This is a genomic window from Promicromonospora sp. NPDC023805 (assembly GCF_040639635.1).
Taxonomy (GTDB): Bacteria; Actinomycetota; Actinomycetes; order Actinomycetales; family Cellulomonadaceae; genus Promicromonospora.
In genome coordinates this window covers 110,783-168,453 of sequence record NZ_JBFAAH010000001.1, presented here as the reverse complement: position 1 = coordinate 168,453, position 57,671 = coordinate 110,783, and the positions used below count along the sequence as shown (strand labels likewise).

50 protein-coding genes (2 of these 50 running past the window's edge) are annotated in these 57,671 nt (G+C 71.8%); 39 read left to right on the top strand and 11 right to left on the bottom strand.

Translation table 11 applies throughout. The features are described from left to right. From rapZ to AB0F70_RS00735, 20 genes are all read left to right on the top strand, one after another. A protein-coding gene (gene rapZ / locus AB0F70_RS00830) for an RNase adapter RapZ (protein WP_357442492.1) crosses the window boundary here: on the top strand, positions 1–774 show its 3' portion. The gene continues 165 nt to the left of window position 1, outside the view; only the last 774 of its 939 coding nucleotides appear in the window; the start codon falls outside the window, past its left edge; it ends in the stop codon at positions 772–774. A 17-nt stretch (positions 775–791) separates the two neighbouring features. Next, complete coding sequence (gene yvcK / locus AB0F70_RS00825) at positions 792–1,781, top strand: uridine diphosphate-N-acetylglucosamine-binding protein YvcK (protein ID WP_357442490.1); 990 nt, start codon at positions 792–794, stop codon at positions 1,779–1,781. A 445-nt stretch (positions 1,782–2,226) separates the two neighbouring features. Then, complete coding sequence (locus tag AB0F70_RS00820; protein ID WP_357442488.1) at positions 2,227–3,873, top strand: ABC transporter substrate-binding protein; 1,647 nt, start codon at positions 2,227–2,229, stop codon at positions 3,871–3,873. After that, positions 3,870–4,835 (top strand): ABC transporter permease, encoded by a 966-nt coding sequence (locus AB0F70_RS00815; protein WP_357442486.1) that lies wholly within the window; start codon positions 3,870–3,872, stop codon positions 4,833–4,835. The genes AB0F70_RS00820 and AB0F70_RS00815 overlap by 4 nt, the downstream gene beginning before the upstream one ends. Continuing rightward, entirely contained in the window at positions 4,832–5,644 is an 813-nt protein-coding gene (locus AB0F70_RS00810; protein ID WP_357442484.1) for an ABC transporter permease, read from the top strand. Before AB0F70_RS00815 ends, AB0F70_RS00810 begins: the two co-directional genes overlap by 4 nt. Further along, positions 5,641–7,449: an ABC transporter ATP-binding protein gene (locus tag AB0F70_RS00805; RefSeq protein WP_357442482.1), complete on the top strand. Its 1,809-nt coding sequence runs from the start codon at positions 5,641–5,643 to the stop codon at positions 7,447–7,449. Before AB0F70_RS00810 ends, AB0F70_RS00805 begins: the two co-directional genes overlap by 4 nt. 67 nt (positions 7,450–7,516) lie before the next feature. Continuing rightward, the gene (locus tag AB0F70_RS00800; RefSeq protein WP_357442480.1) at positions 7,517–8,122 is read left to right on the top strand and encodes a GNAT family N-acetyltransferase; all 606 of its coding nucleotides are present in this window, start codon (positions 7,517–7,519) and stop codon (positions 8,120–8,122) included. Further along, positions 8,119–9,201, top strand: a complete 1,083-nt coding sequence (locus tag AB0F70_RS00795) for an amino acid ABC transporter permease (RefSeq protein WP_357442478.1) — start codon at positions 8,119–8,121, stop codon at positions 9,199–9,201. Before AB0F70_RS00800 ends, AB0F70_RS00795 begins: the two co-directional genes overlap by 4 nt. Then, positions 9,198–9,962, top strand: a complete 765-nt coding sequence (locus AB0F70_RS00790) for an amino acid ABC transporter ATP-binding protein (protein ID WP_357442476.1) — start codon at positions 9,198–9,200, stop codon at positions 9,960–9,962. The genes AB0F70_RS00795 and AB0F70_RS00790 overlap by 4 nt, the downstream gene beginning before the upstream one ends. Further along, entirely contained in the window at positions 9,959–11,014 is a 1,056-nt protein-coding gene (locus AB0F70_RS00785; RefSeq protein ID WP_357442474.1) for an ABC transporter substrate-binding protein, read from the top strand. The genes AB0F70_RS00790 and AB0F70_RS00785 overlap by 4 nt, the downstream gene beginning before the upstream one ends. Before the next feature lie 8 nt (positions 11,015–11,022). Beyond that, positions 11,023–12,249, top strand: a complete 1,227-nt coding sequence (locus AB0F70_RS00780; RefSeq protein WP_357442472.1) for an LLM class flavin-dependent oxidoreductase — start codon at positions 11,023–11,025, stop codon at positions 12,247–12,249. A 92-nt stretch (positions 12,250–12,341) separates the two neighbouring features. Beyond that, positions 12,342–13,502, top strand: a complete 1,161-nt coding sequence (locus tag AB0F70_RS00775) for an LLM class flavin-dependent oxidoreductase (RefSeq protein ID WP_357442470.1) — start codon at positions 12,342–12,344, stop codon at positions 13,500–13,502. Further along, on the top strand, positions 13,502–14,659 hold the full coding sequence (locus tag AB0F70_RS00770; RefSeq protein WP_357442469.1) for an LLM class flavin-dependent oxidoreductase: 1,158 nt from the start codon (positions 13,502–13,504) through the stop codon (positions 14,657–14,659). Before AB0F70_RS00775 ends, AB0F70_RS00770 begins: the two co-directional genes overlap by 1 nt. Next, positions 14,656–15,189, top strand: a complete 534-nt coding sequence (locus tag AB0F70_RS00765; RefSeq protein WP_357442467.1) for an NAD(P)H-dependent oxidoreductase — start codon at positions 14,656–14,658, stop codon at positions 15,187–15,189. The genes AB0F70_RS00770 and AB0F70_RS00765 overlap by 4 nt, the downstream gene beginning before the upstream one ends. 146 nt (positions 15,190–15,335) lie before the next feature. After that, positions 15,336–16,316, top strand: coding sequence for a DNA-binding protein WhiA (whiA, locus tag AB0F70_RS00760; protein ID WP_357442465.1), 981 nt, complete (start codon positions 15,336–15,338; stop codon positions 16,314–16,316). 323 nt (positions 16,317–16,639) lie between these two features. Continuing rightward, a complete protein-coding gene (gene gap, locus AB0F70_RS00755; RefSeq protein WP_357442463.1) occupies positions 16,640–17,644 on the top strand; it encodes a type I glyceraldehyde-3-phosphate dehydrogenase in 1,005 nt (334 codons plus the stop codon). A gap of 132 nt (positions 17,645–17,776) precedes the next feature. Next, positions 17,777–18,976 carry a phosphoglycerate kinase gene (locus AB0F70_RS00750; protein WP_357442461.1) on the top strand — a complete coding sequence of 400 codons (1,200 nt, stop codon included), beginning with the start codon at positions 17,777–17,779 and terminating at the stop codon, positions 18,974–18,976. Between the two features lie 100 nt (positions 18,977–19,076). Beyond that, on the top strand, positions 19,077–19,847 hold the full coding sequence (tpiA, locus tag AB0F70_RS00745; RefSeq protein ID WP_357443553.1) for a triose-phosphate isomerase: 771 nt from the start codon (positions 19,077–19,079) through the stop codon (positions 19,845–19,847). Between the two features lie 325 nt (positions 19,848–20,172). Continuing rightward, positions 20,173–20,415 carry a preprotein translocase subunit SecG gene (gene secG, locus AB0F70_RS00740; protein WP_020014806.1) on the top strand — a complete coding sequence of 81 codons (243 nt, stop codon included), beginning with the start codon at positions 20,173–20,175 and terminating at the stop codon, positions 20,413–20,415. Between the two features lie 54 nt (positions 20,416–20,469). Next, on the top strand, positions 20,470–20,832 hold the full coding sequence (locus tag AB0F70_RS00735; protein WP_116675600.1) for an RNA polymerase-binding protein RbpA: 363 nt from the start codon (positions 20,470–20,472) through the stop codon (positions 20,830–20,832). Between the two features lie 86 nt (positions 20,833–20,918). Here the strand turns inward: AB0F70_RS00735 and pgl are convergent, their stop codons facing one another. From pgl to tkt, 5 genes are read right to left on the bottom strand one after another with little or no spacing between them, the layout of a single operon-like run. Then, positions 20,919–21,704 (bottom strand): 6-phosphogluconolactonase, encoded by a 786-nt coding sequence (pgl, locus tag AB0F70_RS00730; protein WP_357442458.1) that lies wholly within the window; start codon positions 21,702–21,704, stop codon positions 20,919–20,921. Positions 21,705–21,721: 17 nt separating this feature from the next. Further along, positions 21,722–22,651, bottom strand: a complete 930-nt coding sequence (gene opcA, locus AB0F70_RS00725; protein WP_357442456.1) for a glucose-6-phosphate dehydrogenase assembly protein OpcA — start codon at positions 22,649–22,651, stop codon at positions 21,722–21,724. After that, positions 22,652–24,214: a glucose-6-phosphate dehydrogenase gene (zwf, locus tag AB0F70_RS00720; RefSeq protein WP_357442455.1), complete on the bottom strand. Its 1,563-nt coding sequence runs from the start codon at positions 24,212–24,214 to the stop codon at positions 22,652–22,654. Beyond that, a complete protein-coding gene (gene tal, locus AB0F70_RS00715; protein ID WP_357442453.1) occupies positions 24,211–25,377 on the bottom strand; it encodes a transaldolase in 1,167 nt (388 codons plus the stop codon). Before tal ends, zwf begins: the two co-directional genes overlap by 4 nt. 53 nt (positions 25,378–25,430) lie before the next feature. After that, positions 25,431–27,536: a transketolase gene (gene tkt, locus AB0F70_RS00710; RefSeq protein ID WP_357442451.1), complete on the bottom strand. Its 2,106-nt coding sequence runs from the start codon at positions 27,534–27,536 to the stop codon at positions 25,431–25,433. Positions 27,537–28,011: 475 nt separating this feature from the next. Here tkt and AB0F70_RS00705 point away from each other — a divergent pair, with 475 nt between their 5' ends. The 11 genes from AB0F70_RS00705 (at position 28,012) to AB0F70_RS00655 (ending at position 39,765) form a co-directional block, all read left to right on the top strand. Continuing rightward, the gene (locus tag AB0F70_RS00705) at positions 28,012–28,938 is read left to right on the top strand and encodes a heme o synthase (protein ID WP_357443551.1); all 927 of its coding nucleotides are present in this window, start codon (positions 28,012–28,014) and stop codon (positions 28,936–28,938) included. A gap of 241 nt (positions 28,939–29,179) precedes the next feature. Further along, positions 29,180–30,037: a CoA ester lyase gene (locus AB0F70_RS00700; protein ID WP_357443549.1), complete on the top strand. Its 858-nt coding sequence runs from the start codon at positions 29,180–29,182 to the stop codon at positions 30,035–30,037. A gap of 97 nt (positions 30,038–30,134) precedes the next feature. Continuing rightward, entirely contained in the window at positions 30,135–31,091 is a 957-nt protein-coding gene (gene xerD / locus AB0F70_RS00695) for a site-specific tyrosine recombinase XerD (RefSeq protein ID WP_357443547.1), read from the top strand. A gap of 186 nt (positions 31,092–31,277) precedes the next feature. Next, a complete protein-coding gene (locus AB0F70_RS00690; protein ID WP_357443545.1) occupies positions 31,278–32,093 on the top strand; it encodes an AAA family ATPase in 816 nt (271 codons plus the stop codon). After that, on the top strand, positions 32,077–33,129 hold the full coding sequence (locus AB0F70_RS00685) for a ScpA family protein (RefSeq protein ID WP_357442449.1): 1,053 nt from the start codon (positions 32,077–32,079) through the stop codon (positions 33,127–33,129). Before AB0F70_RS00690 ends, AB0F70_RS00685 begins: the two co-directional genes overlap by 17 nt. Then, on the top strand, positions 33,126–33,785 hold the full coding sequence (locus tag AB0F70_RS00680) for an SMC-Scp complex subunit ScpB (protein ID WP_357442447.1): 660 nt from the start codon (positions 33,126–33,128) through the stop codon (positions 33,783–33,785). Before AB0F70_RS00685 ends, AB0F70_RS00680 begins: the two co-directional genes overlap by 4 nt. A 79-nt stretch (positions 33,786–33,864) precedes the next feature. Then, the gene (locus AB0F70_RS00675; protein WP_357442445.1) at positions 33,865–34,788 is read left to right on the top strand and encodes a pseudouridine synthase; all 924 of its coding nucleotides are present in this window, start codon (positions 33,865–33,867) and stop codon (positions 34,786–34,788) included. Between the two features lie 86 nt (positions 34,789–34,874). Then, positions 34,875–35,591, top strand: coding sequence for a (d)CMP kinase (cmk, locus tag AB0F70_RS00670; RefSeq protein WP_357442443.1), 717 nt, complete (start codon positions 34,875–34,877; stop codon positions 35,589–35,591). Between the two features lie 121 nt (positions 35,592–35,712). After that, a complete protein-coding gene (gene der / locus AB0F70_RS00665; protein WP_357442441.1) occupies positions 35,713–37,272 on the top strand; it encodes a ribosome biogenesis GTPase Der in 1,560 nt (519 codons plus the stop codon). 101 nt (positions 37,273–37,373) lie between these two features. Further along, positions 37,374–38,414, top strand: a complete 1,041-nt coding sequence (gene lgt / locus AB0F70_RS00660; protein WP_357442439.1) for a prolipoprotein diacylglyceryl transferase — start codon at positions 37,374–37,376, stop codon at positions 38,412–38,414. 106 nt (positions 38,415–38,520) lie between these two features. Beyond that, positions 38,521–39,765, top strand: a complete 1,245-nt coding sequence (locus tag AB0F70_RS00655) for an MFS transporter (RefSeq protein ID WP_357442437.1) — start codon at positions 38,521–38,523, stop codon at positions 39,763–39,765. 215 nt (positions 39,766–39,980) lie between these two features. On the opposite strand, the gene AB0F70_RS00650 is transcribed toward AB0F70_RS00655, so the two are convergent. The 4 genes from AB0F70_RS00650 to AB0F70_RS00635 form a co-directional block, all read right to left on the bottom strand. After that, a complete protein-coding gene (locus AB0F70_RS00650; protein WP_357442435.1) occupies positions 39,981–41,711 on the bottom strand; it encodes a DUF222 domain-containing protein in 1,731 nt (576 codons plus the stop codon). Positions 41,712–41,828: 117 nt separating this feature from the next. Beyond that, entirely contained in the window at positions 41,829–42,041 is a 213-nt protein-coding gene (locus AB0F70_RS00645) for a hypothetical protein (RefSeq protein WP_357442433.1), read from the bottom strand. Positions 42,042–42,086: 45 nt separating this feature from the next. Then, positions 42,087–42,758, bottom strand: a complete 672-nt coding sequence (locus AB0F70_RS00640; RefSeq protein WP_357442431.1) for a hypothetical protein — start codon at positions 42,756–42,758, stop codon at positions 42,087–42,089. Beyond that, positions 42,755–42,889: a hypothetical protein gene (locus AB0F70_RS00635; protein ID WP_357442429.1), complete on the bottom strand. Its 135-nt coding sequence runs from the start codon at positions 42,887–42,889 to the stop codon at positions 42,755–42,757. The genes AB0F70_RS00640 and AB0F70_RS00635 overlap by 4 nt, the downstream gene beginning before the upstream one ends. 76 nt (positions 42,890–42,965) lie before the next feature. Here AB0F70_RS00635 and AB0F70_RS00630 point away from each other — a divergent pair, with 76 nt between their 5' ends. Then, entirely contained in the window at positions 42,966–43,838 is an 873-nt protein-coding gene (locus AB0F70_RS00630; RefSeq protein WP_357442427.1) for a hypothetical protein, read from the top strand. A 34-nt stretch (positions 43,839–43,872) separates the two neighbouring features. On the opposite strand, the gene AB0F70_RS00625 is transcribed toward AB0F70_RS00630, so the two are convergent. Further along, positions 43,873–45,534: an alpha-amylase family glycosyl hydrolase gene (locus AB0F70_RS00625; RefSeq protein WP_357442425.1), complete on the bottom strand. Its 1,662-nt coding sequence runs from the start codon at positions 45,532–45,534 to the stop codon at positions 43,873–43,875. Between the two features lie 104 nt (positions 45,535–45,638). After that, positions 45,639–46,826 carry an ROK family protein gene (locus tag AB0F70_RS00620; protein WP_357442423.1) on the bottom strand — a complete coding sequence of 396 codons (1,188 nt, stop codon included), beginning with the start codon at positions 46,824–46,826 and terminating at the stop codon, positions 45,639–45,641. Positions 46,827–46,963: 137 nt separating this feature from the next. Here AB0F70_RS00620 and AB0F70_RS00615 point away from each other — a divergent pair, with 137 nt between their 5' ends. From AB0F70_RS00615 to AB0F70_RS00585, 7 genes are all read left to right on the top strand, one after another. Further along, a complete protein-coding gene (locus AB0F70_RS00615; RefSeq protein WP_357442421.1) occupies positions 46,964–48,535 on the top strand; it encodes a sugar ABC transporter ATP-binding protein in 1,572 nt (523 codons plus the stop codon). Continuing rightward, positions 48,532–49,569: an ABC transporter permease gene (locus AB0F70_RS00610; protein WP_357442419.1), complete on the top strand. Its 1,038-nt coding sequence runs from the start codon at positions 48,532–48,534 to the stop codon at positions 49,567–49,569. Before AB0F70_RS00615 ends, AB0F70_RS00610 begins: the two co-directional genes overlap by 4 nt. Further along, on the top strand, positions 49,566–50,567 hold the full coding sequence (locus AB0F70_RS00605; protein ID WP_357442417.1) for an ABC transporter permease: 1,002 nt from the start codon (positions 49,566–49,568) through the stop codon (positions 50,565–50,567). Before AB0F70_RS00610 ends, AB0F70_RS00605 begins: the two co-directional genes overlap by 4 nt. Before the next feature lie 87 nt (positions 50,568–50,654). Then, positions 50,655–51,893 (top strand): substrate-binding domain-containing protein, encoded by a 1,239-nt coding sequence (locus AB0F70_RS00600; protein ID WP_357442415.1) that lies wholly within the window; start codon positions 50,655–50,657, stop codon positions 51,891–51,893. After that, positions 51,894–52,787, top strand: coding sequence for a sugar phosphate isomerase/epimerase family protein (locus AB0F70_RS00595; RefSeq protein WP_357442413.1), 894 nt, complete (start codon positions 51,894–51,896; stop codon positions 52,785–52,787). A gap of 142 nt (positions 52,788–52,929) precedes the next feature. Further along, positions 52,930–57,276 carry a ThuA domain-containing protein gene (locus tag AB0F70_RS00590; protein WP_357442411.1) on the top strand — a complete coding sequence of 1,449 codons (4,347 nt, stop codon included), beginning with the start codon at positions 52,930–52,932 and terminating at the stop codon, positions 57,274–57,276. 256 nt (positions 57,277–57,532) lie between these two features. After that, positions 57,533–57,671, top strand: partial view of a hypothetical protein gene (locus tag AB0F70_RS00585; RefSeq protein ID WP_357442409.1) — the 5' portion only. Its footprint extends 476 nt past the window's final position; only the first 139 of its 615 coding nucleotides appear in the window; its start codon is at positions 57,533–57,535; its stop codon lies off the right edge, out of view.

Here is a 57,671-nt window from a genome sequence, read left to right as displayed (position 1 = left end):
TACGTCGTCGACAACCTGCCCCCGATGATGCTCGTGCCGCTGGTCGATCTCATGGCCAAGGGGTCGAGCATCGAACGCGTGGCGGTGGTCGTGGACGTCCGCGGCAGGCAGTTCTTCTCCGAGCTGGACAAGGTGCTCGCGCACATGACGGAGGCAGGGGTCGCCTACCGGATCCTGTTCCTGGACGCGAGCGACGAGGTGCTCGTGCGCCGGTTCGAGCAGGTCCGCAGGCCGCACCCGCTGCAGGGCGAGGGCCGCATCCTCGACGGCATAGCGGAGGAGCGGTCCGTCGTCGCGACCCTCGCCGCACGCGCGGACCTGCGGATCGACACCTCGGACCTGTCGGTGCACGACCTCGCGAGGGAGATCCGCGGGTGGCTGGCGCACGACATCAACGAGGTGCTGCGCGTCAACGTCATCTCGTTCGGGTTCAAGTACGGCATACCCCTGGACGCCGACCACGTGGTGGACGTACGGTTCCTGGCCAACCCCTACTGGATCACCGAGCTCCGGCACCTGACGGGGCGTGACCAGCCGGTACGCGACTACGTGCTCGCCCGGCCGGGCGCCGTCGAGTTCATCGACCGCTACGTCGACGCCCTGGCTCCGGTGCTCTCCGGCTACCTCAACGAGGAGAAGCGCTACGTGACCATCGCCGTGGGATGCACGGGAGGCAAGCACCGCTCCGTCGCCATCTCCGAAGCCATCGCCGAACGACTCCGTGCCCGGGGCCAGCTCGTCTCCGTGTCGGCACGTGATCTGGGCCGCGAGTGATCCCGCACGCGCCAGGGGTGCCGGACGTCCCCGCGCCGGAGTGGAGCAAGAACCCGTCGGTGGTCGCCCTGGGCGGCGGCCACGGCCTGTCCGCGAGCCTCTCGGCCCTGCGCCTCATGTCCGACCGCCTCACGGCGGTGGTGACGGTCGCCGACGACGGCGGCTCCTCAGGGCGCCTGCGTGACGAGCTCGACGTGCTGCCGCCCGGCGACCTGCGGATGGCGCTCGCCGCCCTGTGCGACGACTCCGAGTGGGGCCGCACCTGGAGCGCGATGCTGCAGCACCGCTTCGCGTCGTCGGGCGAGCTGGACAACCACGCGATGGGCAACCTGCTGATCGTGGCGCTGTGGGAGCTGCTCGGCGACGAGGTAGAAGGCCTGGACTGGGTCGGCCGGCTGCTCGGTGCCCGGGGCCGCGTCCTGCCGATGGCGTCGGTGCCGCTGGTGGTCGAGGCGGACGTCCGGCACGCCGCCGCGCCGGGCGAGCCCGAGCCCCCGCTGGAGACCGTGGTCGGGCAGAGCCGCGTGGCCGTCACCGAGGGCCGGATCGAGCAGCTACGCCTGCTCCCGGCGGACCCGCCCGCGCCCCCGGAGGCGGTCCAGGCGGTGCTCGACGCCGACTGGGTGGTCCTTGGCCCAGGGTCCTGGTACTCCTCGGTGCTGGTGCACCTGCTTGTGCCGGCGATCGCCGAGGCCCTGCACGTCACGAAGGCGCGACGCTGCGTGACGCTCAACCTGTCCGCGGAGAACGGCGAGACGGAAGGCCTCACCGCCGTCGACCACCTGGAGGCCCTGCACAAGCACGCGCCCGGCCTCAGGATCGACGCGGTCCTCGCCGACCCGTCGGCGGTCGAGGACGTCACTGCCCTGGAGGCGGCCGCCGCGTCCATGGGCGCGCGCGTGATCATGCGCCAGGTCCGGCGCGGCGACGACACGACCAAGCACGACGGGCTGCGCCTGGCCGCCGCCTACCGCGACGTGTTCGAGGGCGTCTACGGCGACGTCTGACGCGGCAGGCAGGTCCTGCGCCCGGTGGGCGTTCCGTCCGAGATGCGAGACCCTTCCCGACCACCGTTGACATGCTCTGTGGCCCGACGTACTTTCCCGCCGTACCGAATCCCTATCAATCAGATAGGGAATTCGAATCGGAGGGAGACCGGCATGGCACGAGCGACGAACGGCACGGTGCGGATCGCGCACCCGCGCTCCATCCGCCCCGTCATGCGCGAGCGTCCCGTGCGGCGTTACGTCAAGTGTCCCGTGCTGCGTCACGTGATGTGTCCCGTCGACGAGTGTTGTCCCGCCTGTCGCTGACCGTCCCCAGGTAGGACCGAGCAGCGCCCCCGTCGCCCCACCGCACGCCACTCCCCAGCAGCCCTCACCCCACGTCCGGTGACCGACCTGCGCGCACCCTCGCGCGGGTCTGCTTCGCCGTGCCCCGAGAGGACACCCCATGGTCCCGACCCACCCCCGCCGCACCAACACACCCGCGCCGACAGCACCCGCCGCGATCGCGACCGCCCTGGTCGCCGCGCTCACGCTCGCCGGCTGCGCCGGGCCCGACGCCGCCTCCGGCGCAGCGCCCACCGACCCCACCCCGGGCGGCACGCTCCGGTTCGCGCTCGGGGCGGCGCCCTCAGGGGTCGACCCGCAGCAGGTCGGCACGAACGTCAGCATCTACGTGGCCCGCCAGCTCGCGGACTCGCTCACCGACCAGAACCCGGAGACCGGCGATATCGAGCCCTGGCTCGCCGAGAGCTGGGACGTCAGCGACGACCTGACCCGCTTCACGTTCCACCTGCGCGACGGCGTGACGTTCTCCGACGGCAGCCCGCTCACCGCCGACGACGTGCGGGCCAGCTTCGACGCCGTCGCGGGCGACCTCGGGGCGACGGCGCCGCTCGCGGCCAGCTATCTCGCGGGCTACACGAAGACCGAGGTGCCTGACGAGCGCACCGCGACGGTGGTCTTCGACGAGGCCAACGCGCAGTTCCTGCAGGCCACGTCCACGGTCTCGCTGGCGATCCTGTCCGAGGAGACCGCTGAGGTGGACCCCGCCGAGCGGCTGCAGGGCGACGTCGTCGGCTCCGGGCCGTTCGTCCTGGAGAGCTACACCCAGGACCAGGGCGCCGTGATCACCCGGCGTGAGGGTTACGACTGGGCGCCCGAGTCGTCGGAGCACGCGGGCGAGGCCTACCTCGACTCCATCGAGTTCACAGTGGTCCCGGAGTCCGGGGTGCGCGCCGGCGGGCTCGCGTCCGACCAGTTCGACGCCGTCGGCGACGTGCTGCCGCAGGACGTGCCGCAGGTCGAGGGCTCGGGCGGCGAGGTGCTGACCCGCGCCAACCCCGGCGTGCCGTTCGTGCTCCAGCCCAACGTCACCCGGCCGCCGCTGGACGACCCGGACGTGCGGCGTGCGCTCCTCGTCGCGGTCGACCGCCAGGAGCTGGTCGACACCGTCCTCTCCGAGGCGTTCAAGCCCGCGACCAGCGTGCTCGCGTCCACCACGCCCGGGTACGCCGACCAGTCCGACCTGCTCACCTCCGACCCGGACGAGGCAGGCCGCATCCTCGACGCCGCCGGCTGGACGAAGGGCTCGGACGGTCTACGCGCCAAGGACGGCGAGCCGCTCGAGATCGAGGTGACCTACACCCCGGTGTTCACGGGCAGCGGCGCGGTGCTGGAGCTGGCCGCCCAGCAGCTGCGCGCGGTGGGGATCGACCTGAGGCTGCGGCAGCTCACCGCCGCCGAGCAGACCACCGCCCAGGAGTCCGGCGACTACGACCTGTACTACTACAACGTCACACGGGCCGACGCCGACATCCTGCGCACCCAGTTCTCCACCGCCCAGCGCAACCTCAGCCTGCGCGAGCCCGACGACGCCGTCGACCCGCTGCTCGACGAGCAGCTCGGCGAGGCCGACCCGGCCGCACGCGAGGCCCTGGTCACGGAGGCCCAGCGCGAGATCCTCGACCAGGGGCTCGCGATCCCGCTGTTCGAGCTCGCCCAGTCCATCGGGGTACGCGGCGACGTGCACGGCGTGACCTTCGACGCCTCCTCGCGCCTGCTGTTCCACGACGCCTGGATCGAGCAGGAATGATGCTCGCCCACGTCCTGCGCCGCGTCGGCGGCGCCGTCACGGTCCTCTGGGCGGCGTTCACCGTGTCGTTCGTGATCCTGTACCTGCTGCCCAGCGACCCCGTGGCGATCATGCTCGACCAGGGCGCCGGTGGCGAGCGCGTGGACCCCGCGCGCGTCGCCGAGCTGCGCGAGCGCTACGGGTTCGACCAGGGCCCGGTCCAGCAGTACCTCACGGTGCTCGGCCGCACCCTCACGGGCGATCTCGGCACCTCCATCAGCAGCGGCGCCCCCGTGACCCGCCTCATCGCCGACGCCTTCCCGGAGACGGCGAAGCTCGCCGGCCTGGCGCTCGTGCTCGGTGCGGCGGCCGGCGTCGGCATCGCGACCCTCGCCTCCTGGACCAGGACCGCCTGGCTGCGCGACCTCCTGCTGGCGCTGCCCCCGCTCGGCGTCGCGGTGCCCGGGTTCTGGGTGGGCCTCGTGCTGCTGCACCTGTTCTCGTTCACCTGGTTCGTCTTCCCCGCAGTCGGCAACGAGGGATTCGCCTCGCTGGTCCTGCCCGCGGTGACGCTCGCGGTCGGGCTCGCTGCCGTCGTCGCGCAGGTGCTGTCCCAGGGGCTGCGCGAGGCCTGGCGGGCGCCCTACGTCGAGACGGCGTTCGCCAAGGGCGCCGGCCGCGCCCGCGTGCTCGGCGCACACGTCGCCCGCAACGGCTCCCTGCCGACCGTCACGGTGCTCGGCGTGCTCGTGGGCAACCTGCTCGGCGGCACCGTCGTGGTCGAGACGGTGTTCTCCCGGCAGGGCTTCGGCAGGCTCGTCGAGAACGCCGTGACCACCCAGGACATCCCGGTCGTCCAGGGGCTGGTCGTGGTCGCCGCGGCGGTGTTCGTCGTCACCAGCCTCCTCGTCGACCTCGCCCACCCGCTGCTCGACCCGCGCGTCCTGTCCGGAGCCCACCGCGGCCGGGGAGGCGCCCGATGATCCGCACCCTCACCCGGCCCGCCCCGCTGGTGGCGCTCGCGGCGGTCGCCCTCGTGCTGGTCTGGGCGCTCGTCCCCGGCCTGTTCAGCGGCCACGACCCGATCACCGGCGTCCCCGCGGACAAGCTCCTCCCGCCGGACGGCGCCCACTGGTTCGGCACCGACCACCTCGGCCGCGACCTGTTCGCGCGCACCGTGCACGGCACGAGCCTGTCGGTGCGGGCCGCGCTGCTCGCGATCGGCGTCGCGCTGGTGGCCGGATCCGGCATCGGCCTGGTCGCGGGCTTCGTCGGCGGGCCGGTGGACGACGCGCTCATGCGCGCCACCGACGTCCTGCTCGCCATCCCCGGCCTGCTCCTCTCGCTCGCGGTGGTCACCGCCCTCGGCTTCGGGACGGTGAAGGTAGCGATAGCCGTCGGCATCGCCTCGGTCGCGACGTTCGCCCGCGTCATGCGCAGCCAGGTGCTGCGCGTGCGGCACGCCACCTACGTCGAGGCGGCACGGCTGGCCGGCACCGGCCGCACCGCCGTCCTGCTGCGGCACGTTCTCCCGAACGCGGCCGGCCCGGTGCTGGCGCTCGCGGCCGTCGAGCTCGGCGCCGTGATCCTCGCGGTCTCGGCCCTGAGCTTCCTCGGCTACGGCGCCACGCCGCCCACCCCCGAGTGGGGCTCGCTGGTGGCGGAGGGCCGCGACTACCTGGCGGTCGCCTGGTGGTACTCGACGCTGCCCGGCCTGGTCATCGCCCTGTTCGTGCTCGCGGTGGGCGTGCTCGGGCGGGCGCTCACCCGCGACGGAAGGACCGACCGATGACAGTCACGACGAGGACGCCGTCGGCGCCCGTACCTCGGGCGTCCGTACCTCGGGCGTCCGCACCCCAAGAGTCGACGCAGCCGACGGCGGTACCGCCCGCGCCGTCGGGCAGCCTGCTGCGCGTGCGCGGCCTGCGCGTCGCCTATCGCGACCACGAGGTGGTGCACGGCGTGGACCTCGACGTGCGCCCGGGCGAGGTGGTAGCGCTCGTGGGCGAGTCGGGGAGCGGCAAGTCCACGACGGCGCACGCCCTGATCGGCCTGCTGCCGGACGGCGGCCACGTGACCTCCGGCGAGGTGACGCTCGGCGCCGGGCCGCGCCCGACGCCGCTCAGCGGCCTCCTGCCCGACGCCTGGCGGCGCGTGCGCGGCGTCCGCGTGGGGTTCGTACCGCAGGACCCGGGCACGGCGCTGGACCCGGTGGTGCGCGTGGGGGAGCAGGTCGCCGAGGCGCTCGTGGTGCACGGGACGCCGCGCCGGGCCGCACGCGAGCGGGCCGTCGGGATCCTCCGCGATGTGGGGCTCGACCGGCCTGCGGAGCGGGCGCGACAGTACCCGCACCAGCTCTCGGGCGGCATGCGGCAGCGCGTGCTCGTGGGCATCGCCATGGCGTGCGAGCCGGAGCTGGTGATCGCCGACGAGCCGACGTCGGCCCTGGACGTCACGGTGCAGCGCCGTGTGCTCGACCTGCTCGGTGACCTCACGTCGCGCGCGGGGACCGCGGTGCTGCTCATCACCCATGACCTCGCGGTGGCCGCCGACCGTGCCGACCGTGTGGTGGTCCTCAAGGACGGGCTGGTGGTCGAGGAGGGGTCTGCGGCCCGCGTGCTGGGCAGCCCCGAGCACCCGTACACCCGCGAGCTGGTCGCGGCGACGCCCGGCAGGACGACGCTGGACAGAAATACTGTGCCAAGCGCATCCGCCGAAGCACCCGTCACCACCGCGGTGACGTCCGGACCGGCCACGACGACGGACCGGGCTTCGGCCCCGGGCGCGGCGGGCAGCGACACCACGCCGCAGCCCGTCCTGCTGAGCGCGCGCGGCCTGGTCAAGGAGTTCCGGCTGGGCCGCCGCGACCGGCTGCGCGCCGTCGACGACGTCTCGTTCGCCGTGCCGCGCGGGTCCGCGTTCGCGCTGGTGGGGGAGTCGGGATCGGGCAAGTCGACCACCGCCCGCCTGGTGCTCGGGCTGGAGCGGCCGGACGCCGGCGTCGTCGAGCTGGACGGCGTCCCCGTGGGCGACGACCGCGCCACCCGGCGCCGTACGCAGCTGGTGCACCAGGACCCGTACTCCTCCCTGGACCCCCGGTTCACCGTCGCCGCCGTCGTCGAGGAGCCCCTGCGCGCGCACCGCGTGGGAGACCGCGCGGAACGGCGCGACCGGGTGGCGCACCTCCTCGAGCAGGTGCACCTCGCGCCGGATCTCGCCCGACGGCGCCCCGCCGAGCTGTCGGGCGGCCAGCGCCAGCGGGTCGCGATCGCACGGGCGCTCGCGCTCGACCCGGAGCTGCTCGTGCTCGACGAGCCCACCTCGGCGCTCGACGTGTCGGTGCAGGCCCGCGTGCTGGACCTGCTGGCCCGCCTGCGCGCGGAGCGGAGCCTCACCTACCTGTTCATCTCGCACGACCTGGCGGTGGTGCGGCAGATCGCCGACCACGTCGGCGTGATGAGCGACGGCCGGCTCGTGGAGACCGGCCCTGTCGGGCAGGTCTTCGACCACCCCACCCACCCGTACACCGCCGAGCTGATCGCGGCGATCCCCGGTGCCCGCCCGACCGCGCACCTCGACCCGAAGGACCTGACATGACCGAGGCACCGCAGCGCCCCGCGCCCGGCCCGAGCCAGGCCGGCCGCGAGCCCGAGAGGGCGCCACGATGACCGCCCTTTCCGCCGGGACGTCCCCGGCGCTCGAGGTACGGGAGGCGCGCCTGTCGGACCCGCTGGTCGAGCCGCTGCTGGCCGGCCTCTCCGTCGAGTACCGGTCCCGGTACCACGACGTGCTGACGGAGGAGCAGCACCGGGCCGAGATGGCACACTACGGCGCCGAGGAGTTCGCCCCGCCCGTAGGCTCCCTGATCCTGCTGCTGCAGGACGGCGTGCCGGTGGCGGGCGGCGCGTTCCGCCGTCGGCTCGAACCGGAGCTCGGGGAGTCCGCACGCCTGGCGCGGGCCGACGCCCGGGACGCGGACGGCGCGCCCGCCGTGCCGACGGCGGAGCTCAAGCGCATCTGGACCGACACGGCACACCGGCGTCGTGGCCTCGCGCGGCGGGTCCTGACCGAGCTGGAGGCACGGGCGCGGCAGCTCGGCTACCCGCGCCTCTACCTGACCACGGGCCCCCGCCAGCCGGAGGCGGCTGCGCTGTACCGGACCGCCGGCTACACGCCGCTCTCGGCGGCCGCGGCCGGCCAGGGCACTGAGCCGTCGGGCACTGCGCCGTTCGAACCGTTCCCCTTCGAAAAGTGGCTGGTGGTGACATGAGCGCCGACCTCGCCGAGGGCGAGTCCCGCCTTCTCTACCCGCCGCCCGGCCTGCCGCCGGGCGGGAGCGGCGCGCCGCCCGCTGGACCGGCCGACGAGGACCTGCGTGTCGTCGCGGCCCGGCACCCGGGCCGCTGGCTCGCGACCGGCGTCGTGGCCGTGCTGCTTGCCATGGTGGTCTCCTCCCTGGTCACGAACGACCGCTGGGAGTGGGACGTCGTTGCGCGCTACCTCACGTGGCCGTCGATCCTGGAGGGTGCCTGGGCAACGGTCCGGCTCACGGTGACGGCGTCGATAGTGGGCTTCGCGCTCGGCACCGTACTGGCGCTCATGCGGCTGTCGCGCTCGCCACTGCTGCAGGGGGTCTCGTGGGCCTATACCTGGGTGTTCCGCTCGGTGCCCCTGCTGCTGCAGCTCCTGCTCTGGTACAACCTCGCCTACCTGTACCCGGTGCTGAGCCTCGGCATCCCGTTCGGGCCGGAGTTCCTGTTCTTCGACACGCTCGACCTGATCGACAAGTTCTGGGCGGCGATCCTCGGCCTGGGCCTGTCGCAGGCGGCGTACAGCGCGGAGATCGTCCGGGCCGGGATCCTCGGCGTCGACCAGGGCCAGCACGAGGCCGCGGCCTCGCTGGGCCTGCCGCGTCACCGCCAGGTGCGGCGCATCATCCTGCCGCAGGCGATGCGCTCGATCGTGCCCACTGCCGTGAACGAGGTGATCGGGCTGCTCAAGGGCACCTCGATCGTCTACGTGCTCGCGTACGGCGAGCTGTTCTACATAGTGAGCGTCATCTACGGCCGCAACGGCCGGGTGGTGCCGCTGCTCATCGTCGCCGCGATCTGGTACCTCGCGCTCACGACGCTCATCACGGTGGTCCAGTACTACGTCGAGCGGCACTACGCGAAGGGCGCGCTGCGCACCCTTCCGCCCACGCCGCTGCAGCGGGCGCGGTGGGAGGCGCAGGTCGGCTGGGCCCGCCTCACCGGCGCTCCGGTGCCCGACGGCGTCCCGCCCGCCTTCGCCGCACGCGTCCGGGTAGGGCGCTGGGTCGCCCCGCGCACGGATCGGGGTACTGCATGAGCGGGGGCCTGCTCGAGATCAGGGGCCTGCACAAGTCGTTCGGCCTGCTCGAGGCGCTGCGCGGGGTGGACCTCACCGTCCGCCCCGGCGAGGTGGCCGCGATCATCGGCCCGTCCGGGTCGGGCAAGTCGACGCTGCTGCGCGCGATCAACCACCTGGAGAAGGTGGACCGGGGGTTCGTCTCCCTGGACGGCGAGCTCATCGGCTACGCCCGGCGCGGCAGCACGCTGCGGGAGCTGACCGAGCGCGAGATCCTGCGCCGCCGTACCCGGATCGGGTTCGTGTTCCAGAACTTCAACCTGTTCCCGCACCTCACCGTGCTGGAGAACGTCGTGGAGGCCCCGATCTACGCACAGGGCCGCCCGCGCGCGGAGGCCGAGGCGGAGGCGCGCGAGCTGCTGGCCCGCGTCGGGCTCGCCGACCGCGCGGACGCCCGGCCCCGGCAGCTCTCTGGCGGCCAGCAGCAGCGCGTGGCCATCGCCCGGGCGCTCGCCCTGCGGCCCGCCGTGGTGCTCTTCGACGAGCCGACCTCCGCGCTCGACCCCGAGCTCGTCGACGAGGTGCTCCAGGTCATCAAGGAGCTCGCGGGCACCGGCACCACGCTCGTCGTCGTCACCCACGAGGTCGCGTTCGCCCGCGAGGTCGCGGACACCGTCGTCTTCATGGACGAGGGCGTCGTGATCGAGCAGGGGCCACCCGAGCAGGTGCTCGACAGACCCGCCAACCCGCGGACCAAGGCCTTCCTGGAGAAGGTCCTGTGACCCCGAACCCTGCCCCGAACCCGAAGGGAACCACCGTGACCGTCACCCGACGAGCCGCCCGGAACCGACTGCTCGCCCTGGCCGCCGTGCCGCTGCTCGCGCTCACCGCGGCCTGCTCGGCCGCCAGCACCGAGCGGCCCGAGGCGGCGGACGGCGCGGCGGGCCTCGCCGAGAACGCGCCCGAGTCGGCCGGCCTGCAGGTCAGCACCGCCGCGGACCAGGAGCGCGTGCGCACCACGGAGTCCGCGGAGGCGGTCGACCTGCTCCCCGCCGAGTGGGCGGACAAGGACGAGATCACCGTCGCCGTGAGCGCGAGCGCCTCCCCGCCGCTCGCCTTCCTCGCCGACGACGACAAGACCCCCATCGGCCACGAGACCGACATCGCACAGCTCGTCGCCGACGCCCTCGGCAAGGACCTGCGGCTGGAGGTGAAGGCCTGGGCCGACTGGCCGCTCGCGCTCCAGTCGGGCGACGTCGACGCCGTCATCTCCAACATCACGGTGACCGAGGAGCGCAAGGAGACCATCGACTTCTCCAGCTACCGCATCGACGAGCTGGGCTGGCTCACGGCCGCCGACTCGGACCTGACCATCGACTCCCGCGAGGACATCGCCGGGCTGACGGTGGGCGTCGGCTCCGGGACCAACCAGGAGAAGATCCTGCTCGAGTGGGACCGCCTGAACCAGGCCGACGGGCTGGAGCCCGTCAAGGGCCCCGACTACTACGAGCAGCTCTCCGACGTGCTGCTGGCCCTCCAGTCCGGACGGCTCGACGCCTACGTGGGCCCCAACGCCTCGCTCGCGTACCAGGCGGCCGTCTCCCCGGACGACTTCAAGGTGGTCGGCACGCTGAACGGCGGCTGGCCGGACACGGCGCAGATCGCCGTTGCCACCAAGAAGGGCGCCGACGCCGCCGAAGCGGTCACCGCAGCTCTCAACCATGCGGTCGAGGACGGCTCCTACCAGCAGGTGCTGGACCGCTGGGGACTGGAGTCCGAGGCAGTGGAGCGCTCAGAGACCAACCCGCCAGGCCTGCCCAAGACCGAGGAATGAGGAGCACCATGAGCAACCAGAGAGTTCCGCTGTCCGTCCTCGACCTGGCCCTCGTCGCCGAGGGCTCCACCGGCGTCCAGGCGATCCAGCGCGCCGTATCGCTCGCGATCGACCTCGACGCGCTCGGCTACCAGCGCGTCTGGTACGCCGAGCACCACCTCGCGCCCGGCGTCGCCTCGGCGGCACCGGCAGTCCTCGCGGCGGCGGTCGCCGCCCGCACCTCGCGTATCAGGGTCGGTTCCGGCGCGGTCCTGCTGTCGACGACGTCGCCGCTGGTCGCCGCCGAGCAGTTCGGCACCATCGCCGCGCTGCACCCTGGTCGGGTCGACCTGGGGCTGGGCAGGGCGTTCACCGTCCCGCCGTCGGGCACGTCGTCGGGCACGGGCGCGCCGGCCGCCCCGGCCCAGCCGCCGCGTCCGCCCGCCCCCGCCGTCCCGCGCCTGGTCGACGGGCTCTACGTGCCGCCCGCACCGCCGAACGGGCTCAACGACCCCGCGCTGCGCGAGCGGCTCCTGGCCCAGCAGGAGGTCATCGGCGCCCACCGGAAGCCCGCCGGGTTCCGGGACGAGGTAGAGCTGGTGCTCGCGCTGCAGCAGGGCACCTACCGCGACCGGACCGGTATCGGCTACGGGAGCCCGCCCGTCGAGGGCGCCGCGTTCGACCTGTGGCTGCTCGCGTCCAGCGGCGGCGAGAGCGCCGTCGTGGCGGGCGAGCTCGGGCTGCCGCTCGCGGCCAACTTCCACGTCAGCCCCGCGACCGTCCTGGACACCGTGGCGGCCTACCGGGCCGCGTTCCGGCCGGGTGTCCTGGCCGAGCCGTACGTCGTGGTCTCGGCCGACGTCCTGGTCGCCCAGACCCTCGAACGGGCGCGTGTGCTCGCCGAGCCGTTCGCCGACTGGGTCCTGTCCATCCGCCGCGGCGAGCGCGGCGCGATGGCCTACCCGTCGCCGTCCGCCGCCACCGCGTGGACCGACCGGCCGGACGCCGAGCGCGCCCTGGTCGCCGACCGCGTCGACACCCGGATCGTGGGCGACCCGGCCACCGTCGTCGAACGCCTCGACACGCTCGCGCGCGTCACGGGCGCCGACGAGCTGCTCGTCACCACCGCCACCCACGACCCCGCCGAGACCCGCCGCTCCTTCGAGCTGCTGGCCGAGGCCTGGGGCATCACCGGCCGGGCCGACGCCGAGCCTGCCGACGCCGAGCGCGCCGACGCGTCCGTCGGCGCGGCCTGACCGGGCGACCCCACAGCACCCCCACCCGAGTTCCCACCCGAGTTCCCGCACTGGATCCCCGCACTGGATCCCCGCAACGAAGGAGCATCACCATGCCCGTCGAGTTCCTCGGCATCGCCACCACCAGCGACGCCTCCGAGACGAACGAGCGCACCACCGCACCCGTCGACCACGACTACCTGGTCCGCATCGCCCGCGCCCACCGGGACAACGGCTGGACCCGGGTCCTGTTCGCCTACGGTTCGTCCGGCCCGGAGCCGGCGGTGCTCGCCGCGCACGTCGCGGCGCACGTGCCGGATCTCGAGCTGCTGCTCGCGCACCGGCCCAACGTCTCCTACCCGACGTACGCGGCCAAGACGTTCGCGACGCTGGACCAGCTCTCGGGCGGGCGGCTGTCCGTGCACTTCATCTCAGGCGGCAACGACCACGAGCAGGGCCGCGAGGGCGACACCCTGACCAAGGACCAGCGGTACGCCCGCACCCGCGAGTACATCCAGATCGTGAAGCGCGCGTGGACCAGCGCCGAGCCGTTCGACCACCACGGCGAGTTCTACGACTTCGACGACTTCGTGCTGGACGCCAAGCCGCACCCCGGCCACGTGCCCACCATCTCGTTCGGCGGTTCGTCCGACGCCGCGTACCCGGTCGGCGCCGCCGAGGCCGACATCTACGCCGTCTGGGGCGAACCCCTGGACCGCACCGCCGAGCAGATCGCCCGCGTGCACGCCGAGGCCGAGGCAGCGGGCCGGGCGGCACCGCCGCGGGTCCATGCGGCGTTCCGGCCGATCATCGCGCCGACCGAGGAGCTCGCCTGGGAGAAGGCACACGACATCCTGGGCCGGATCGAGGCGCGCAAGGCCGCGCAGGGCGGCATCCTGAGCCGGCGGCACCCGATCGACAAGCCCGAGAACGCCGGCTCGCAGCGCCTGCTGGAGATCGCGGCGCAGGGCGAGCGGTTCGACACGGCGCTCTGGACCGCCACCGCGAAGGCGACCGGCGGCGCCGGAAACTCGAACGCGCTGGTCGGCACCCCCGAACAGGTCGCCGAGGCGCTGCTCGCGTACTACGACCTGGGTGTGCGCGTCATCTCGGCGCGCGGTTACGACCTGCTCGACGACGCGATCGACTTCGGCCGGTACGTCATCCCGCTGGTCAAGGGGGGCGTGGCGCAGCGCGACCGTGCTGCCGGGATTGCTGCGGGGGACACTGCCGAGGGCACGGCCGAGAACGCTGCTGAGAGCGCGGCCGCCTGATGCGTTTCCAGGTCCTGGACATCGCGTTCAACCCTCCGCACCCGGTCACCGGCGAGCAGGTCCCGCCCGCCGACCGGCTGAACCGGATAGTCGACACGGCCGTGCTCGCGGAGGAGCTCGGGTTCGACTCGTTCGCGGTGGGGGAGCGGCACGCGGGCCCGGTGCTGTCGTCGGCGCCCACCGTCATCCTCGGGGCGATCGCGGCCCGCACGTCCCGCATCCTGCTGTCGACGGGCGTCACCGTGCTCTCCCTGCACGACCCGATCCGGCTCGCCGAGGACCTGTCGACCGTCGACCAGCTCAGCCGCGGCCGCCTGGAGATCGTCATCGGCAAGGGCAACGAGGACCTGCAGTACCCGCTGCTCGGCCTCGACATCACCAAGCAGTACGAGTACCTGCGCGAGAACTACGAGCTGCTGCGGCTCCTGCTCTCCTCGGAGGACGTCACGTGGGAGGGCAGGCACCGGCACCGGCTGGAGCACGCGACCACCCTGCCGCGGCCCTTTGCCGGCCCGTTCCGCATCTGGCACGGCTCGGCGACGTCGCAGCACGCCGTCGACCTGGCCGCAGAGCACGGCGACCCGATAGTCAGCGCCAACGCGCTCCAGCCCCGCGAGAACTACGGCGTGCTCATCGACCGGTACCGCGAGCAGTACGCGGCTGCCGGACACGACCCGGCCTACGGGTTCGTGGGCGCGGGGTCGGGCGGCCTGTTCCTGGCCGACACCACCGAGGAGGCGGTCGAGCAGTACCGGCCCATCTATGAGGGCCAGGTGCGCCAGCAGGACGCGCGCAAGCACGCACCCGGTGCGGTCGGCAAGGTGACCAGCTTCCGCACGCTGGAGGAGGCGGTGGAACGTGGCCCGGCGCTGGTCGGCTCGCCCGAAGACGTGGTCAACAAGATCCTCGACTACCACTCCTCGTTCGGGCACGTGCTGCAGGCGATCTCCGTGAACCACCTGCTCGCCCCCGCGCACCAGGAGGACGTGCTGCGCCGGTTCGCGGCCGAGGTGATCCCGCAGGTGCGGGCAGAGGTCCGGACGAACCTGTGGGGTCCGCTCGACGAGCGGCGGGCCGCGGGCTTCACCGCCGCGGACACCCGAGAAGGCACCAGAGAAACAGACACGACCACGACGAAGACGGAGGTGACGGTATGACCGCGCACACGGACGGCCTGGTGGTCGTGAGCGGGAACCCGCGGCCCGGCTCCCGGACGCTCGGGCTGGCCGAGGAGGTCGGCCGCCGGATCGCGGACCAGCTGGGCCTGACCGCGACCGACCCGGTAGACCTGGCGCTGCTCGCCCCGGAGGTCCTCACCGGGTCGGCGGCGGTGTCCGCCGCCCGGCACCGGGTGGCGACGGCGCGCGTCGTCGTCGTCGCGACGCCGGTCTACAAGGCGTCCTACACGGGCCTGCTCAAGGCGTTCCTCGACGGTTACGGCCCGGACGCGCTCGCCGACGTCGTCGTCGTGCCCGTCGTGGTCTCCGCGAGCCCCGCGCACGCGCTGGCGGGCGAGGTGCACCTGCGGCCGGTGCTCGTCGAGCTCGGCGCAGTGGTGCCCGCACGGACGTTCGCGGTGACCGAGGGCCAGCTCGCCGACGTCGGGCCGCTGCTCGAGGCCTGGCTCGAGCGCTGGGTCGCGACCCTCGGCAGGGCAGTCCCCGCACCACTGCCGCACAGCGGATAACCGTCGAGCGGATGACTCCCGAGGCGAGACCGAGGCGCCAACGAGGCGAGACTGAGGCGAGACTGAGGCGACACGCCGGGACAATTCGCCCGAGTGTCCGCGATTCCACCGGGTGCCCTCGCGTCAGGCCATGGCAGGATGACGCCATGGCGCTCACGGCACAGGTCAAGGAGGAGCTCGCGCGGGTGAGGGTGGCGAAGACATCCTGCCGCAAGGCAGAGGTCACCGCGACGCTGCGCTTCTCCGGCGGCCTCCACATCATCTCAGGTCGGGTAGTGATCGAGGCGGAGCTCGACACCGAGCATGCCGCGACCCGGCTGCGGCATGCCATCCACGACCTGTACGGGCACACGAGCGAGCTCATCGTCGTCCAGGCGGGCGGCCTGCGGAAGAGCTCGCGGTTCGTGGTGCGCGTGGTGCGCGAGGGGGAGTCGCTCGCCCGGCAGACGGGGCTGCTCGACGCCCGCGGCCGGCCCGTGCGCGGCCTGGCGCCCGAGGTCGTCTCGGCGGGCGTGCAGGAGGCAGAGGCCGTGTGGCGCGGCGCCTTCCTGGCGCACGGCTCGCTGACGGAGCCCGGCCGGTCCATGGCGCTCGAGGTGACCAGCCCCGGACCCGAGGCGGCGCTCGCGCTCGTCGGCGCGGCCCGCCGGCTGGGCGTGGCGGCCAAGTCTCGCGAGGTACGCGGCATCGACCGTGTGGTGATCCGCGACGGCGACTCGATCGGCCGCATGCTGGAGCGCATCGGCGCACCAGAGACCCTCAAGGTCTGGGAAGAGCGTCGCGAGCGCCGCGAGGTACGCGGCACCGCCAACCGCCTGGCCAACTTCGACGACGCGAACCTGCGCCGCTCCGCGCGGGCCGCCGTCGCGGCGGGTGCGCGGGTCCAGCGGGCGTTCGAGATCCTGGGCGACGAGCTGCCGGAGCACCTGCGCCAGGCCGGTGAGCTGCGGCTCGCGCACAAGCAGGCGTCGCTCGAGGAGCTGGGCCGGCTGGCCGAGCCGCAGCTGTCCAAGGACGCTGTGGCGGGCCGGATCCGGCGTCTGCTGTCGACCGCGGACAAGCGTGCGCTCGAGCTGGGTATCCCCGACACCGAGGCCGGGCTGCCCGCTGACCTGCTCGACCTCTGAGACAGGGCGGCTGGGCCCGACCGCTGGGCCGGACCCTGCGCTGTACCTCTGGTACTTGACCGCCCGATCCGTCTTGTGAGATCGAACAGAACCCTGAGTTCCACACTGTCTGGGCTCGGGTCACGGTTCGGCCGGGTTCGGGTATAGGCTCGAAATCGTCAGGTGACGACGCCGTGACCATCGCGTTTCCCGTTCGGGTCGTCGCGGGGTCGCGGCGCCCGGATCACCCTGCAACGCACGCTCCGTCGGGCATCGACGGCAGTGGCGACAGATACAAGGAAACGTGTGCGCCGGGACGGCCGGCGCCCCCTGAGGAGGGCATTGTGACCATCCGCGTCGGCATCAACGGCTTCGGCCGTATCGGCAGGAACTTCTACCGGGCTCTCGTCGAGTCGGGTGCAGACATCGAGGTTGTCGGGGTCAACGACCTGACCGACAACAAGACGCTCGCGCACCTGCTCAAGTACGACACGACCCTGGGCCGCTTCGGCAAGTCTGTCGACTTCGACGACGAGAACATCATCGTGGACGGCAAGAAGATCCGCGCCCTCGCCGAGCGCAACCCCGCGGACCTCCCCTGGGGCGAGCTCGGTGCGGACATCGTCATCGAGTCCACGGGCTTCTTCACGGACGCGACCAAGGCGAAGGCGCACATCGACGCCGGCGCCAAGAAGGTCATCATCTCGGCCCCGGCCAAGAACGAGGACGCCACCTTCGTCATGGGCGTCAACAACGAGCTGTACGACCCGGCCGCGCACCACATCATCTCGAACGCGTCGTGCACCACGAACTGCCTCGCCCCGCTGGCGAAGGCGCTGAACGACTCGATCGGCATCGAGCGTGGCCTCATGACCACGATCCACGCCTACACGGGTGACCAGAACCTGCAGGACGGCCCGCACAGCGACCTGCGTCGCGCCCGTGCGGCCGCGCAGAACATCGTCCCCACGACGACGGGTGCGGCCAAGGCCGTCGCCCTGGTGCTGCCGGAGCTCAAGGGCAAGCTGGACGGCTACGCCCTGCGCGTGCCGGTCATCACCGGCTCGGCCACGGACCTGACCTTCGAGGCCTCGCGCGAGGTCACGATCGACGAGGTCAACGCCGCCGTCAAGGCTGCCGCAGAGGGCCCGCTCAAGGGTGTCCTGGAGTACGTCGAGGACGAGATCGTCTCCTCGGACATCGTGACCAACCCGCACCAGAGCATCTACGACTCGAAGCTCACCAAGGTGATCGGCAACCAGGTCAAGGTCGTCGCCTGGTACGACAACGAGTGGGGCTACTCGAACAGCCTCGTCAACCTCACCGTGTTCGTCGGCGAGAAGCTCTGACGGCTTCTCTCCCAGCGTGAACCCCGACGTCCGCGTGCGCATCGGCCAGCCGGCGCGCACGCGGACGTCGTCATGTGCCGGAACCCGACTGGCGACGCCCTGCATGCCGGTCCCTCGATCTGGAGTGCTCCTATGAAGACCATCGACTCCCTCGGCGACCTGCGCGGCAAGCGCGTCCTGGTTCGCTCAGACTTCAACGTCCCGCTCGACGGGACGACCATCACGGACGACGGCCGTATCCGCGCCGCCCTGCCGACGCTGAAGCGGCTGACCGACGCCGGCGCACGCGTCGTCGTGCTGGCCCACCTCGGCCGCCCCAAGGGCACGCCGGACCCCCAGTACTCCCTCGCGCCCGTCGCCGCCCGACTGGGCGAGCTGCTGGGCCAGGACGTCCCGCTCGCCGAGGACCTCGTGGGTCCGTCGGCGAAGGCCACGGTCGACGCCCTGGCCGACGGCCAGGTGGCCCTGCTGGAGAACGTCCGCTTCGACGCCCGCGAGACCTCCAAGGTCGACGCCGAGCGTGCCGAGCTCGCCGGCGAGCTGGCGCAGCTCGCGGACGCGTTCGTCTCCGACGGCTTCGGTGTCGTGCACCGCAAGCAGGCGTCGGTGTACGACGTCGCGCAGGTGCTGCCCGCCGCGGCCGGTGACCTCGTGCTGAACGAGGTCCAGTCGCTGTCGAAGGCGACCGGCGACCCCGAGCGCCCCTACGCCGTCGTCCTCGGCGGGTCCAAGGTGTCGGACAAGCTTGGCGTCATCGCGAACCTGCTGACCAAGGCGGACCGCCTGCTCATCGGCGGCGGCATGGTCTTCACCTTCCTGGCGGCCAAGGGCCTGTCGGTGGGCAACAGCCTGCTGGAGGACGACCAGATCGACGCCGTCAAGGGGTACATCGAGACCGCGGAGAAGAACGGCGTCGAGATCGTGCTGCCCGTCGACATCGTCGCGGCGGACTCGTTCGCCGCCGACGCGCCGCACCAGGTCGTCTCCGCCGACGCCATCCCTGACGGCACCATGGGCCTCGACATCGGCCCGGAGTCGGGCAAGCTGTTCGCCGCGAAGCTCGCCGACGCGAAGACCATCGCGTGGAACGGCCCCATGGGCGTCTTCGAGTTCGAGGCGTTCGCCGCGGGCACCACCGCGGTGGCGCAGGGCATCATCGACGCGACGTCCGACGGCGCGTTCTCCATCGTCGGCGGCGGCGACTCGGCAGCTGCCGTGCGCGCGCTCGGCTTCGACGAGGCCGGCTTCAGCCACATCTCGACCGGCGGCGGCGCGAGCCTCGAGCTGCTGGAGGGCAAGGAGCTCCCGGGCCTCACGGTCCTCGCCGACTGACGCGCCGACCGACGCGCCGACCGACGCGTCGTCCGACCTGCCGTACCCAAGAACTCAGAACGAAGGAAGAAAACACGTGGCTACCACCCGCACGCCGCTGATGGCGGGCAACTGGAAGATGAACCTGGACCACCAGCAGGCGATCAGCACGGTCCAGAAGCTCTCCTGGTCCCTGAAGGACGCCAAGCACGACTACAACGCGGTGGAGGTGGCGGTGCTGCCGCCGTTCACCGACCTGCGGTCGGTGCAGACGCTCGTGGACGGCGACAAGCTCGAGCTCGTCTACGGCGCCCAGGACATCTCCAAGCACGAGTCGGGCGCGTTCACCGGTGAGATCTCCGGCGCGATGCTCGCGAAGCTTGGCTGCACCTACGTGGCGATCGGGCACTCCGAGCGCCGCGAGCACCACGATGAGTCCGACGACCTGATCAACGCGAAGGTGCGCGTGGCGTTCGCGCACGGCCTGACGCCGATCCTGTGCGTCGGCGAGGGCCTGGACATCCGCAAGGCGGGCGACCAGGTCTCGTACACGCTCGCGCAGGTCGAGGCCGCCCTCATCGACGTGCCGGCCGAGCAGATCGCGAAGATCGTCATCGCCTACGAGCCCGTGTGGGCCATCGGCACGGGCGAGGTCGCCACGCCGGAGGACGCGCAGGAGGTCTGCGGCGCGATCCGCCGCGTGCTCGGCGAGCTGTGCGACGCCGACATCGCCGCCGGCGTCCGCGTGCTCTATGGCGGCTCGGTGAAGTCGGGCAACGTCGCGCAGATCATGGCGCAGCCCGACGTCGACGGAGCCCTCGTGGGCGGGGCGAGCCTCGACCCGGAGGAGTTCGCACGGATCGCCCGCTACCAGTCCCACGTCACCGCCTGAGACGACTCTGCTGGTCGAGCCTGACCCCTGCTGGTCGAGCCCGACCGCCGCTGGTCGAGCCTGTCGAGACCTCGTCTCGACAGGCTCGACCCGCAACCGCGCCGCACACCAGCGCCAGAGCGAATGACACGTGCCGTTCCGAGACACTCCCGCAACTTCGCTGATGTACTCTCGCTCGGGCGTGATGTTGCTGGTGTGACTCCTGCTCAGGGCCCTACGCGGTCCTGAACAGGGGGTTCGCACTGTGAGGTGCGTCTCGCTTACTCTTGACCGATCCGCCGCCGGGAAACGCCCCGGCACCACCTACAACCGAGGACGTGAACCCGTGGACGCGCTCCGCATCATCCTGGAAGTCCTGCTGGTCCTGACCAGCGGCTTTCTCACCATGCTCATCCTGCTCCACAAGGGCAAGGGTGGCGGACTGTCCGACATGTTCGGTGGCGGTATCTCGATGGGCGCCGGTTCCTCCGGTGTCGCCGAGCGGAACCTCAATCGCATCACCATCGCCTTCGCCCTCGTGTGGGCAGTGGTGATCGTCCTGCTCGGGCTCATCCAGAAGGTCAGCTGAACCGGTCGCCCAGCGCCTAGCAGCTGACGGCCACACACAGAGGAGACGACAGACGTGGCATCAGGTGGTCATGCGATTCGGGGGAGCCGGGTAGGCGCCGGTCCTCTCGGGGAGACGGAGCGGGGCGATACTGCGCCACGTATCCGAGTTTCTTACTGGTGTGCCAACGGGCACGAGACGGCACCGAGCTTCTCGGTGGGCGAGGACGTAGAGGCCCCCGCCCAGTGGGACTGCCCGCGTTGTGGATTTCCCGCGGGGATGGACCCGGTCAACCCGCCGTCGCCCGTGCGGAACGAGCCGTACAAGACGCACCTCGCCTACGTGAAGGAGCGCCGGTCCGAAGAGGACGGCGCCGCCCTCCTGGAGGAGGCGCTGGAGGCACTGCGGACCCGCCGTGGCGGCCGCGTAGCGCGCTAAGAGTTTTCAAGTCGGCGAACGAGAGCCGCGAAGCAACTGGGCGGGACACCTGATCAGGTGTCCCGCCCAGTTCTGCTTCGCCAGCTCTACTTCGCCGCGCCGGACGCTTCCGCGTCCAGGAGCCACAGCGTGCGGGCCTGACCGACGGCGCCCGCCGCCGGCACCTCGGTCACCGGGCCGTCGGCCAGCGCGGCGGCCACCTGCTCCGCCTTCTCGGCCCCCGCCGCGACGATCCACACCTCGCGGGCGGACCGGATCGCGTCGAACGTGAGCGAGACCCGCTCCGGCGGCGGCTTGGGCGAGGCGTGCACGCCCGTCGTCGTCCCCTGCGCGGCCAGAACCTCGTGGCCGGGGAACAGGGAGGCGACGTGCCCGTCGGGACCCATACCGAGCAGCAGGACGTCGAACGCGGGGACCGCGGCGGCCCCTTCGCTCTGCTCGCCCGCGTGTTCCCGCAAGAGCTCGGCGTACGCCGCCGCGCCCTCCTCGGGCGTCGCCACCGACGTCGGCCCCGGCATGGGGTGGACGTTGGTGGCGGGGAGCCCGTGCCCGGCGACCAGGCCGTCGAGCAGGGCCTCCCGCGCCTGTGTCTCGTTACGGTCCGGGTCGCCGTCCGGCAGGAACCGCTCGTCGCCCCACCAGAGGTGGACACCCGACCAGTCGACGGCAGGCACGAGCGGGCTCGCGGCGACCGCCGCGAGCGTCGCGATGCCTACCGAACCGCCAGTGAGCACGACGTGCACGGGGGAGCGGACCGACTGCACGTCGAGCACCCGCGTGAGCAGCCGAGCCGCCGCGGCCTGTGCGAGCACCGCCTTGTCCGGGTGGACGACGACGAGCCGCACCCCCGGCGCCTGCCTGGACGTCGCCATGGACGTCGATGCTGACATCAGGCCGCCGTCCGCGTGGTGACCTGCTTGAGGCCACGGATGAGGGTCTCCTCGAAGATCTCGTCCGGGTCGAGCCGGCGCAGCTCCTCGATGAGGGCCTCGTTGAGCGCCCGGATCGGCAGCGCGATCCGCCGCGCGGGCTTGCCCGGCTGCGTGATCGTGACGGTGCGGCCGTCCGGCCTGTCCAGCACGATCGGCCCGCTCCTGCGCTCCAGGGTCACGCGCGTGATCGCGTCGTCGCTGCTGGTGCGCACCACCTCGGCCGGGCAGTTCAGCCGGGTCCCGAGCCAGGCGGCGAGCAGGTCGAGCGACGTGTGCCGCTTCTGCCCCTCGACCGTCACGGAGAGCACGGGCTCGAACGGCGGCTGCTCCACGGCGGCCGCGATGAGCGCCCGCCACAGCGTGACCCGCGCCCAGGCGAGGTCGGTGTCGCCGGGTGCGTACGTCCCGGCGAGCGACTCGAGCAGCCCCGAGGGATCCTCCGCGGTGGTGCTGTCGATGATCCGGCGGGCCGCCATGGCGCCCACCGGGTCCTGCGACGGCACCGCGGGCGCCTCACGGGGCCACCAGGCCACGATCGGCGCGTCGGGCAGCAGCAGCGGCATCACGAGGGTGTCGGTCCGCTCCAGGAGCGGGCCGAAGGCGTGCAGGACCACCACCTCGGAGGCGCCCGCGTCACCGCCCACCCGGATCTGGGCGTCGAGCCGGGCGTCGGAACCGGGCTTCGCCGGCGCGACGACGATGACCCGGCACGGGTGCTCCCGGCTCGCGTCGTTCGCGGCCTCCACCGACTCCTCGACGTCCTGCTCGTCGGCCAGCACCACGAGGGTGAGCACGCGGCCGAGGGCCACCGCGCCGCCCTCGTCGCGCAGGCGGACCAGCCGCTTGTTGATCAGGTTGGTCGTGGTATCCGGCATGTCGATGATCATCTAGGGCCTCCTCCAGGTCCTGCCGTCGCGCTCCATCATGGCGTCGGCCGACGGCGGGCCCCAGGTGCCCGACGCGTACGGCTCGGGCTTGCCCTTGCGCGCCCAGTACGACGTGATCGGGTCGAGGATCTTCCAGGAGAGCTCGACCTCCTCGCGCGTCGGGAAGAGCGGCGGGTCGCCGAGCAGCACGTCGAGGATGAGCCGCTCGTAGGCCTCGGGCGAGGACTCGGTGAACGAGTGCCCGTACCCGAAGTCCATGGTCACGTCGCGCACCTGCATGGCCGTGCCCGGCACCTTGGCGCCGAACCGCATGGTGACGCCCTCGTCGGGCTGCACGCGGATGACCAGGGCGTTGTTGCCGAGCTCGGACGTCAGGGACGACTCGAACGGCAGGTGCGGCGCCTTCTTGAACACCACTGCCACCTCGGTGACGCGGCGGCCCAGGCGCTTGCCGTGCCGCAGGTAGAACGGGACGCCCGCCCAGCGGCGGTTGTCGACGTCGACCCGGACGGCCGCGAAGGTCTCCGTGGCGGAGTCCTTCGCGATGCCGTCCTCCTCGAGGAAGCCCGGCACCTGGTCGCCACCCTGCCAGCCGGCCGCGTACTGGCCGCGGGCGGTGTGCTTGCCGAGGTCACGCGGCAGGCGCACGGAGGAGAGCACCTTGATCTTCTCGGCACGCAGCTCGGCGGCGTCGAAGTTGACGGGCTCCTCCATGGCCACCAGGGCCAGGAGCTGGATCAGGTGGTTCTGGATGACGTCGCGCGCGGCGCCGATCCCGTCGTAGTACCCCGCGCGGCCACCGATGCCGATGTCCTCGGCCATGGTGATCTGTACGTGGTCCACGTAGTTCGAGTTCCAGATGGGCTCGAACATCGTGTTCGCGAAGCGCAGCGCCAGCAGGTTCTGGACGGTCTCCTTGCCCAGGTAGTGGTCGATGCGGAACACCGACTCCGGGTCGAAGACCTTCGAGACGACGGCGTCAAGCTCCTTGGCGCTGGCCAGGTCGTGCCCGAACGGCTTCTCGATGACCACCCGGCGCCACGCGTCCACGCCGTCGCCGTCTGCGTCGTTGTCGGGGTGCGACAGCCCATGCTTCGAGAGCTGCTCGCAGACCACGGGGAACGCCGAGGGCGGGACCGACAGGTAGAACGCGTGGTTGCCGCCCGTGCCGCGCTCCCTGTCGAGCGTCTCGACGGTCTCGCGAAGACGCTCGAACGCGGCGTCGTCGTCGAAGGAGCCCTGCACGAACCGGATGCCCTCGGCCAGCTGGCGCCACGTCGCCTCCCGGAACGGGGTGCGGGCGTGCTCCTTCACGGCGTCGTGCACCACCTGCGCGAAGTCCTGGTCCTCCCAGTCACGCCGGGCGAAGCCCGTCAGGGCGAAGCCCGGCGGCAGGAGGCCACGGTTGGCGAGGTCGTAGACGGCGGGCATGAGCTTCTTGCGCGCCAGGTCACCCGTCACGCCGAAGATCACGAGGCCGCTCGGCCCCGCGATGCGCGGCAGCCGCAGGTCGAGGGGGTCGCGCAGGGGGTTGATCCCCTGCGCGATCTTCGCCGGCCTCACCGGTCGCCGGCCCCTGCACCGGCGAGCCCGGTCTTGGTGGTCGTCAGGAGCTCGTCCCAGCTGACCTCGAACTTCGTCACGCCCTCGTCCTCCAGCTGTGCGGTTACCTCGTCGATGGAGATGCCCTGCGCCTCGATCGCCGCGATGACCGCGGCGGCCTGCTCGGCCGAACCGGTGACGGTGTCGGCGAGCACGATGCCGTGGTCGGCGAACGCGTCGAGCGTCTTCTCGGGCATGGTGTTGACCACGCCCGCCACGACGAGCTCGTCCACGTACATCGTGTCGCGGTAGCTCGGGTCCTTCACGCCGGTCGACGCCCACAGCGGACGCTGCGGCTGGGCGCCGGCGGCCTTGAGCGCCGCCCAGCGCCCTGTGCTGTCAGCGGAGAAGACGTCTTCATATGCCGCGAAGGCCAGCCGGGCGTTCGCGATGGCGGCCTGGCCGCGCAGCGCGAGCGCCTCGTCCGTGCCGATCGCGTTCAGGCGCTTGTCGATCTCGGCGTCCACGCGGGACACGAAGAACGACGCGACCGAGCCGATGACGGACAGGTCGTGGCCTGCCTCCTTGGCCTGCTCGAGACCGGCCAGGAACGCGTCCATCACTGCCCGGTACCGCTCGATCGAGAAGATCAGCGTCACGTTGACGCTGATCCCCTTGGCCAGGGTGGACGTGATCGCGGGCAGACCCTCGACCGTGGCCGGGATCTTGATCATCACGTTCGGCCGGTCGACGGTCTCCCACAGCCGGACGGCGGTGGCCTCCGTCGCCTTCGTGTCGCGGGCCAGCCGCGGGTCCACCTCGATGGACACGCGGCCGTCCACGGCACCGGTGGCGTCGTAGACCGGACGCAGCAGGTCTGCCGCGTCGCGGACGTCGTCGGTGGTGATGCGCTCCACCGCCGCCTCGACGTCACCGTTGTTCGGCGGCCCGGCCAGCTCGGCCAGGATGCCGTCGTACGCGTCGCCCTGCGCGAGGGCGGCGGCGAAGATCGTCGGGTTGGTCGTGACCCCGACGACGTTCTTGGTGCCGATGAGCTCGGCGAGGTTGCCGGTCCGCAGGCGCTCACGGGACAGGTCGTCCAGCCAGATGGCGACACCTGCCTCGGACAGCCGCTGGGTGGGACTGACGTTATCGCCTGTGCTGTCTGTGGTGCTGTCGGTCATCATGCCCTTCCTCTCGTGCCCCTGTGATTCGTGTCGTGTGATCGGGTCGTGGCTCAGGAAGCCGCGGCGATCGACTCCTTGGCGGCCAGGGCGACAGCCTCCGCCGTGATGCCGTACTCGGCGTAGAGCTTCTTGTAGTCCGCCGAGGCGCCGTAGTGCTCGAGCGAGACGATGCGGCCGGCGTCGCCGACCACCTCGCGCCAGCCCTGCGCCACGCCTGCCTCGACGGAGACACGTGCCTTCACACCGGACGGGATGACCGACTCGCGGTAGGAGTCGTCCTGCTTGTCGAACCACTCGCGCGAGGGCATGGAGACGACGCGGGCCTGCACGCCGTCGGCGGCGAGGATCGCGCGCGCCTCGACGGCGAGCTGCACCTCGGAGCCGGTGCCCACGAGGACGACGTCGGGCGTGCCGTCGGTGTCCAGGAGGGTGTAGCCGCCCTTGAGGGTGCCCTCGGCCGAGCCGAAGCCCTCGGTGCCGCGCGGGTACGTGGGCACGTTCTGGCGGGTCAGCACGATGCCTGCCGGGTTGTCCCGGTTCTCCAGGATGCCGCGCCAGGCCCAGGCGGTCTCGTTCGCGTCAGCGGGGCGGACGACGTCGAGGTTCGGGATGGCCCGCAGCGCCGCGAGGTGCTCGACCGGCTGGTGGGTCGGGCCGTCCTCGCCGAGGCCGATCGAGTCGTGCGTCCAGACGAACGTGGTGGGGATGCCCATCAGCGCCGCCAGGCGGACCGAGGCACGCATGTAGTCGGCGAACTGCAGGAACGTCCCGCCGTACGGGCGGGTCAGGCCGTGCAGCACTATGCCGTTGAGGATCGAGCCCATGCCGTGCTCGCGGATGCCGAAGTGCAGCGTGCGGCCGTACGGGTCGCCGGGGAACTTCTTGGTCGCGTGCTCGGCGGGCACGAAGGACGACGCACCGTCCATCGTCGTGTTGTTGGAGCCGGCCAGGTCGGCGGAGCCGCCCCACAGCTCGGGCAGCACGTCCGCCAGGGCGGAGAGCACCTTGCCCGACGCCGCACGGGTCGCGACGCCCTTCTCGCTCGCCTCGAACTCGGGCAGCGAGGCCGTCCAGCCCTCGGGCAGCTCGTGGGCGCGCAGACGCGCCAGCAGGGCCGCCTGCTCCGGGTTGGCTTCCTTCCAGGCGGCGAAGGAGGACTCCCACGCCTCGCGCTGGGTGGCCTGGCGCTGCGCGACGGAGCGCGTGTAGGACAGGACCTCGGCGTCGATGGCGAACGTCGCCTCGGGTTCGAGCCCGAGCACGGACTTGAGGCCCTTGACCTCGTCGGCGCCCATGGCGGAGCCGTGGATGCCACCCGTGTTCTGCTTGGTGGGCGCGGGCCAGCCGATGATCGTGCGCAGCGCGATGATCGAGGGCTTGCCGGTCTCCGCCTTGGCGGCGTCGAGCGCGGCGGCCAGCGTGTCGGTGTCCTCCGCGTAACCCTCGCCACCCGAGGTCCAGTCGACGCGCTGGGTGTGCCAGCCGTAGGCCTCGTAGCGCTTGAGGACGTCCTCGGTGAACGCGATGTCGGTGTCGTCCTCGATCGAGATCTTGTTGTCGTCCCAGATCAGGATCAGGTTGCCGAGCTGCTGGTGGCCCGCGAGCGACGAGGCCTCCGAGGTCACGCCCTCCTGCAGGTCGCCGTCGGACGCGATGACGTACACGTGGTGGTCGAACGGCGACTCACCAGGTGCGGCGGCGGGGTCGAGCAGGCCGCGCTCGCGGCGGGAGGCCATCGCCATGCCGACGGCGGACGCGAGGCCCTGGCCCAGCGGGCCGGTCGTGATCTCGACACCGGCGGTGTGGCGGTACTCCGGGTGGCCGGGGGTCTTGGAGCCCCAGGTGCGCAGCGCGGCGATGTCGTCCATCTCGAGGCCGTAGCCGGCGAGGAAGAGCTGGAGGTAGATCGTCAGCGACGAGTGGCCGGCGCTCAGCACGAACCGGTCGCGGCCCAGCCAGTCGGGGTCGGACGGGTCGTGGCGCATGGCCTTCTGGAAGAGGAGGTAGGCGGCCGGTGCGAGCGAGATCGCGGTTCCGGGATGTCCGTTGCCCACCTTCTCGACGGCGTCCGCAGCCAGTGCCTTGATGGCCTTGACCGCTCGCTCGTCGAGCTCCGACCACTCCAAGGGCTTCAGCACGGGGTCGAAAGCGTTCACGAGTCCTCTTTCTCTCCGCCGCCGACCCTGACCCTGCCCGGAGAGCGGACGGGCCGGAGAGCCGCGCAGCGTGCGTGCGGCGGCGGCGGAATGCCGGCCGCCCTTCGTTCGATTGCGAAATCAACCCTATACGCGCACCCCAGCACCCGCGCAGGCCTGTCCACAGTGGGGATGGTCACCGCGCTCGGACAAATCTCACACGGCGTCACGGGAATGCGGTGCGCGGCCACGTCAGGCCGCGACGTACGATGGGCGGGCACCCGTGAGGCGACGCTGCCGGCAGCACTGCCATCAGCACAGTCACAGCACCGCCACCAGGTGCGTTATCGATCTCCAGACTCCGAACGGAACTGCGACGCGCGTGAGAACGAGCCACACGACGACCGGCCAGACCGCGCGTCCCCAGACATCCGGCACCGAGCAGCCCGCCACGGAGCAGTCCGGCACCGAGCAGCCCGGAATCGAGCAGCCCGGAATCGAGCAGCCCGCCTCCGACGTCGGGCAGCGTCCCGGAGGATGGTTCCTGAGCCGGGCCGGCGCGTACGTGGCGCTGACCAAGCCGCGCGTCATCGAGCTGCTGCTCGTGACGACCGTGCCGACCATGATCCTGGCGAACGACGGCATGCCGAGCTTCTGGCTGATCCTCACCACCCTCATCGGGGGCGCCGGCGCCGCCGGGAGCGCCAACGCGTTCAACATGTGGTGGGACCGGGACATCGACCAGGTGATGAACCGGACGAAGAAGCGTCCGATGGCCACCGGGGAGATCACGCCGCGCGCGGGTCTGGTGTTCGCCTCGATCCTCGGCCTGCTGTCGCTGACGTGGTTCGCGCTGGTCATCAACTGGGCGGCGATGTGGCTCACGCTGGCCGCGATCGCCATCTACGTCGTCGGCTACACGATGATCCTCAAGCGCCGCACCCCGCAGAACATCGTGTGGGGCGGCATCGCGGGCTGCATGCCCGTCTTCATCGGCTGGGCGTCGGTGACCGGCGAGCTGAGCTGGGCGGCGCTGGCGCTGTTCGGCATCATCTTCTTCTGGACGCCGCCGCACTACTGGCCGCTGTCGATCAAGTTCAAGAAGGACTACGCGAACGCGAACGTCCCGATGCTGCCGGTCGTCAGCGACGACAAGCGCGTGGCCGCCGAGATGGTGGGCTACACGCTCGCGATGATCGCCTGCTCGCTGCTGCTGACGCCGCTCGCGGGCATGTCGTGGGTGTACACCGCGGTGGCCGCGGCGCTCGGCGCGTGGTTCCTCTGGGCGACCATCGCGATGCTGCGCCGCGCGCAGGGCAAGGCGAGCGGCAAGCTGGGCGCCATGAAGGTGTTCCACGCGTCGATCACGTACCTGTCGCTGCTCTTCGTGGCCGTCGCGGTGGACGTCTTCCTGCCGTTCTGACGCTGCTTCGTCGAGACGTTCGTCAAGGCGTTTGTCAAGACGGTCTTCTGTTCATATTGTTCGCGCCCATGTAGTGGTTCGTGATTCGGCCCGTGTCGGTGTCCGCGCCTAGGCTGAGGGTGTGACCGAGACCCCAGCCGACCGAACCACCGCCCTCGCCGATCAGTCTGCCCAGCAGTCTCCCCGCCAGTCTGAGAGCTACTCCGCGGGCCTGCCGACGTCGTCCTCCGCCGTTCCCGAGGTGGACCTGGCTCCCCGCCGGGCAGCCCGCGAGAAGTCCCGCGTGGCCCCCGACTACGCGCGTGCCTGGCTCCTGCTGTCCGCGATGCGGACCGAGCTCTTCGACAAGGCGCAGCTCTCCCGGGCGGACCAGGTGATCCTCGACTGCGAGGACGCCATCGACGACTCGTTGAAGGACGAGGCGCGCGAGAACGTCATCCGGTGGATCAAGAACGGTGGCAGCGCCTGGGTCCGGATCAACGACCGCCAGGCGTCGTCGTGGGCCGACGACGTCGCGCACCTGCGGGGCCTCAAGGGCCTCAACGGCGTCATGCTCGCCAAGACGGAGAGCGCCGACGACGTCATCGACACCGCGCAGCGCCTCGGCGGCGACGTGCCGGTCATCCCGCTCGTCGAGTCGGCCCTCGGCATCGAGGAGGCCGTCAACATCGCCAGGGCCCGCGGCGCCTTCCGCCTCGCGTTCGGCTCCGGCGACTACCGCCGCGACACCGGCACCGCCAACGAGCCCATGGCCATGGCGTACCCGCGTACGCGCCTCGTGGTCGCCAGCCGCATCGGCGGCCTGCCCGGCCCCGTCGACGGCCCAACGGTCGGCTCGTCGCACGCGCTGCTCCGCGAGCAGTCCGCCGACGCCGTCATCCTCGGCATGACCGGCAAGCTCTGCCTGGACTTCGAGCAGCCGGCAGTCATCAACGAGTCCTTCGCGCCGACGTCGTCGGACGTGGCCTGGGCCGTCGACTTCTTCGCCGAGTTCGAGGCAGCGGGCTCCGTCATCCGCGACGGCAGCGACAAGCCGCGCCTCGCCCGCGCACAGGTGATCCGCTCGCGCGCCGAGCTGTTCGGGATCAACCCCTCCTGACGCGGGAGCAACCTCGCACACCGGTCACCCGGCGTGGCCTGCCCGAACGGCAGGCCACGCTCGGCATGATGGGGCGGTGTCAACCGCCCAGGCCCACCTGCAGACCCTCCGTGAGCCCGCACCGGGCCCGGACGTCAGCGCCCGGCTCGACCGCGCCCTGCAGGACTACCTCGCGCACCTGAGCGTGGAGCGCGGCCTCTCGACCAACACCGTCGCCGCCTACCGCCGCGACCTCGTGCGCTACCGGGCGTTCCTTGCGACGTCCGCCCGGTCCGGCCTCGGCGACGTCACGGAGTCCGACGTCACCAGCTTCGTCGAGGCGGTGCGCCAGGGGGCCGACGGCGGACGCCCGCTGTCGGCGTCGTCCACCGCGCGCGCCCTGGCTGCCGTGCGGGGCTGGCACCGGTTCGCGCAGGCCGAGGGTATGGCGGTGGACGACCCGTCCGCCGAGGTGCGCGCACCCACCCAGCTGCGCCGGCTGCCGCACGCGCTGTCCGTCGACGACGTCGCCGCCCTGCTCGACGCGGCGGGCACGGGCGAGGGTCCGCTGCCCCTGCGCGACCGGGCGCTGCTCGAGCTGCTGTACGCGACGGGCGCCCGGATCTCCGAGATCGTGGGGCTCGACGTCGACGGCGTCAGCGACAGGACCGCCGTCCGGCTGCTCGGCAAGGGCGCGAAGGAGCGTGCGGTGCCCGTCGGCTCGTTCGCGCGGGACGCGCTCGAGGGCTACCTGGTCCGGTCGCGGCCGGCGCTGTCCGCCGCGGGCCGGGGCACGCCAGCCCTGTTCCTCAATACACGCGGCGCCCGGATGTCGCGGCAGACCGCATGGGCCGCGCTGCAGGCCGCCGCGGCTCGCGCGGGCCTCAAGGAGCACGTCTCGCCGCACACGCTGCGGCACTCGTTCGCCACCCACCTCCTGTCGGGCGGGGCAGACGTGCGGGTGGTCCAGGAGCTGCTGGGGCACGCGTCCGTCACGACCACCCAGATCTACACGATGGTCACCCCGGACGCGCTGCGCGAGGTCTACGCGGCCGCGCACCCCCGGGCCCGGTAGCGGGCCCGAAGGACGCCACGCCGAGGCTTTCGCGGAGCGGCGCCCACACTCTGGTATAGCGTGGCGGGCGTGAGCGAGGCACCCAGCCAGGAGGGAGCGAACACGATGACCGACATACTTCTCGGCAAGACGGTCGTCGGCGCACCCACGGACTCGGAGATCGTGCGCGACGTCGTCGGACGCGCCATGCCGGAGCTGCCGGAGCCGGCGCCGCTGACGAGCCACGGTCCGGCGCGCATCATCGCGATGTGCAACCAGAAGGGCGGGGTCGGCAAGACGACCACCACCATCAACCTCGGCGCGTGCCTCGCGGAGTACGGCCGCAAGGTGCTCCTGGTGGACTTCGACCCGCAGGGCGCCGCGTCGGTAGGCATCGGCGTCAACCCGCACGAGCTCGACCTGACCGTCTACAACCTGCTCATGGAGCGGGACGTCGACATCAACGACGTGATCATCTCGTCGGGGATCGAGAACCTCGACGTGCTGCCGGCGAACATCGACCTGTCCGCCGCGGAGGTGCAGCTCGTGGGTGAGGTCGCCCGTGAGTCCGTGCTGTCCCGCGCGCTGCGTCCGGTGCTCGACGACTACGACGTGATCCTCATCGACTGTCAGCCGAGCCTCGGCCTGCTCACCGTGAACGCGCTGACCGCGGCGCACGGCGTGCTGATCCCGCTGGAGTGCGAGTTCTTCGCGCTGCGCGGCGTCGCGCTGCTGGTGGAGACCATCGAGAAGGTGCGGGACCGGCTCAACCCCGCCCTGGAGATCGACGGTATCCTCCCCACCATGTACGACTCGCGCACCCTGCACTCCCGCGAGGTGGTGGCCCGCGTGTACGAGGCCTTCGGCGACACGCTGCTCCACTCGATCATCGGGCGCACCGTGAAGTTCCCGGACGCCACTGTCGCCGCCGAGCCCATCACCGACTATGCGCCGGGACACCCGGGCGCCGCCGCGTACCGTCAGCTCGCCCGGGAGCTCGTGGCCCGTGGCGATGCCGCCTGAGGCGGCGGTGGAACGGTCCGACGTCCTGGAGGCGGAGGCTGACGTCGCCGCCGGGCCGGACGCCGTCGTCGCGGAACCGGACGTCGACCAGGCTCCCGTCGACGAGCGCCGCAGCTCCCGGACCTTCCAGGTCCACCTGCACAACTTCGAGGGCCCGTTCGACCTGCTGCTCTCGCTGATCGCGAAGCACAAGATGGACGTCACCGAGGTGGCGCTCGCCGTCGTGACCGACGAGTTCGTCGCGCACATCCGTGAGGCGGAGCGGGCCTCCCGCGAGGCCGCCGCGCGCGGCGTGGAGCATGCGTCCTGGGACCTCGGCGTGGCCAGCGAGTTCCTCGTGATCGCGGCGACGCTGCTCGACCTCAAGGCCGCCCGGCTGCTGCCCGGCGTCGTCGACGAGGACTCGGAGGACCTCGAGCTGCTCGAGGCCCGCGACCTGCTGTTCGCGAGGCTGCTGCAGTACCGGGCGTACAAGGAGGTCTCGAAGGTCATCGCGGAGCAGATGGCGTCGGCCGGACGCCGTGTGCCGCGCCTGGCGCCGCTCGAGCCGCACCTCGCGGCGATCCTGCCGGAGCTGGTCTGGGACACGACGGGGGAGCAGCTCGCCGAGCTGGCCGCCCGGGTGCTCGCCCCGAAGCCGCCGCCAGTGGTGGGTCTCGCCCACCTGCACGGCTCCGCGGTGAGCGTGCGCGAGGAGGCGGGCGTCATCGTGAGGCGCCTGCGGGACGAGCACTCGCTGACCTTCCGGTCGCTGACAGCAGGGACCGAGCGCCTCGTGACAGTGGCCCGGTTCCTCGCGCTGCTGGAGCTGTTCCGCGACTCCCTGGTGGCGTTCGAGCAGATCAGCCCGCTGGGCGAGCTCACGGTGCGCTGGACCGCCGGGCCGGACGACGGCGAGAAGTACCTCGATCCGCAGGCGGGACCGAGCGAGTTCGACGAGGGTGACCTGGTGGTGGAGGAGCAGGCAGGCCAGGAGCCGGCCGATCAGGAACGAGCACTGACCGCGGAGCCCGGAACGGAGGCGACAACAGCATGACCGTCGAAGAACAGGCCCCCGAGGCCGTGCAGGTGGACGCCCCGGCCGAGGGCTCGACGCAGGACGAGCTGGCCTTCGTCGACGTGCACACGCTTCCGGGCGGCGCGCATGCGGCGGTCGAGGCGGTGCTCATGGTGGCCGACGCACCGATCGGTGCGGACCGCATCGCCGCCGCCCTGAACCTGCCGCAGCACGAGACCGACGACATCCTGCACGAGCTGGCCGACGAGTACGCGGGCCACCTCGGCTCCCGCCCGCGCGGTTTCGAGCTGCGCCGGACCGTGGACGGCTGGCGCATCTACTCGTCGGCGGCGCACGCGGACCCCGTCGGACGCTTCGTGCTGGACGGCCAGTCCTCCAAGTTGAGCCAGGCCGGACTGGAGACGCTTGCGGTGGTCGCCTACCGCCAGCCGGTGACGCGTGGCCAGGTCAGCGCCGTGCGCGGGGTCAACGTGGACGGCGTCGTGCGGACGCTGCTGACCCGCGGGCTGATCGCCGAGATCGGCCAGGATCCGAGCTCGGGTGCGGTTCTGTTCGGAACCACGGGATACTTCTTGGAGCGGATGGACTTCTCGTCGCTCGACGAGCTGCCTCCGCTGGCTCCGCACCTGCCCGACCTCGACACGTTCGAGGGCCTCGACGGGCTGGACTCCTAACTGGATTCCTGGCCTGGACTACTGGTCCGTCCGCAGGCAGGTCGCAGTGCCCTTCCCGACTCACCGAGAGACGTAAATCATGAGCAACGAACGCCGCGGCGGGAGCCGCCGCGAATCCAGTGGTGGCCAGCAGCCGCGCCGACCCGACCACTCCGGCCAGTCCGGTAAGGGCGGCAAGAACTTCCGGGGCGGCAGCTCGGCCAAGAGCCGTGCCCAGGCGAACGCGCCGCGCCGCAGGCCCGCGCAGCCCGTCGAGCAGGGCCGCGACGTCCACGTCGAGGGCGGCGTGCGGCTGCAGAAGGTGCTTGCCCAGGCCGGGCTCGGGTCCCGCCGGGCGAGCGAGGAGCTCATCGCGGGCGGGCACGTCGAGGTGGACGGCCAGATCGTCACCGAGCTGGGTGTGCGGGTCGACCCCGTCACCGCCGTCATCCACGTGGACGGGCTCCGGATCCAGCTGGACCAGACCAAGCTCACCATCGCGCTGAACAAGCCGCTGGGCGTGGTCTCCACGATGGACGACCCCAAGGGCCGGCCGACCGTCGCGGACCTCATCAAGAACCGCGAGGAGCGGCTCTTCCACATCGGCCGGCTCGACGCCGACAGCGAGGGCCTGCTGCTCCTGACGAACGACGGCGAGCTCGCCAACCGTCTGTCCCACCCGAAGTACAAGATCGCGAAGACGTACCTCGTGACCGTCGAGGGCGAGATCTACCCGCGCGTCGGGCGTGAGCTCCTGAAGGGCATCGAGCTCGACGACGGCCTCGCCAAGATGGACGCGGTGCAGGTGATCCAGCAGATCGACGGCTACGCGATGCTGGAGGTCGTCCTGCACGAGGGACGCAACCGGATCGTGCGCCGTATGTTCCAGGCCGTCGGGCACCCGGTGACGCGCCTCGTGCGCACCCGGATCGGCCCGATCCCGCTGGGCGACCTGAAGTCCGGCCGCACCCGCGTTCTGGGCCGCACGGAGCTGGGCACCCTGATGGGTGCCGTAGACCTGTAACCTCGACCGCTGAGTGCTGGGTATCTGCGCCCTCTTACGCACTCCGGCAGCAAATACCCAGCACTCAACGGAAAGCGAGCGGGACTGTGACCAGCCCTGTTGTTGTGGCGATCGACGGACCGTCCGGGTCCGGCAAGTCGAGCGTGTCGAAGGCGGTCGCCGCGCGGCTCGGCCTTTCCTACCTCGACACGGGGGCCATGTACCGGGCGGCCACGGTGTGGAGCATGGCGACGGCGGACCTGGACGACGCCGCATCGGTCGCCGCGGCGGTCCGCGCGATGCCCCTGGTCATGGGCCTGGACCCGGCCGCACCCGGCGTCGAGCTGGACGGGCGGGACGTCGCCGTGACCATCCGCACCACCGAGGTCACGACCGCCGTTTCGAAGGTGGCGTCCAACCTCGACGTGCGGGCCGAGCTCAAGCGGCTCCAGCGCGAGATCATCGACCAGGAGTCGAGCGCCCAGGCGGTGTTCTCGGGCGGCCGGGGGATCGTGGCCGAGGGCCGCGACATCACCACGGTCGTCGCGCCCGACGCCGACGTCCGCGTGCTGCTCACCGCCTCCGAGGAGGCGCGCCTGCGCCGCCGGTCGCTGGAGGTGCACGGCGCGGCCGACGCAACGGCGGTCGACGCCACGCGTGACCAGGTGCTGCGCCGCGACCAGGACGACGCGAAGGTCACGCAGTTCCACGTCGCCGCCGACGGCGTGGCGACCGTCGACTCCAGCGACCTCGACTTCGAGCAGACGGTCGACGCCGTGCTCGCCGTCGTCGCGCAGTCCGAGGCTGCGACCAGCAGGGCCTGACCAGCAGGGCCTGACCAGCAGGGCGTGACCAGCAGGCCTGACGTCTCGAGGCGGGTGGGAGCGACGCAGGTCATATGGCCACGAGTCGGCCGGAGCGCGTCAGGCCTGCGACAATGAGGGCATGACCCACGACCCCTCTGCATCGGAGGCTGCTGCGCTGGACGCGACGGCCCGAGATGATGCTGCCCTGGACGCGGCCGCCCCGGCCGCACCCGACCTTGATCTCGCCGACGCCCTCGCCGAGACCGAGGACGACGTCGCGCGCGAGCGTGCGCTGCGCGTCGGCCTCGACGAGTTCGAGCTCGACGAGTCGGACCAGGCGCTGCTCGACTCCGAGTGGAGCGACGAGCAGGAGGCGGCCGAGCGGGCGCTGCCCGTCCTGGCCGTCGTCGGGCGTCCGAACGTCGGCAAGTCGACGCTGGTCAACCGCATCCTCGGCCGCCGCGAGGCAGTGGTGGCCGACAAGCCGGGCGTCACGCGTGACCGCGTGTCCTACCCGGCCGAGTGGGCCGGTCGCCCGTTCATGCTCGTCGACACGGGTGGCTGGGAGGTCGACGTCGCCGGCATCGAGTCCAAGGTCGCCGAGCAGGCCGAGGTAGCGATCTCCCTCGCCGACGCCGTGGTGTTCGTCGTCGACGCCACGGTGGGCGCCACCTCCACCGACGAGCGCGTGGTGGAGATGCTGCGCCGCTCCGGCAAGCCCGTCGTGCTGTGCGCCAACAAGGTCGACGGCGCCTCGGGCGAGGCGGACGCCACGTATCTGTGGGCGCTGGGCCTGGGGGAGCCGCACCCGGTCTCCGCCCTGCACGGCCGCGGTACGGGCGACCTGCTCGACGCCGCCGTCAAGGCCCTGCCGACGACGTCGGAGCACGGCGCCGTGCGGCCCGCCGGCCCGCGCCGCGTGGCGCTCGTCGGGCGGCCGAACGTCGGCAAGTCCTCGCTGCTGAACAAGATCGCCGGCTCGGAGCGAGTGGTGGTCGACGAGGTCGCCGGCACCACGCGCGACCCGGTCGACGAGCTCATCGAGCTGCGCGGCATCCCGTACTGGTTCGTGGACACCGCCGGCATCCGTCGTCGCGTGCACCAGACCAAGGGCGCGGACTTCTACGCCTCGCTGCGCACGCAGGCCGCCATCGAGAAGGCGGAGATCGGCGTCGTCCTGGTGGACGCGTCCGACCCGCTGACCGAGCAGGACATCCGCGTGATCCAGCAGGTCGTCGACGCGGGCCGTGCGCTCGTCATCGCGTACAACAAGTGGGACCTCATGGACGAGGAGCGCCGCCCCTTCCTCGAGCGTGAGATCGAGAAGGAGCTCGTGCAGATCACCTGGGCGCCGCGCGTCAACCTGTCGGCCCGCACCGGCTGGCACAGCGAGCGACTGGTCCCGGCGATCGAGCGTTCGCTCGCGTCGTGGGACCGGCGCGTCCCGACGGGCAAGCTCAACGCGTTCCTCGGCGAGCTCGTGGCCGCGCACCCGCACCCGCTGCGCGGTGGCAAGCAGTCGCGCATCCTGTTCGCGACGCAGGCCTCGACCCGTCCGCCGCGGTTCGTCATCTTCGCCACGGGGTTCATCGAGGCGGGCTACCGCCGCTTCATCGAGCGCCGCCTGCGCGAGACGTTCGGTTTCGAGGGCACGCCCATCGAGATCTCGGTGCGGGTCCGGGAGAAGCGCAAGCGCTGATCCCGTCGGGCTCCGCCGCGGCCCCCTGGGTTGCGGCGGAGTTTTTTGTGCGCGCCGAGTTCGATGCCCACGATGTCGGTCAGTCGCGGTACCTTCGGGTCGTGCTTCCGGCCAGTATCCCCAGCCCCGATCCGGTGTGGTCCCAGATCCACCTGGGTCCGCTCACCATCCATACCTACGCCCTGTGTCTGCTGGCCGGCATCGCTGCCGCCGCGTACATCACGGACCGGCGTCTCCGCGCACGCGGAGCTGCCCCCGGCCTCGCCCTCGACATCGCGATGTGGGCGGTGCCCATCGGCATCGTCGGCGCCCGGATCTACCACGTGCTCACCCACCTCGGGGACTTCACCGGCCCCGGCGTCGACCCGTGGGCCTGGGTCCGGATCTGGGAGGGTGGCAACGCCCTGTTCGGTTCGCTCCTCGGCGGTGCCGTGGGCGTCTGGATCGGCTGCCGCCTGACGGGCCTGCGGTTCTGGTCGTTCGCCGACGCCCTGGCGCCCGGCCTGCTCGCCGCCCAGGCGATCGGACGGCTGGGCAACTACGTCAACCAGGAGCTGTTCGGCCTGCCGACCACGCTGCCCTGGGGCCTGGAGATCCGGTCGGACGCGCCGATGTTCCCGGTCGGGACCCCGGAGGGCACGCTGTTCCACCCCTTGTTCCTGTACGAGATGATCTGGAACCTCATCGGGATCGCGCTGCTGCTCGCCATCGAGCGGCGGGTGGTCCGCCGGAACGAGGCACTGCTGGCCGACGGCGGTACGCCCGGTGCCGGCCTGCGCTGGGGCCGCATGTTCGGCCTCTACCTGATCTGGTACGGCCTCGGCCGTAGCTGGCTCGAGACCATCCGGATCGACCCGACGAGCGACGCTCCGCTGGGTGTCCCGGCGAACGTCTGGACGTCGGGGGTCGCGATCCTCCTGGGCATCGCGATCATCGTGCTGCAGGGCCGGCGTCACCCGGAGCCCGAGCCTTCGGTGTACCAGCCGGGGCGGGAGCCCGAGGACGAGGACGCCGAGACCGAGCCTGAGAACGGCACCGAGCCTGCGGGCTCGGCCGCCGACGACGGTTCGGTGAGCACCGCCTCCGAGAGCGCAGCCACCGCCGAGCCTGCCGAGGCGAACGGCTCCTCCGAGAGCAAGTAGCCCGCAGCTTCTCCTGCCGTGACCCCGTGGGGCTGTGAAGTGCCTGTGCGCACGCTCACAGCCCCACGGGTTGTTCCACCGGGCGCCCATTGCGGAGGATGAGGCCATGCCACGTTCGCGCCCCGGGGACACCTCTGCCTCGATCCCGCTCCCCGTGGGACGGCGCACCTGGTGGCCGGTCGCCGCCGTCCTCCTGGCCGTGGCCTGGGGCGGCAACGAGTTCACGCCGCTGCTCGTGATGTACCGCGAGCAGGGCGTCATGGGACCCGTCACGGTCGACGCGCTCCTCGCCGTCTACGTGTTCGGTCTCGTCCCCGCGCTGCTGCTGGGCGGGCCGCTGTCCGACAGGTTCGGCCGCCGCCCGCTGCTGCTGCCCGCGGCGCCGCTGTCGGCGCTCGGGTCGCTCGTGCTCGCGCTGGACCCGGAGAGCCCCGTGGTGCTCTCCATCGGCCGTCTGCTCTGCGGCGTCGCGCTCGGGCTGGCCATGGCCGTGGGATCCACCTGGCTCACGGAGCTCAGCGCCGCCACCGGCGAGCGTGCCGCCGGGCCTCGTCGCGGATCGCTCTCCCTGACCGCGGGATTCCTCTCCGGGGCGGGCATCGCCGCCATGCTCGCGCAGTTCGCCCCCTGGCCCACGCTCCTGGCGTACGTGCTGCACGCGGCTGGATCCCTGCTCGCCGGCCTGGTCCTGCTCCGCGTCCCGGAGACCCGCCAGCGCCTCCCACGCGGCGAGCGGGCTCCGCTGCTCGACGACCTGCGCATCACCGCCGTCCGGCACCCCAGGTTCCTGCGGGTGGTCGTGCCCCTCGCACCCTGGGTGTTCGGCTGCGCCGGCTGCGCGTTCGCGGTGCTGCCGAGCCTGCTCACCGACCAGGTAGGTGGCTTCCCCATCGCCTTCGCGGGTGTCATGGCCATCCTCGCGCTCGGGTGCGGCATCGGTATCCAGGTGGTTGCCCGCCGGATCGACACGCCGTCGTCGGCCCGTGCTTCCATCGTGGCGCTGACCATCGTCGCCGCGGGGATGGCGCTCGCCGCCTGGGCGTCCAGCGCTCTGTCGCTGCCGATCGGCGTGGTGGCGGCAGTAGTCCTCGGTACCGGCTACGGTCTCGCGCTCGTGGCCGGGCTGAGCGAGGTGGCGCGGATCGCCGGGCCGGGCCAGCTCGCCGGGCTGACCGCCGTCTTCTACTCGCTGACCTACATCGGGTTCTTCGTCCCGATGGCGCTCGCCTGGCTGCGCGACACCTGGTCGTACGGCGAGATGTTCGGCTTCGGCACAGTCGCCGTCGCGCTGTGCCTGGCGATCGTGGCGATCTCCTCGCGGACGGCGCTCCCGGACCGGCTCCGGCGGTAGGGCCTGCAGGCGATCAAGTTTGATCGTCGACTCCGGTGGCAGGCGCTCGTCGGGGTGGCGCGCGGCGAAGTGCCACGTGGTCCTTCGACTACCCGGTCCGAGCACGAAGCGGCCCCCCGGCGGACGGGCGGGCCTCGTCGCTCTCAATCGGTGCCTGACTCGGCAGTCGAACGCTGAGCGCCTGGTGTGCTGGCCTGGCCACCGCGACCTGTAGATCAGGCGGCTTCGGCGTCGGGTGGTGGTGGTGTGGCTTCGATGGGTTCAGGAAGGCGGATGCGGTGCCCACGGGCGTCGGTGAACGCCCACCCTGTCTCGAGCAGAGCACCGGCCGTGGTGTCGGTGGTGGCCTTCCCGGTCCAGTGCATGGTGATGCCCTTGGTGTCGACGAGCTGGTGGTGGTACCAGCACAGCAATGCGCTGTTGGTGACGGAGGCGTCTCCGCCGTCGGCCCTGTGGGTGATGGCGTGGTGGACTTCGCATCGTGAGGGTGGTTGGTCGCATCCTGGGTAGACGCAGTGGTGGTCTCTTGCGATGACGGCGCGTCGCATCTGCCCCGACACGGTGCGTTGGGCGCGTCCGACGTCGAGGACTGCGCCGTCGGGTCCGAACACGATCCGGGTGATGGCGCTGTGGCACGCCAACCGGCGTACCAGCGCTCGTGGGGCACGACCGCCGGTCTCGGTGAACACCGGACCACCCGAGGACATGAACCCGGACACTGCCGCACCCGCTGTGCTCCAGCCACCCGGACTTCCGGTCGATTCTCCGCTCGCTGGCCCACCGGCCGCCGGATCCGTTGTGTCTGTCCCAGTAGCGCCTGGCTCTGTTGTGCGTGGCCCCGCTACGCCTGGTCGGTTCCCGCGACCGGGCTGGGTCTGTCCGCAGGTCAGGCACAGGCCGTCCCGGGTGCGGGTGACCTGGGCGACGAACTCGTTCCAGGACACCGTGACATTCAGGTGCGGCGCGATCGCTGCTCTTGGGGAGGCCTGGTTCGTGTCCAGCACCACCCGGGCGACATCGGCGAGGCCTTGTGCGCGACGCTGGGTCGTGGTGCGGGTGTCCTCGGCTGAGGGTGCGCCCATCATCGCGTTGATCGCGGTGGTGAGCTGCAGGCCGTGTTCGTCGGTGAGGAACCCTGCGACGTGGTACCCGCCGAACGTCTTGGACAGGTCCAGGAACTCGCCCTGGGCGGCCTTGTCGTCGTCGGTGTCGTCGGTGTCGGGGTCGGTGATGGTCGCGAACCGGCGAGCCACCTTGCGGAACTGGTCCGCGTTCAACACACCTGCTTCGCGCAGGACGATGCCTTCACCGGTGACCAGGGTTCCCTCGGTGATCGCGCCCTCCAGGACCTGGGTGACCAGCTCACGGGTGCGGGCACCGTCGGGGTCGTCTGCGGGGTCGGGGAAGTCGGCCGGCACCGACTGCACGAACTGTTCGGGTGTGGTGGTGTGGCCGGTGCGGGTGTCGATCAGCCGGGCCAGTGCGTCGGTGCGGGTCTCGCTGGTGGGTGCGACCTCCGTCATCACCCGGGCGTGGTCCGCGCCCAGGGTCCCGGCGACAAGACGCTCCCTAGTGACTGGGAGTGCGGTCGCGAGACGGCGCGCGATCGTCATGTCCTTACCCGCGGTCGACGCGGAGATCCCTTCGCGCAGCCGCAGCCACGTCGTGAACGTGCGGGCCATGCCACCCGAGCGCCAGGAACCCTCGGCCTCGATGCGGGGCAGCAGGGTGTACCGCACCCCGTCCAGACGCCCGGTCAGCCGACGGATACGCGTGTGCGCGTCGGCCAGGCGGCCGATGCTCGGTGCATCCCATCCGGTCAGCGTCTCGGGGCTGGTCAGCGCGGTGAGGTCTTCTGTCTCGTTCTCGATCCGGGCCAGCACGTCCTCGATCAACGCCGGCGCGGGCAGGCCACCAGCGGGTCCGCTGTTCGTCGTCTGATCCATCGTGCCCACCCCCGCCCATCTCGATTACTGGCCTCTAGTTCTCACTCCTTCAGTGCATCTATTATCTCGAACACTCGTACGATCTGCTTGCTGGATTCCAAATCTGTGGATAACTCTTCAGCACCATGCAGCTGCCGCCACGACCTGCTTGAGAAGCACCACGGTGGGGGGCGTCCCACCGAGAACTTCGCGGGGATCGACCTGGAGAGAGCCGCCGGTTCCGATGGCGCTCGCCTGACTTCGCGACACCTGGTCGTACAGCGGGACGTTCGACTTCAGCACCGTCGCCGTCACGCTGTGCCTGACGATCGCGACCATCTCCTCGCGCACGGCGCTCCCGGACCGGCCCCGGCGCTAAGGGCCTCGTCCTGGCGGTCAGTCCGGGAGGACCATCTGCGATACGTCGTGGTGTTCGCAGCTCAGCCGTCCGTCGGCGGTGTACATGATGACGTCCCTGCCATCCCTGCCGGTCCGGAGCAGGTACGCACCGTCCTCGAACGTGGGCCGCCCCGCGGCGCTGAGCTCCGCGCAGTCGACAGTGGTCGTCGGCGCCGTGATCTCGTCGTAGAGGAACGGCCCACCCGCGTAGAACCGCCACGAGGCGCCATGCAACCCACTGAAGTCCTGGATAACCACCTGTCTCCCGGCGGGCCGGTCGAGCTCGTGCAGTGTCTCGTACCTGTGCGCCGCCGACAGCAGCGCGAGGAGACCCATCGCCAGGACGCCGACGGCGGCGGCCAGGATCAACGCGCAAAGGAAGAGCGCCGCCATGGCCGCGGTGAACGCCTCGTACCCGATGACGAACAGCCGAAACCCGGCCACCCCCAGCACGATGGCGGACAGTCCCGTGACGAGCCACAGCAGGAAGGTGAGGGTCTGGTCGTCCATGATCCCCGCGACCAGGAGGAGCTGGCTGTCGTCGACCACGTGCCAGACGGCGGCACCGGCAAGTGCCGTAGCGACGCCGGTCAGAGCTGACGCCGTCGCCACGCGCTTCGCGCGTCGCAGTGCTGGAGGTATGCCGCTCGACTCCTGTTGCGCGCTCATGTGCCGTTCTCGTAGAACTGAGGCGGGGCCACCTTGGCGAATACCGGATGGCTTGTGACGGGTGTGGGGCCTTCGTCACCCTCCGGGTCGTCCAGCCACAGCTCCAGTCCGGACCGCCCTCTCGTCGTCACCGGCGGATCGTCCCACAGCAGACCCACCGGCCCACCGGGATTCCGGCATTTCACCCCTGGGCGCTATCGTTCCCGCGTGAGGGAGAACCCGCGGCCGACACGGCACCTCGAGCAGCTCGAGACAGCGCAGCTCGGCAAGCTCGCCCCAGGTTCGGTGAGCGGGCCGGCCTGGGACCTGGTCGCGCTGCCCGTCCCGCCGGACGGCGGTGCGCCTGAGGCGCCGGAGGCCGACGCCATCGCGCACCGCTCCGTAGCTGTCGCTCCAGCCCCACCAGCCCCACCCGTCGAACCAGCCCCACGAGCCGCATCAGTCACATCGCCTTCAACGCCCAGTACCGCCCTCCGCAGGTTGACCATGGTCGCGGTCGGCTGCGGGGTGCTCGCGGCCTTCGCGCTGGGCATCGGTGGCCTGACCATGCTGTGGGCGGACCGCCCCGACGCCGAGACCACCGGTCCGGTCGAGCGCACGGCCCTCGACCTGCCGCTCATCCCCGCCGACGACGCCCATGACACAAGCACGGGCGAGCGTGCGGAGGCACGCCTCCGCGGCGCGGACGACGCCGAGGCGGGCGAACCTCGCGGCGACGGCGCGGACGCGGACCTGCTGGGGGACGGGACGGCGTCGTTGGGCGACCGGCCCGATCAGGGCGGCTCCGGCGAAGGAGTGGCGGGCGCGGGCGGGAGCAGCGGCGGCTCCGGCGGGCCAGGATCCGGGGGAGGTTCGGGCGCCGGAGGCGGCACCGGAACGGGCGGCGGAGGCACGGCGACGCCGACCGGCGGCCCACCGCCTCCGGCGTCGGAGCCGACCACCGATCCGACGGAGGAGCCGACCCCAAAGCCCACACCCTCGGCGTCCGACGAGCCGACCCCCGAGCCGACGCCGAGCCCCACCGTGTCGCCCACCCCCACGCCGACCGGCGCCCCGGTGTCCCCGAACGCCGGCGGGTGACCGGCCGGACACGCGTCGTCCGGCCGGCCGCGCGTCACGCCACTACGCGCACCCACGCCGTCGTCGAGCCGGGCAGCAGGCCGCCGGGCAGCGGCTCGCTCGCGAGCAGCACCTCGCCGTCCGGCAGCGGCACCGCGTCCGGACCGAAGTTGGTCACGACGTGCCAACCGTCCGGGCGTGTGAAGTGCAGGACGTCGGCGCGGCCGGGCACCCACTCGAGCGTCTCGTCGGTCTGCAGCTCGTGGCGCAGCGCGAGCGCCGCACGATAGAGCTCCAGCGTCGAACCGGGTGCGCCGTCCTGGGCCTCTACCGACAGCTCGCCGAAGCTCGCGGGCTGAGGCAGGTGAGCCTTCCCGGGACCGAAGCCGAAGGACTTGCCCTCTCGGGTCCACGGCAGCGGCACGCGGCAGCCGTCCCGCCCGACGTCGACCCCGGGGTTGCGGAAGAACGCCGGGTCCTGACGCTCCGCCGCGGGGATGTCGGCGACCTCCGGCAGGCCGAGCTCCTCGCCCTGGTAGAGGTAGGCACTGCCCGGCAGGCCGAGCATGAGCAGCGTCGCGGCACGTGCGCGGCGCAGGCCCAGGGCGACGTCGGCGGCGGGTTCCGTGCCGCCCGAGAGCAGCCAGTCCCTGCCCTGCTTCGCCGTGCTGCCGTTGCGTGCGGGCAGTGCGTAGCGGGTCGCGTGGCGCACGACGTCGTGGTTCGAGAAGACCCACGTCGTCGAGGAGCCGGACGCCGTGGACAGCGCGAGGTTGTCGGCGATGATCGTGCGGAACTGCTCGGCGTCGAAGTCGGCCTCCAGCAGGTCGAAGTTGAACGCCTGGCCGAGCCCCTCGGCGCTCGCGTACCGGGGACGCCGCGGGGTCGAGACCCAGGCCTCCGCCACGGCGATGCGCGGCGGCGTGTACTCGTCGAAGACCTTGCGCCAGTCGGCGTAGATCTCGTGGACCTCGTCGCGGTCCCAGAGCGGGTGCGCGCCGGGCTCCGTGATGGCGTCGATCTCGGCCTGCGTGGGCAATGAGTCGCCGAGGTCCTTGGTGAGCGCGTGCGCGACGTCGATGCGGAACCCGTCGACTCCCCGGTCGGACCAGAACCGCAGGGTCTTGAGGAAGTCCTCGCGGACCTCCTCGTTGTCCCAGTTGAAGTCCGGCTGCTCCTTGGCGAAGAGGTGCAGGTACCACTGGCCGTCGGGCACGCGCGTCCACGCGAGCCCGCCGAACATGCTCTCCCAGTCGGCCGGGGGCTCGGAGCCGTCGGGGCCGAGGCCGTCCCGGAAGATGTAGCGCGCGCGCTCCGGGCTGCCGGGACCGGCGGCGAGCGCCTCCTGGAACCAGACGTGCTCGTCCGACGAGTGGTTCGGCACGATGTCGACGATCACGCGGATGCCGGCGGCGTGCAGTGCGGTGACCATCTCGTCGAACTCGTCGAGCGTGCCGATCCGCGGGTCGACGTCGCGGTAGTCGGCGACGTCGTACCCGCCGTCGGCCAGCGCGGACGGGTAGAAGGGGCTCAGCCAGACCGCGTCGATGCCGAGCCCCTGGAGGTACGGCACACGCGAGATGATGCCGCGCAGGTCGCCGATGCCGTCGCCGTTCGCGTCGGCGAAGCTGCGCGGGTAGATCTGGTAGACGGCCGCCTGCCGCCACCAGGTGGGGTCGACCGCGAGGGGCAGGTTGGTGTCGATGTTGCTGGTCACTGGTGCTGGATCCTTTGCGGTGGGGGACTGGTCGCCGGTCACTCGAGCGCAGGAATGCCGTGCCCACCAGCGTATGGGTGAGGGCTCGGCGAGGCAGCCCGGGGTCAGGCGGTCAGGGCGTCTATCACCGCAGGGGACAGTGCGTGGTCCACCGCCATGGCGCTCGCGCCCAGGACGCCCGCGCCCTCGCGCGCGCGGGAGGTGACGATGCGCAGGTGCTGCGTGGCCAGCGGCAGGGACCTGCGGTAGACGGCCTCGCGGATGCCGGCGATGAGGTGCTCGCCGGCGTCGGCCACCACCCCGCCGATCACGATGACCGACGGGTTGAGCACGCTCACGCACGAGGCCAGGACGCCGCCGATGTCACGGCCTGCCTGTCGCACCGCCTGGCTCGCCGCGGCGCCCCGGGACCGGACCAGCGCGACGACGTCAGCGCTGTCAGCGGCGTCCAGCCCTTGGGCGGCGAGCGCCGTCGCGACCGCCTGGCCGCTCGCCACCGCCTCGAGGCAGCCGGTGTTGCCGCACCGGCAGGGCACGTGGTCGGCGCCAGGGACCGACATGTGGCCGACGTCGCCCGCCGCACCCTGAGCGCCGCGGCGGAGGGCGCCGTCGGCGATGATGCCCGCGCCGATGCCGGTGGAGACCTTGACGAGCAGCAGGTCGGAGACGTCGGACCAGGCGGTCCGGTGCTCGCCGAGCGCCATGATGTTGACGTCGTTGTCGACCAGCACGGCGACCCCGAGCTCGGCGCCGAGGATGCCGGGGACGTCGACGTCGTCCCAGCCGGGCATGATCGGCGGGTTGATCGGCCGCCCTGTCGAGTGCTCCACCGGGCCCGGCAGCCCGATGCCGATGGCGGCCAGGTCGGCGGTGTCGCGGCCGGCGGCGGCGAGCAGGTCGCGGCCGGCCCGGACCACCCAGGGTAGGACGACGTCGGGCCCCGCGGTGATCGAGAGGGGTTCGTCGCTCGCCGCGAGCACCGTGGATGCGAGGTCGGTCACGGCCAGCCGGGCGTGCGTGGCGCCGAGGTCGACCGCGAGGACCACCCGGGCGCCCGGCTGGAAGGCGAACGTCGCGGGCCGTCTGCCTCCGGTGGAACCCGCCATGCCCGCCGGGGCGATGAGCCCGGTGCTCATGAGCGCGTCGATCCGCGAGGCGATGGTCGACCGGGCCTGGCCGGTGATGGCCACCAGATCGGCGCGCGTACGCGGTTCGCGGTCGCGCAGCAGCTGGAAGAACTCGCCGGTGCCCAGGGACAGCGGCACGCCCCTCGGAGGGTCGTCGATGGGCATGGGCAATCGCCTCCCGGGTGAACTTATGGCCGCGTATCGGCAAAAGATAGCCCATATGCGCAACTCATCACAGAAGCCGCGTAAACGACAAGCATCTTTTGCTTGACATGAACCAAAAGATCCATACATTGGTGGATATGCGAGCCGATGACGACGCGCACACTCCGGTACCCGACCCCGAAGCACCCGGCCCGGTGCTGCGCCTTTCCGGCATCGGCAAGGAGTTCTTCGGCACCTCGGTGCTGCGAGAGATCGACCTGACCCTGCACCCCGGGCAGGTCCACGCCCTGGTGGGCGAGAACGGCGCCGGCAAGTCGACGGTGATGAAGATCGTCGCCGGCGTCCACCGGCCCTCCGCCGGCACCATCGAGCTCGACGGTTCGCCCGTCTCCTTCCCGACGCCGCTCGACGCGCAGCGGGCCGGTGTCGCGACGGTCTTCCAGGAGTTCAACCTGCTGCCGGACCGGTCGGTCGCCGAGAACGTCTACCTCGGCCGCGAACCAATCAGGCGCGGCATATTCGGCGGCATGGTCGACCGCCGTCGGCTGCACGCCGACACCACCCGCCTCCTCGACGACCTGGGGCTGACGAGCATCGCGTCCTGGAACCGGGTCGGCTCGCTGTCCGTGGCGCAGCAGCAGGTGGTCGAGATCGTCAAGGCGGTCTCGTACGACGCCCGGATCATCTCCATGGACGAGCCGACGGCGGCGCTCGCCGACCAGGAGGTCGCGCTGCTCTACGACCTGGTCTGGCGGCTGCGCGACCGCGGCGTCGCCATCCTGTACGTCTCGCACCGGCTCCAGGAGATCTACGACCTGGCCGACACGATCACCGTCCTCAAGGACGGCAACCACATGCTGACCGCACCGGCCGCCGAGGTCGGCCCCGACCGGCTCGTGCGCATCATGGTGGGCCGCGACTTCGCCGGCTTCTTCCCGGACAAGCCCGCCGGCTCAGTGTCCGGTGAGGGACCCGGTGAGGGACCCGGCGAGGTACGGCTGGCGCTCGCGGGCTCCGGGAACACGATGGTGGACGGTGTGGACCTCGAGGTGCGGGCCGGCGAGATCGTCGCGCTGGCGGGTCTGCAGGGGTCGGGCCGCACCGAGGTCGCGCACGGGGTGTTCGGGATCGCGCCGTTCACGCGTGGCCGCATGACCGTCGACGGACGGCCCGCCCACGTGCGCACGCCGCGGCAGGGCGTACGGCATCGCCTCGCGCTGGTCAGCGAGGACCGCAAGTCAGAGGGCCTCGCCCTCGGCCAGTCCGTCCTCGCGAACGCGCGGCTCGTGCTCGACGCCGTCCTGCCCGGCGCGTCGGACCGCCGGGCGCGGCGCATCACCGGGGTGCTGCGGTCGCTCGCCGTGCCGGCGAGCACCGTCGAGGCCGCCCAGGACACCGAGGTGCAGTACCTGTCCGGCGGCAACCAGCAGAAGGTAGTCCTCGCGAAGTGGCTGGTGACCGAGCCGCGGGTGATCGTGCTCGACGAGCCGACGCGCGGGATCGACGTCGGAGCCAAGCGTGCGGTCTACGACCTCATGCGCACGCTGACCGCCGACGGGACCGCCGTCCTGCTCATCTCGTCCGAGCTGCCGGAGGTGGTGGCGATGGCCGACCGCATCCTCGTGCTGCGCGACGGCCAGATCGCCGGAGAGCTGCCGGGCGGCAGCGACGAGGAGACCATCATGGCGCTGGCGACGGGGGCGGCATGACGACCGGCACCGTGCGTCGACGTCACCTCGGGTCCACCGAGATCGTCTACCTGGCCCTGGTCGGCATCCTGCTGGTGGCTGGCGTGCTCGTGGCGGTCCGCGGCGGCAACCTCTTCGCGCAGGGCAACGTCAGCTACATGCTCACGCAGACGAGCCTGCTCGGGTTCGTCGCGATCGGGCAGACGCTGGTGGTCCTGTGCCGTTCGCTCGACCTGTCGGTGGGCTACGTCGTCGCGCTGTGCTCGCTGATCGGGGCGACGACGATGGCGGGCGACCCGTCGCGCGTCTGGCTCGGGGTGGTGGCCGCGCTGGCGGTCGCGGCCGGTGTCGGGCTCGTGAACGGCCTGATCATCTCGGCGCTGAACGTCAACCCGTTCATCGCGACGCTCGGCACGGGCCTGATCGTCAAGGGCTTCCTCGACACGCGGTTCAAGGGGCCGGAGGGCGAGGTGCCGTTCGCCTTCCAGACGTTCGGGTACACCCGCGTCGGCCCGGTGCCCGTCTCGACGATAGTCATGCTGCTCGTCGCCGCGGCGGCGTTCGTGCTGCTCACGCGGACCCGGGCGGGGTATCACATGTTCGCGGTGGGCGGGAACCTCGACGTCGCCCGGCTCTCGGGCGTGCGCACGGGCCGCACCCTCGTCCTGGCGCACGTGCTGTGCTCCCTGTGCGCGGGCGTGGCCGGGCTGCTCATCGCCGCCCGGTTCGGCACCGGGAACGCGCTGGTCTACTCCTACGGCCTCGACCTCGACTCGATCGCCGCGGTGGTGCTGGGCGGCACGCTCCTGTTCGGCGGCCGGGGTTCGGTGGTCGGCACGGTCGGCGGGGTGGCGATCCTCGCGGTGCTCGACACCGCGTTCAACGTGCTCGACGTGAACCCGTTCTTCAAGGACGTGCTGCGCGGCGTCATCATCATCGCCGCCGTGGCCCTGTACGCGCGGCGCCAGATCGACCCGGCGAGCCGGCGGGTCCGGTTCGGCACCAAGGTCTCGGCCGCACGGGCTTCGGATGCACGAGGAGGTGACGTCGCATGACCCTGACCGCAGACACGTCACGAGGCACAGCACGAGGCACGGCACGACGCTGGCGCGAGCAGCTCCTGTCCGGCGGCAGCTGGACGGTACTCGCGCTGCTCGTCCTGGTCCTCGCCGTGATCGTCGTGATCAACCCGTCCTTCGCGGAGCCTGTGTCGCTCATGGCGTTCGCGAAGAAGGCCGCCCCGCTGGTGGTGCTCGCGATCGGCCAGTACTTCGTGATCGTCTCCGGCGAGTTCGACCTGTCGGTGGGCTCGCTCGTCGGCGCCCAGGTCGTGATCGCGGCCCGGCTGATGGACGGCGACGAGGCGCTGACCTGGCCGGTCGTGGGGCTGATGCTCGTCTTCGGGCTGCTGGTCGGGCTCGTCAACGGCCTGGTGACGACGCTGCTGCGGGTCCCGTCCTTCATCACCACGCTCGGCATGATGCTCGTGCTGTTCGGCGCCATCCGGCTGTGGACCGGCGGCGCGCCGACGGGTGCGCTGAGCGAGAGCTTCCGGGTGCTGGGCCGCAAGGGCTTCCCGGACGTGCCGGGTCAGTTCCAGGTCCCGTACGCGCTGCTGGTGGCGCTCGTCGTCGTCGGGCTCGCGGTGCTGCTGATGCGCCGCCCGTTCGGCAGGACCCTGGTCGCCGTCGGCGACAACGCCGTCGCCGCCGCGTACAGCGGCGCCTCGGTGTGGTGGCTGCGCACCCGGGCGTTCCTGCTCTCCTCGTTCCTCGCGACCGTCGCGGCGGTGCTCATCGGCGGCTTCGCCGGGGTCACCGCGCAGGTGGGGCAGGGGCTGGAGTTCATGGCGATCACCGCCGTCGTGCTGGGTGGTGTCGCCCTCGGGGGCGGGCGCGGGACGGTGGTGGCCGCGATGGTCGGCGCGCTCACGCTCGAGGCCCTGTTCACGCTGTTCAACCAGCTCGCCCTGCCGTCGACCGTCCGGCCCGCCGTGCAGGGCGTGATCCTCATCGTCGCCGTCGCCTATGCGGCACGCAGGCGCCGCACCTGAGCACTACCCATCGAAAGACCCGCACAGAAAGGCCCGCACAGAACGGCCCGCACTCAGAACGACCCGCACTCATCAAAGGGGATGGACATGCGATCGACCCGAGCACTGCTGGCGAGCGCGGCGGCGGGAACGCTGCTCCTGCTGACGGCCTGCACGACCGACACCCCTACCGAGGAGGCGCCGTCCACCGAGACGAGCGCGGCCCAGGAGGCACCCGCCGACTCCGGGGCCGAGAGCGAGTGGTTCGTCCAGGCGGACTACGACCGGGAGCTGGCCCAGCGTGACGTCGAGCCGGAGGGCCCGGCCGACGAGCCGTGGCTCCAGGCCATCGAGCCGGAGTGGGTGGACACCGCCGACTTCGCCGGCGAGGACGGGGCGGGCGAGAGCGGGGACAAGACCCTCTGCTTCTCCAACGCCTCGGTCTCCAACCCGTGGCGCGTCACCGGCTGGATCACCATGCAGCAGCAGGTCGAGGTGCTCCAGGAGGAGGGCGTGATCGGCGAGTTCCGGGTCTCGGACGCCGCCGACGACGACAACAAGCAGATCTCCGACATCCAGGCGTTCGTCGAGGCCGGCGACTGCGACGCGATAGTCATCTCCCCGTCGACGACGGCGACGCTCACGCCCGCCGTCGAGGCGGCCTGCGAGAGCGGCAAGCCGGTCATCGTGTTCGACCGGGGCGTGAACACCGACTGCATGGTCACGTTCATCCACCCGATCGGCGGCTACGCCTACGGCGCGGTGGGCGCGGAGTTCCTGGCCGAGAACCTGGACCCGGGCTCGACGGTCCTGGCGCTGCGCATCCTGCCCGGCGTCGACGTGCTGGAGCACCGGTGGGCCGCTGCCGACAAGATCTTCTCGGAGAGCGACCTCGAGGTGGTGGGCGTCGAGTTCACGGGCGGTGACGGCGCCAAGATCAAGGACCTCGTCACCCAGTACCTGCAGCGCGGCGAGGTCGACGGCATCTGGATGGACGCGGGCGACGGCTCCGTCGCGGCTGTCGAGGCGTTCGAGGACGCCGGCCAGCCGTACCCGGTCTTCGTCGGCGAGGACGAGATGAGCTTCCTGCGCAAGTGGGACGAGACGGGGATGACGGCGATCGGCAACGTCTACTCGAACTTCCAGTGGCGCACACCGATCCTGGCCGCGCAGAAGATCTGGGCCGGCGAGGAGGTGCCGTCCGAGTGGGTGCTGCCCCAGGCGCCCGTCACCGACGCTGACCTCGCGGGGTTCCTCGAGGCCAACGCGGACATGCCGTCCCTGCACTACGCGAAGTTCGGCGGCGAGGACCTGCCCGGCTACCCCGAAGCCTGGACGGACCGCTAGATGGGTATACAGCCATGGACGGTCCCGGACGGGCCCGCGACCACCTGGCCGGTCGGCGTCAACACCTGGGTGTGGACGTCGCCGCTCACCGACCGTTCGCTCGCCGACCTCGCGCCCCGCGTGGCGGACTGGGGGTTCGACGTCCTCGAGCTGCCCGTCGAGCGCCTCGGTGACTGGGACCCGCCGCGTGCGGCGCGGGTCCTGGCGGACAACGGCCTCGGCGCGAGCGTGTCCCTCGTCATGGGCGAGGGCCGTGAGCTCGTCGCGGCCGACGCCGGCACGGTGCGGGCGACGCAGGACTACCTGCGCTCGGTCATCGACGCCGCCCACACGGTGGGCGCGCGGGTGATCGGCGGCCCGGCGTACGCCTCGGTAGGCCGCACCTGGCGGACGACGCCGCAGGAGCGGGCCGACGCGTGCGCCGAGCTCGTCGAGCACCTCGCGCCGGTGGTCGAGCACGCGATCGCGGCGGGCGTCGTCGTCGGCCTGGAACCGCTCAACCGCTACGAGACGAGCCTGGTCAACACGGTGGACCAGGCGCTAGAGATCGTCAGCGTGCTGCCCGCAGAGGGCATCGGGCTGATGCTCGACGTCTACCACATGAACATCGAGGAGCGGGACCTGCCCGCCGCGGTGGAACGCGCTGGGGCGCGGATCGCCGCGGTGCAGGTCTGCGGCAACGACCGCGGCGCACCCGGGGGCGACGGCGTCGACTGGCCGGCGCTGCTCGCCGCGCTGGAGCAGGCCGGGTACGCCGGGCCGCTCGTCATCGAGTCGTTCACCGCCGAGAACGCCACCATCGCGACCGCCGCGTCGATCTGGCGGCCGCTGGCCGTGAGCCAGGACGCGCTCGCGGTCGACGGCCTCGCGTACCTGAGAGGACTGATGCCCTGACACAGGTCTGACACCCATGCGCCTGAGTCTGCACAGACCAAGAGCGCTCGGCGCCGGCACGCCGGGCTGATCAACGAGAAGAACATGCTCCGCCGGGAACCCCCGGCGGGCACGCACTTCGATCTGCCCAGGAGGCAACCCGATGACCGCACCACGACGTCCCCGCGGGGGAAGATCCGTGGCGGCCCTCGCCGCCGGAGCGCTGGCGTTCACGCTCGCGCTCGTCCCGACGGCCACGGCCGACGACGGACCGCGGACCGAGGACCCGCTCGCAGAGGCCCCGCAAGCGGGCAAGGTCCTCATCTTCACGGCCACCACCCAGTACCGGCACGAGGAGGCGATCACCCAGGGCACCCCGGTGCTCGAGGCGGCGTTCGCCGAGGCGGGCATCGAGTCCGACCACACGGAGGACCCGACGGTCTTCAACGACGCCGACCTGGCGCAGTACGACGCGCTGGTCATGTTCCAGGCGTCCGGCGACCCGTGGAACGCCGAGCAGAAGGCCGCGATGGAGCGGTACCAGCAGGCGGGCGGCGGCATCGTCGCCATCCACAACGCGACCGACATGCGGGGCAGCTACCCCTGGTGGGACGAGATGATCGGGTCGCTGATGCCCGGTCACGCCGCCACCGGGTCGAGCCCAGGCCTGCCCGGCACGGTGCGGGTCGAGGACCGCACGCACCCCTCCACCAAGCACCTGCCACAGCGCTGGGACCGCGCCGACGAGTGGTACAACTTCTCGACGAACGTGCGTGGTGACGCGCACGTGCTGGCCACCATGGACGAGTCGACCTACGACCCGGGCGGCAACGCCATGGGCTACGACCATCCGATCTCGTGGTGCAAGTACTACGACGGCGGCCGCGCGTGGATGACGGGCATGGGCCACTTCGGCGCGCACTACACGGGCGAGCCGGACTTCGTGCGGCACATCGTCGGCGGCGTGCAGTGGGCGGCCGGGCTGGCCGCCGGCGACTGCGGCGGCACGGACTGGGGCCAGTTCGAGAAGGTCGCGCTGGACACGAACACGAGCGCGCCGTTCGGGATCGACGTCGCGCCCGACGGGCGGGTGTTCTTCACCGAGCTGGTACGCGGGCAGATCCGGGTGTTCGACCCGGAGACGCAGACCACGACGACTGCCGTGACCCTGCCGGTGTACTCGGGCGGCGAGGACGGCCTGCTGGGGATAGCGCTCGACGAGGACTTCGCCGCCAACGGTTACCTGTACCAGTACTGGTCGCCCGCGAGCGCAGACGATACGGACCCCGCGAACTTCCACAACCGGCTGTCCCGGTTCACGGTCACGACGGGCGCCTCGGGGTCGACGACGATCGACCCGGCGTCCGAGAAGGTGCTGCTGGAGGTCCCCGCCCGGCGCCTGCCGGACGAGCCGGGCCACACGGGCGGCGGGGTCGTCGTCGACCACAAGAGCGGCGACCTGTACCTCGGCGTCGGTGACGACGTGAACCCGCACTCGGAGCCGTCGGGCGGGTATGCGCCGATCTCCGAGCGGGACGGCACCTTCCACGACGCGCGGGCGACGTCCGCCAACACCAACGATCTGCGCGGCAAGGTGCTGCGGATCCACCCCGAGGACGACGGCACCTACTCGGTCCCTGAGGGCAACCTGTTCCCGGAGTCGGAGGACACGGAAGACAAGACGCTGCCCGAGATCTACGCGATGGGCTTCCGCAACCCGTTCCGGTTCGCCATCGACCCGGCCACGGGCAACCTCGGCGTCGCCGACTACTCGCCGGACAACAACACCGACAACCTGGCGCAGCGCGGCCCCGCGGGCATCGCTGAGTGGAACCTCATCAAGGAGCCGGGCTTCTTCGGCTGGCCGCTGTGCATGGGGAACAACGAGCCGTTCCGGGACGTCGACTACCGGACCAGCCCACCCGCCGTGGGCGGGTTCTTCGACTGCGACGCACCGGTCAACGACTCGGTGCGCAACACGGGCCTCACGGAGCTGCCCCCGGCCCAGCCGGCGGACCTCTGGTACGGGTACCAGCGGTCCTCGGTGCCGGGCGGGATCAACCAGGGCGGGAGCCTGGCGCCGATGGGCGGCCCGTTCTACGACTTCGACCCGGAGCTCGAGTCGGACACCAAGTTCCCCGAGTACTACGAGGGCAAGGCGTTCTTCTACGAGTGGGCTCGGAACCAGGTGTTCACCGTCGAGACCAGAGACCCCGGGGCGGGCCCGGGCCAGACGGACGTCGAGAAGGTCAACCGGTTCCTGCCGGACGAGGACTTCCTCGCGCCGATCGACGCGAAGTTCGGGCCCGATGGCGCGATGTACGTGCTCGACTGGGGCGGCGGCTTCGGCCGGGACAACCCGAACTCCGGCCTGCACCGCGTCGACTACGTGTCGGGCTCGCGCTCGCCCGAGGCGCTGCCGACCGCGTCGCCGGACTCCGGGACCGCGCCGCTGGAGGTGACGTTCGACGGGACGGGCAGCACCGACCCGGAGCGCGAGAACCTCACCTACGCGTGGGACTTCGACGGCGACGGCACCACCGACTCGACGGACCCGACGGCGTCGCACACCTACCCGGCGGACGGCGTCTACGACGCGCGGCTCACCGTCACCGACCCCGCGGGCAAGGACGGGACCGCCACGGTGCCGATCACCGTGGGCAACACGCGGCCGGAGGTCGACTTCGGGCTCCCGCCGACAGGCTCGTTCTTCGAGTTCGGCGACACGATCGGCTGGGACGTCTCGGTGACCGACGCCGAGGACTCGCCGGACGGCTCGGCGATCGACGACGAGCGCGTCGTCATCCAGCCGGCCCTTGGCCACGACGACCACCCGCACCCGGCCGACCCGCAGCACGGCCGCACGGGCTCCGTCACGACGTCGCTGGGCGGCGGGCACGGGGCGGACACCAACGTGTTCTACGTGCTCGACGCCCGCTACGAGGACGACGGCGGAGCGGGCGACATCCCGTCCCTCACCGGCTCGGACACCACCCTGTTGTTCCCCAGGGAGCGGCAGGCCGAGTTCCACACGACACAGGAGGGCACGACGACGGCGCCGAGCCGGGACGTCGAGGGCGGCGGGTCCGTCCTCGTCGGCGCCGACGGCGCCTGGGCGTCCTACGACCCGGTGAACCTCCACGAGGTCGACGCACTGACGCTGCGCGTGGCCTCGGCGTCCGCCGGCACCATCGAGCTGCGGCGGGATGCCCCGGACGGCGACCTGCTCGGCACCGCGGATATCGCGGCCACCGGCGTCAGCGACTTCCGCGACGTGCGGGTAGTCGTCGACGACCCGGGGGAGAGCTTCGAGCTCTTCGTGGTCTTCCCGGGGCCGGGCGAGCGGCGGCTCAACTTCGTGGCGGCCAACGGCAAGGGTGCGGCGGAGACCACGCGGCCGGAGGTGGCCATCACGGCGCCCGAGGGCGGGGTCGAGCTCGAACCCGGCCAGGTCGAGATCACTGCCGACGCGACGGACGCGGAGAACGCCGTCAGCCAGGTGGAGTTCTTCGCCGACGGGACATCGATAGGCGTCGACGAGACGGCGCCCTACTCGACGACGTGGGACGTCGCCGCCGACGGCTACTACGAGCTGACGGCCGTGGCGACCAACGACCGGGAGCTCACCACCACCTCACGGATCGTCGTCGCACAGGTCGGCGACGTGTTCGCCGGGATGCGGACCTTCAGCAACGCGGGCGGCGAGTTCGAGCAGCTCGCCACCGGGCGGTACGTCATCGAGTCGGGCGGCGCCAACATGTGGCAGGGCGTCGACCAGTACTCGGCGATCTACCGCGAGGGCACCGACCGGCACTGGACCGCCACCGTACGGATCAACAGCCAGGGCAACTCCCACGGGTCCGCAAAGGCGGGGATCATCCTCCGCAACGACGTGACCCTGCCGGGCTCGTCGCCGGGCTACGCGGCGCTCGGCATCCGGCCGAGCGGCGGGTTCGAGTGGCTGCGCGGCAACGACGCCGGCCAGCTCGTGACGTCGTCGGGCGGCGGCTCGACGGCGTACCCGGCCTGGGTGCGGCTCGTCCGCGACGGCGACCTGTACACGGCCTACCGGAGCTCCGACGGCGAGACGTTCACGCGGATCGGAGAGCCGGAGGAGCTCGCGGGCGCCGCCGACCTGCAGGACGTCGGCCTGTTCGTCACCGCGCACCACGCGTCGAACAGGAGCGCCGTGGAGTTCCAGGACCTCACGTTCGACGACCAGCCGGACCCGCCGCGGATAGAGGTCGCGGCGGCGAGCCGGTGCACCGGCCCGCAGGCTCGCGTGACGGTGAGCGCCACCAACGCGGGTGCTGACCCCGCAGTGGTCGAGCTCAGCACCCCGTACGGGAGCAAGACGTACCGGAACGTGCTGCCAGGGGAGACCGTCTCCCGCCAGTTCAGCTCGGGAGCGAGGGCGATCCAGGCAGGGACGATCACGGTCACCGCGGTCAACGGGCCGCACGAGGTGGTCGTCGACGAGGGGTACGAGGCAATGAGCTGCGGCTCGTAGCCGTGGCTGACTGGCTCGCTGGCTGACTGACCGGGTCGGTGTGCCTGACCGGGTTGACCGCTGAGAGATGAGGAGCAAGGACGTGCCGAAGACGAGGAGCAGACCGCGGAGCGCATCGCGCCGCGGGCCGAACGCCGCGACACGTCCGTCGAGCCGGGGCGGTGCCGGCCGCCCCGGAACCCGGTCGCCGGTGCCCACGAGGCGCCGGCGGCCGGGGTGGTGGGCCGCGGCGGCAGCCGGTCTGGCGGTTGTCGCCGTGGCTCTCCTGGTGGTGCTGCTGGTGGTGCGCCCGTGGGAGGGCGAGGCGCCGTCGGCGGGCGAGTTCGACGTCGACCCCGCCCGCGTGGCGGAGCTGGAGGCCGCGGAGGCGGAGCGGGCGGTCGAGAACCTGTCGG

What these genes read in the sequence shown, in the direction of transcription:
- AB0F70_RS00820 (WP_357442488.1), top strand. Translation starts at nt 2,227, where the DNA reads ATGGTCCCGACCCACCCCCGCCGCACCAACACACCCGCGCCGACAGCA.
- AB0F70_RS00815 (WP_357442486.1), top strand. Translation starts at nt 3,870, where the DNA reads ATGATGCTCGCCCACGTCCTGCGCCGCGTCGGCGGCGCCGTCACGGTC.
- AB0F70_RS00810 (WP_357442484.1), top strand. Translation starts at nt 4,832, where the DNA reads ATGATCCGCACCCTCACCCGGCCCGCCCCGCTGGTGGCGCTCGCGGCG.
- AB0F70_RS00805 (WP_357442482.1), top strand. Translation starts at nt 5,641, where the DNA reads ATGACAGTCACGACGAGGACGCCGTCGGCGCCCGTACCTCGGGCGTCC.
- AB0F70_RS00800 (WP_357442480.1), top strand. Translation starts at nt 7,517, where the DNA reads ATGACCGCCCTTTCCGCCGGGACGTCCCCGGCGCTCGAGGTACGGGAG.
- AB0F70_RS00795 (WP_357442478.1), top strand. Translation starts at nt 8,119, where the DNA reads ATGAGCGCCGACCTCGCCGAGGGCGAGTCCCGCCTTCTCTACCCGCCG.
- AB0F70_RS00790 (WP_357442476.1), top strand. Translation starts at nt 9,198, where the DNA reads ATGAGCGGGGGCCTGCTCGAGATCAGGGGCCTGCACAAGTCGTTCGGC.
- AB0F70_RS00780 (WP_357442472.1), top strand. Translation starts at nt 11,023, where the DNA reads ATGAGCAACCAGAGAGTTCCGCTGTCCGTCCTCGACCTGGCCCTCGTC.
- AB0F70_RS00775 (WP_357442470.1), top strand. Translation starts at nt 12,342, where the DNA reads ATGCCCGTCGAGTTCCTCGGCATCGCCACCACCAGCGACGCCTCCGAG.
- AB0F70_RS00770 (WP_357442469.1), top strand. Translation starts at nt 13,502, where the DNA reads ATGCGTTTCCAGGTCCTGGACATCGCGTTCAACCCTCCGCACCCGGTC.
- AB0F70_RS00765 (WP_357442467.1), top strand. Translation starts at nt 14,656, where the DNA reads ATGACCGCGCACACGGACGGCCTGGTGGTCGTGAGCGGGAACCCGCGG.
- whiA (WP_357442465.1), top strand. Translation starts at nt 15,336, where the DNA reads ATGGCGCTCACGGCACAGGTCAAGGAGGAGCTCGCGCGGGTGAGGGTG.
- AB0F70_RS00750 (WP_357442461.1), top strand. Translation starts at nt 17,777, where the DNA reads ATGAAGACCATCGACTCCCTCGGCGACCTGCGCGGCAAGCGCGTCCTG.
- tpiA (WP_357443553.1), top strand. Translation starts at nt 19,077, where the DNA reads ATGGCGGGCAACTGGAAGATGAACCTGGACCACCAGCAGGCGATCAGC.
- pgl (WP_357442458.1), bottom strand. Translation starts at nt 21,704, where the DNA reads ATGGCGACGTCCAGGCAGGCGCCGGGGGTGCGGCTCGTCGTCGTCCAC.
- opcA (WP_357442456.1), bottom strand. Translation starts at nt 22,651, where the DNA reads ATGATCATCGACATGCCGGATACCACGACCAACCTGATCAACAAGCGG.
- tal (WP_357442453.1), bottom strand. Translation starts at nt 25,377, where the DNA reads ATGACCGACAGCACCACAGACAGCACAGGCGATAACGTCAGTCCCACC.
- AB0F70_RS00690 (WP_357443545.1), top strand. Translation starts at nt 31,278, where the DNA reads ATGCCGGAGCTGCCGGAGCCGGCGCCGCTGACGAGCCACGGTCCGGCG.
- AB0F70_RS00680 (WP_357442447.1), top strand. Translation starts at nt 33,126, where the DNA reads ATGACCGTCGAAGAACAGGCCCCCGAGGCCGTGCAGGTGGACGCCCCG.
- AB0F70_RS00675 (WP_357442445.1), top strand. Translation starts at nt 33,865, where the DNA reads ATGAGCAACGAACGCCGCGGCGGGAGCCGCCGCGAATCCAGTGGTGGC.
- der (WP_357442441.1), top strand. Translation starts at nt 35,713, where the DNA reads ATGACCCACGACCCCTCTGCATCGGAGGCTGCTGCGCTGGACGCGACG.
- AB0F70_RS00655 (WP_357442437.1), top strand. Translation starts at nt 38,521, where the DNA reads ATGCCACGTTCGCGCCCCGGGGACACCTCTGCCTCGATCCCGCTCCCC.
- AB0F70_RS00650 (WP_357442435.1), bottom strand. Translation starts at nt 41,711, where the DNA reads ATGGATCAGACGACGAACAGCGGACCCGCTGGTGGCCTGCCCGCGCCG.
- AB0F70_RS00640 (WP_357442431.1), bottom strand. Translation starts at nt 42,758, where the DNA reads ATGAGCGCGCAACAGGAGTCGAGCGGCATACCTCCAGCACTGCGACGC.
- AB0F70_RS00620 (WP_357442423.1), bottom strand. Translation starts at nt 46,826, where the DNA reads ATGCCCATCGACGACCCTCCGAGGGGCGTGCCGCTGTCCCTGGGCACC.
- AB0F70_RS00615 (WP_357442421.1), top strand. Translation starts at nt 46,964, where the DNA reads ATGCGAGCCGATGACGACGCGCACACTCCGGTACCCGACCCCGAAGCA.
- AB0F70_RS00610 (WP_357442419.1), top strand. Translation starts at nt 48,532, where the DNA reads ATGACGACCGGCACCGTGCGTCGACGTCACCTCGGGTCCACCGAGATC.
- AB0F70_RS00605 (WP_357442417.1), top strand. Translation starts at nt 49,566, where the DNA reads ATGACCCTGACCGCAGACACGTCACGAGGCACAGCACGAGGCACGGCA.
- AB0F70_RS00600 (WP_357442415.1), top strand. Translation starts at nt 50,655, where the DNA reads ATGCGATCGACCCGAGCACTGCTGGCGAGCGCGGCGGCGGGAACGCTG.
- AB0F70_RS00595 (WP_357442413.1), top strand. Translation starts at nt 51,894, where the DNA reads ATGGGTATACAGCCATGGACGGTCCCGGACGGGCCCGCGACCACCTGG.
- AB0F70_RS00590 (WP_357442411.1), top strand. Translation starts at nt 52,930, where the DNA reads ATGACCGCACCACGACGTCCCCGCGGGGGAAGATCCGTGGCGGCCCTC.